Origin of the sequence: Nocardiopsis deserti (assembly GCF_008638355.1) — a bacterium.
Lineage (GTDB): Bacteria > Actinomycetota > Actinomycetes > Streptosporangiales > Streptosporangiaceae > Nocardiopsis > Nocardiopsis alborubida.
In genome coordinates, this window is sequence record NZ_ML703350.1 from 317,716 (window position 1) to 371,498 (window position 53,783).

Below are 53,783 nucleotides of genomic sequence, written 5' to 3' on the forward strand. Positions count from 1 at the left end.
CTACGTGGGAGTGGGCGGGCGCACCGACGCCGAGGGCGCCGCCCAGCTCGAACAGCTGCTCAAGCCGCTGGGCCGGGAGGTCGTGCGCGTGGGCCTGGGCGCGGCGCTGCACCTGAAGTCGGCGGTGACCGCGCTGCCCGACGGTACGCTCGTGGGCCTGCCCGAGCTGGTGGAGGCCGACGCGCTGCCTCCGGTACGCCGGGCCACCGAGGAGCGGGGCGCGCACGTGCTGCCCCTGGGCGGGCGCGACGTGCTGGTCAGCGCCGCGGCGCACGAGACGATCCACCAGCTGAGCGCCGACCGGTGGCGGGTGCTGCCGGTGGACATCTCCGAGTTCGAGAAGCTGGAGGCGTGCGTGACCTGCCTGAGCGTCCTGATCCCCGACCTCTCCACCTGAAAATACCGGGCGCTCCCGGCGGCCCTGTCGTTAGTCTGAGCGAATTCGTCCGACAAGGCCCCGGGAGCCCGATGAGCGCCGTCCGACTGATCCGCAGCCAGACTCTGACCGACGCCGTGGAGTACGCCTACGCCGCCACGGTCCAGGCGCCCGCGCGCGTGGTGTGGACCGCGGGCGCCTGCCCGCTCGACGAGGGCGGCCGCACCGTCGCGGTCGGCGACTACGCGGGCCAGGCCGAGCAGGTCATGCGCAACCTGCGCACCGCCCTGAACGACGCGGGCGCCGACCTGGCCGACGTCGTCAAGACCACGGTCTACGTCGCCTCCAGTCGCCAGGAGGACCTGGTGGCGGCCTGGAAGGTGGTGCGCTCGCACATGGGCGAGCACGACGCGCCCGGCACCCTGCTCGGGGTGTCCGTGCTCGGCTACGACGACCAGCTGGTCGAGGTGGAGGCGGTCGCCGTGACCCGCTGAGGTGCCACTCCCCCGCCCCGAGTATCCCGCCCGACCGGCCGGTGGCAGGAGTGGAGGACCGAAACCGTCCTCCACTCCTGCCACACTGCGCTCATGAGAGCGACCTCCGCGCGCCTGCTGCGTCTGCTGTCCCTGCTCCAGACCCGCAAGGACTGGCCGGGCGGCGAACTCGCCGACCGCCTTGAGGTGAGTCCGCGCACCGTCCGCCGCGACGTGGACCGCCTCCGCGAACTGGGCTACCCCATCCAGGCCACCATGGGCACCGGGGGCGGCTACCAGCTCGGCGCGGGCGCCGCCCTGCCGCCGCTGCTGCTGGACGACGACGAGGCCGTGGCGGTCGCGGTGGGGCTGCGCACCGCCGCCCAGGGCGGGGTGTCGGGGATCGAGGAGACCTCGGTGCGCGCCCTGGCCAAGCTGTTGCAGGTGCTGCCCTCGCGGCTGCGGCGCCGAGTGGACGCCCTGGGCGCCTTCACCGTTCCGATGCCCTCCGACGGGCCCACGGTCGACGCCGACGTTCTGGCGCTGGTGGCCGCCACCTGCCGGGACAGCGAGCGGCTGCGCTTCGACTACGAGCGCCACGACGGCAGCGCCTCGCGCCGGGCGGTGGAGCCCCACCGGCTGGTCTCGCGCGGGCGGCGCTGGTACCTGGTGGCCTGGGACACCGAACGCGACGACTGGCGCACCTTCCGGGTGGACCGGATGCGCCCGCTCACGCCGACCGGGCCGCGGGTGCCCCCGCGCGACCCGCCCGGGCAGGGGGTCGCCGCCTACCTCCGGGAGCGCATCGACGTGCACATGTGGCCCGTGCAGGCGCGGATCAGGCTGTTCGTCCCGGCGCGGGAGGCCGAGCGCACGGCGGCGGGCTTCGGGCGGATCGAGCCGGTGGACGAGTACTCGTGCGTGCTGGTGTGCTCCGGGGACTCGCTGCTCCACATGGCCTGCTACCTGGGCATGCTCGACGTGGAGATGGAGGTGGAGGAGCCCGCCGAACTGCGCGAGCACATGTCCCGCCTCTCGGAGAGGTTCGGCCGCGCGGCTGCCTCGGGCTGAGATCGCGCGTTCAGAGCCGGTGGACCTCGGTCAGGTCGATGTCCACGGGGTAGGGGAACCCGACCTTGAGCCGGTCGTGGCGGATGCCGGTGGGCACATAACAGGCCTTGGCCGGGTCCAGTTCGTACACGTACACCACGGGTGCGTTGTCGTTCTTCTCGATCCGCCAGAAGTGAGGAATACCCGCTTCCGCGTACAGGAAGGGCTTGCGCTTCCGGTCCCGCTCCATGGACGCCTGCGACACCACCTCGACCACCAGCACCACCGCGTCCGCGGGGAAGGTGCTCTGCCGATCGTCCACGGCCTCGGCGTTCACGACCATGACGTCCGGCTCAGGGCGCTGGCGCGGGCCGAGCGTCACTGTCATCTCACGGCGCACACCGTAGTGAGCCGGAACCGTGTGTCGTAGACCGATGGTGAGCAGGTCCAGTACGACGTTGTGGTACCCCTCTCGCGGCGCGGGGAGGACGATACTGCCGTCGATCATCTCGCTGTGCGGGGGAAGAGCCGTCAGCCTGTCCAGATCCTCGGTCTGAAAGCCTTCGATCGGAGGAATCAACCAGTCGGGCACTGGTGCGGAGGGCATGCCATCCTCGCTGTTCAACGGCTGTCTCGACGCCTGGAAGCCTAGCCCTTCGAGTCCTCAGCCGGGCGGAGTTCGCCCGAACGCGCGCCAAAACCACTACTTTAGGGAGTCGTTTACTTCCGGAGAGTAGTGAAAGTAGTGGTGCAGGTGACCGTCCACGACCACGGCCCCGAACTGCGCGACCTGAGCGCGCCGCCCACCGTCCGGGACCTGTGCCCCGGCTACCGCCTCGCCCGCTGGGACTCCCCCGCGGCCCTGTCACCGCCCTGCCGGGAACACCTGCACCGCGTCCTGCGCGACCTGGCCGCGCGGGCCTTCGGCGCCGACCACTCGCCCTACTGGCGTGCCCGGATCGACGCCGGGTTCTTCGACCAGGTCTCCTCCCTGGCGCTGATCCTGGGCCCCGACGGCTCCCCCGTCGGCTGGGGCGGCTACCACCGCCGTCGCTTCGCCTCCCGGCGCGCCGTGTACCTGGACGCGGCGGGCGTGGTCCCCGCCCACCGCCGCTCGGGCCTGTCCGCGGCCCTGATGACCCACTTCCTGACCCGCGAGGTCCTCGCCCACCCGCTGCGGACCACCTACGTCGTCCTGCGCACCCGTCACCCGGCCGTCTACGCCGCATGGCGCCAGAGCCTGGGCGACGCGCGCGTCTTCCCCAACGAGCTCCGGCCCCTCCCCGTTCGGGTCCGGCGCGTCGCGGGCGAGGCCGCCGAGTGGCTGGGCGACGGGCCGAACCTGGACCCCGACACGCTGCTCGTCCACGACGCCTACCGCGTGTTCGACGGCCGGATCTACGGCACCCGACCCCGCAGCGGCCACCTCGCGCTCGACGACTACTTCGCCCACGAGGTCGGTCCCCGCGACGCCCTGCTGATGGTGGTCCGCATGAGCGTGCCCGCCCTGGCGCGGGCCACCGCCGGACGCCTCCTGCACGCGCGGCGGCGCCCGCAGGAAGGTGGGGACCTTTCCACGGGCGCCGGGGAAACCGCGTATGGGACCGCTCCCAAGAGGGAGAGGGAGGGAGCGGCCGGGTTCATGCCAGGGGCACGGCCTTGACCGTGGACGGGCTGTAGACCAGACCGCCCACGTCGCGGACCTGGTCCATGAGCCGGGCCAGGCGCAGGCTCTCGGCCCAGGGCATGTCGGGGCTCTCCCGCTCACCGGCGGCCACGCACCGCGCGACCTCCTCGGCCTCGTACTCGTAGCCGTTGGCGCGGAAGGGGCGGGAGAACGCCTCCGGCTCGTGGCCGTCGCGGTGCAGCACCACGTCGGTGGCCATCCAGAAGCTCGGGATCTCCAGCCGTCCCTTCGTCCCGGCCAGCACCCCCCGGTTGGGCAGCGTGGTCTGCGAGGCGCACGACAGCGAGCCGGTGCCCCCGTTCTCGCCGCGCACGAGCACGGTGGTGGCGGTGTCCACCATCCGGTCGGGCGACAGGTGGCGGGTGGCGCCCACCACGGTCAGCTCGCCCAGGTGCTGGGAGGCGAAGGCCAGCGGGTACACGCCCAGGTCGAGCAGGGCGCCGCCGCCCAGGTCGGCGTTGAAGAGGCGGTGGTCGGGGTCGTAGGGGGCGTTGAAGCCGAACTCGGCCGAGAGCCAGCGCACCTCGCCGATCGCGCCGTCCTCCACCAGTTCGCGGACCAGGCGGGAGGCGGGCAGGTAACGCGTCCACATCGCCTCCATCAGGAAGAGGCCGCCCTCTCGGGCCGCCTCGACCATCTGCGAGACCTGGAGGGCGTTCATCGCCATGGGCTTCTCGACCAGGACGTGTTTGCCCGCCCTGAGGCAGGTCAGGGTGTTGGGGTGGTGCCAGGGGTGGGGGGTGGCCACGTAGACGGCGTCCACGTTCGGGCTCTGGGCCAGGTCCTCGTAGCTGCCGTGGCGTTCGGGGACGTCCCAGGCCCGGCCGAACTCCTCGGCCCGCTCCGGGGTGCGCGAGCCGACCGCGGTGAGCCGGGCCGTGGGGGTGGACCCGAGCGCCTCGGCGAAGGAGTGCGCGATGCCGCCGGTCCCGAGCACGCCCCAGCGCAGTACGCCGTTTTCATCTGTCATGGGAGCATCCTAAAAAACACGGCCATGTCGGGGTGCGGGCGGGGAAGGTACTCGGTTTCCCCGGCTCCGGACCGTACGGTGGCCAGGAGACGGGCGAGGGCGCCCGCAGGCCACGAACGGAGGGGGATATGTCGGACAACCCAGGCACTCTCGCCCAGAGGCTCGGGGTACGCCCCGGCGACCGGCTGCTCGTCCTCAACGCCCCCGAGCGCTATCTGCGGCTGCTGGAGCCGCCCCCCGACATCCACATCGACCTGGGCCCCGTCGAGGGCGCCGACTACGACGACGTGCACCTGTTCGCCCTGGACCGGGGCACCGTGGGCCGCGAGGCGCCCCGCGTCCTGGACGTGGTGGGACCGAGCACCCGCCTGTGGGTGTGCTATCCCCGGCGCGGCGGCACCATCATCACCGACCTGGCCGCGGACCGGGGCTGGGACCCGCTCCTGGACTCGGGATGGCGCGGTACCGCCCAGGTGCCGATCGACTCGGACTGGGCGGCACTGCGCTTCGAGCGCGCCGGAGCGGGCCGGCCTAACCCGACGTGACGCTCAGGGCGCCGCTGACGGTGTCGGCCTGGATACGGGCGTCCGCCTCCGAGGTGGTGTCCACGTCCACGTCCCGGTCCCCGGACGCGGACTCCCCGGTGACCTCGTAGACGCCCTCGGGCACCCGCACGTCGATACCGCCGCTGACGCTCTCCACGCTCAGCAGGTCGAAGGCGTCCTCGGTGACGACCCCGATGCCCCCCGAGACGGTGGAGACCTGCGCCTCGGTGAAGCCCCCGCCCACCTGGACGCCGCCGCTGGTGGACTCGGCCACGACCGTGCGCGCGCTGAACCCGGACACGTCCACGTCACCGGACGTGCTCGCGGCCTGGAGGTTCTCACCCGTCCCCTCGGCGGTGATCCGACCGCTGGCGGTCTCCGCGACCAGGGAACCCTCCACCCCGGTCACGTCGATCGTGCCGCCGACGGACTCGGCGGTGACGTCGCCGCTGTTGCCGTCCACCCGCACCTCGCCGCTGAGGCTGCCCAGTTCCAGCTCGCCGTCGACGTTCTCCACGCTGATCCGGCCGCTGACCGTCTCCACGGTCACCGCGGTCCCCACCGGGACCGCGACCTCGTAGTCGATCCGGCAGCCGTCGAAGAACGGCATGCCCAGGCACTCGGCCTCCACCTGGAGGGTGCCGTCGTCCTCCTCGATGTCCTCCTCCGGCTCGGTGAGGGGCGTTCCGCGCAGGGTGCGGTCCACCTGCACCCGCTCGGAGCCGCCGGTGAGGACGACGTCGCCGCCGGTGCCGTTCTCGATCTCCACGGCCTGGGGCGCGTCGTAGGCGTCGCTGCGGCTGCCGCGGTCCACGCCGACGTTGCCCAGGACCGAGACGGCGGTCGCCACCACCACGCCCAGCACCAGCACCGCGCCCAGGAGCAGCCACGGGCCCACACGGAACCTGCGCGGCTCCTTGCTCGACGAGGCGTACAGGCCCCGTGCCTTGAATGTCACTGTTCTTCCTTCCTCGCTGGGCTCGCGCCCCCTCTGGTGTCCGCGGTCAGTCCCGGTCCGCGCCGCGCAGGTAGCGCAGCACGGCCTGCACCCTGCGGTGGTCGTGGTCGTCGTGGCCCAGGTCGAGCTTGGTGAAGATCGAGCGGATGTGCTTCTCCACGGCGCGTTCGGTGACGGTCAGCCGCGAGGCCACACCCGCGTTGTTCAGCCCCTGCGCCATGAGCTCCAGCACCTCGGTCTCACGGGGGGTGAGCCGCGTCAGGGCGTTGTCCCGTCGGCGGCTGAGCAGCTGCGAGACCACCTCCGGGTCGATGGCGGCGCCTCCCCCGGCGACCCTGCGCAGCACCGACAGGAACTCGTCGATGTCGGCGACCCGGTCCTTGAGCAGGTAACCGACCCTGCTGGCCCCGCTGCCGAGCAGGTCGGCGGCGTAGCGGCTGACCACGTGCTGGGACAGCAGCAGCACCGCCACCTCCGGGTACTTCTGGCGGATGGCGATACCCGCCTGGATGCCCTCCTCGGAGTAGGTGGGCGGCATGCGGATGTCGACCAGGCACAGGTCCACGTCGGGGTGCTCCTCCACCGCCCGCATCAGCGCGTCGGCGTCGCCGACCTGCTCGACGATCTCCACCCCCGCGTCCTCCAGCAGGCGGGCCATCCCGCTGCGCAGCAGCACCGAGTCCTCGGCGATAACCACCCTGGGCCCCCTCTCCTCGAGCTGGACGGGGTTCGCACCGGTGTACACGGTCATGCCTCCCAAGGGATGTCGGCGGTCAGGACGGTGCCCTCACCGGCCGGGCTGTGGATGGTCAGGACGCCGTCGACGGCGTCCACGCGGTCCCACAGGCCGTTCAGGCCCGTGCCCACCCGGGGCTCGGCCCCTCCGGCGCCGTCGTCGGTGACGGTGAGCCGCAGCAGGTCGCCGCCGCTTCGGGCGGGGCGCGCCACCCGCTCCGCGGCCACGGTGACCCCGGTGGCGCCGGAGTGCTTGGCGACGTTGGCGAGTGCCTCGCAGGCCACGTAGTAGGCCACGCCCTCGGCGCGCGGGGAGGGGCGTTCCTCGAACTCGACGTCCACCCGTACGGGAACCGGGGCGCGTCCGGCGGCCACGGGCAGGGCCGCGCCCAGTCCGTGGTCGGTCAGGACCCGGGGGTGGAGCCCGCGCGCCACCTGGCGCAGCTCGTCCATGACCTCCCGGGACTCGCGCTGGGCCTCCGTGATCAGTTCCAGGGCCGTGTCGGGGTCGGTGGCCACGCGCGAGCGCGCCCGGGTCAGGGTCATGGTCAGGGCGAGCAGGCGCTGCTGGGCGCCGTCGTGCAGGTCGCGTTCGATGCGGCGGCGCTCGGCCTCGGCGGCGTCGACCATGCGCAGGCGGCTGTCCTGGACGTGGATCAGGCGGCGGCGGATGCGCACCTCGGGCGCCTCGAACAGCAGCCTGCGGTGCAGAAGGACCTCGGTGGCGACCATGTAGGGGGCCAGGCGCAGCCCGACGAGGGCGCACAGCGGCCCGAACACGACCAGGACCAGGGGGCCGACCAGGTCACCGGGGGAGCCCATCACCAGCACGAACACGATGCCGATCAGGGCGCCCACGACCGACGCCCCGCCGCACACCACCAGCGCCACCACCACGCCCCCGGCCAGCAGGCCGTGGAACCCGGCGACGGTGCTGTAGACGACCGCCGACCAGGCCTCGCGGCCGAACACGAACCGCCAGGTGCGCACGAACGGCTTGTCGTGGGCCAGGGGGTCGGGCGGACTGGTCTCCACGATCCCGAACACGGTGTCCAGCCGGTTGCGCTGGACCCGGCAGGACAGGCGGGCCAGCAGGGTCGCCAGGGCCGGGAGGCCGACCAGGAAGGAGAGCGAGTCCGAGAGCATCCGGTCGGGGACGAGCCGGGACACCTCGGGCAGCCAGGGGCCGGAGACCGCGAAGCCTGCCCAGGTGGCCGAGGCGACCAGCATGAACGCGGGCACCAGGTAGCACAGGGCCAGGGCCAGCGAGGTCATCAGGTGCAGGACCTCGACCACGCGCACACGCCAGCCGGACCCGTAGGCTTCGGCCACGCGGGGCAGACCGGAGAGGGCGGTGAGGAACCTCCCTCTCCCGCCGTTCCTGGCGCTGGCGCGCGTGCTCTGACCGGTCACGCAACCAATCTAGGTTCGGCGGCCGGAAGGCACGAACCCATCAGCACGTGGAGTGCCGGTGGTGCTGGCACCACTCGGGTGCGGCCGGGGGAGAAAGGCGGGTGCGGGGGTGGACGGAGCGGGGACGACGGCGGTGCGGCCGGTCCTGGCGGAGGTCGGCCGGGTCAACATGATGTTCGCCGTGGAGACGGTCCCTCCCGGCCCGGGGTGGCTGCCGTTGGGAGGCCGCGAAGCGCTGGCGTCTCGCGTCCTGGCAGCCGAGGTGGAGCGTGTGCGCGACCGCCTGGCGGAGCTGGCGGGACGGCCGGACGCGGTGGTGGAGTGGCGGGTGGCGGCGTCGGTGTTCCAGCAGGGGCTGGCGACGCGGCTGCTGTCGCCGGTGCTGGCGGCCGGTCTGTGCCACGGGGCGCTGGTGGACGCGGCGCGCTTCCACTGGGATCCGCACCGGGAGGGACCGGTGGTGCTGCGCACCTCGCAGGACGGGGCCGCGACGGCGGTCGGCGGGACGGCGGAACTGGCCGACTGGGTCGAGCGCACGGTGGTCCTCGGCGTCCTGGCGCGCGGGGCACGGGGGCTGGCAGGGGTGGGCAGGGTGGCGCCGGGGCTGCTGCGGGGCAACACCTCCGCCGCCCTGGCCGGGGCCGTGCGCGCCCTGGGCGCGGACCGGCCCGCGGTGCGCGCGCGGGCCGAGGAGGTGGCCGCGGACCTGCTGGGGCGTCCGTCCCTGGCCGGGACCGGCGGTTACACCGGGGTGGACGCCTCGGGGCTGGGGGTGTTCCGGCGCACCACGTGCTGCCTGTACTACCGGGTTCCGGGCGCGGGGTACTGCGGGGACTGCGCCCTGCGCCGCTGAGTGACCCACACCCGTCCCCTCTCCGTGCTTCGCCGACCCTCACCCCGGGTAGCTGCGGCCGTGGACGACGATCGGCGAGGGCACCGGTGGGAGGAAGCCGTGACAGGTCGCGACAGGGAGGGCACGGACGGAGCCGTGGCCCGCGCACGCGCGTGGGTGAGCCGCGCGGCGGGCTCGGACGGGCACGAACGGCACACGGTGCTGTCCATCGGCAAGAGCGCCCTGGCCGCCTCCTTGGCGTGGTTCGCCGCGCAGCACCTGATCCAGGCCGGCTCCCCGGCCTTCGCCCCCTTCACCGCGGTCCTGATGATGCAGGTCACCGTCTACCAGTCGGTGGTCCAGTCGCTGCGCTACGTGGGCGCGGTGGCGCTCGGGATCACGGTGCAGGCCGTCCTGGGCTTCGCCGCGGGCCCGGACATGCTGACCTTCGTCGTGGTCACGCTCATCGCCCTGGTCATCGGCCGGTGGAGGCCCCTGGGCAGCCAGGGCTCCCAGGTGGTCACGGCCGCGTTCTTCGCCTTCTCCACCTTCCTGACCTCCCAGGGCTACACCGGGCGCCTGGTGGACCTCTCCCAGATCCTGTTGCTGGTGCTCATCGGCTGCGCCATCGGCACCGCGGTCAACGTCCTCGTGCTGCCCCCGATGCGCTTTCGCAGCGCGGAGTACGCCATCCGCTCCCTCGCGCACGCCGAGTGCAACCTGATCGGGGATATCCAGCGCGGCATAGAACGGGGGGAACTGACCGAGGACGAGGCCGAGAACTGGCGGCAGCGGGCCAACCGGCTCGCGTCGACCGTCCAGCAGACGCGTTCGGCGGTGGACACCGCCTGGGAGAGCGTCTACCTCAACCCGGCCAGGCTCCTGCGCAGACACCGCCACCACGTCGCCTTCGAGGGCTACCAGCAGCTCGTCGACGCCCTGGAGCGCACCACCCACCAGCTGGGCTCCCTGGCCCGCAGCATCCACCTGTGGAGCCGTGACGGGGAGCGCTCGGTCTACCAGGACTTCCTCCGCCTCTACGGGAACTTCCTCGCCTCGGTCACCGAGATCACCCGCGAACTCAGCGGGTTGGACCAGGACCGGCTCGGACCCCAGGCCCGGAGGCTGTGCCGGCTCACGGAGCAGGCCCGGGAGCGCCACGACGACCTCCTCCGGGCCAAGGAACGCGAGGGCTCCCCGCCCTTCGACGACCTCCGGCTGCCCTACGGCGTGCTCCTGATCGAGGCGCAGCGGCTCATGGACGAGTTCCAGTACAGCTGCGACGTGATCCTGCACTACGTGGACCGCACCGGGCCCGCGGACGGGCCCGGTGGCGCCCGCCACATCTGACCGCGGCCGCGCGCCCCTCCGGGCCCGCCTGCTACGCGGCGGCCCCGGAAGGGCGGTGGAGCCGGTCAGGCGCGGACGGACCGCCAGGCGGACAGGGCCACACCGGCGGCGGCGAGCAGGACGCCGACGGTCGCCCAGGAGAAGGCGGTGCGGTAGCCCTCCACGGATGCGGCGACGTCTCCGGAGGCGCCCGCGGCGACGGCCGCGCCGACGAGGACGGCCATGCCGGTGGCCCCGCCGAGCTGGTCGACCGAGCGCTGGACGCCGGAGGCGACCCCCGCGTCGGCCTCGGTCACCCCGTGCAGGGCGGCGTTCTGCAGGGCGATCAGGCCGACGCCCATGCCGACGCCGACCAGGAGCATGCCGGGCATGGCGTCGGTCCACAGACTGCCGTCCACCGGCAGCCGCGACAGCCAGGCGGTTCCGGCCGCGGCCGACAGCAGGCCCGCGATCGCCGCCCCGGAGACGCCGAGGGCGCCGATGATCCGGCCGACCACGGTCGCCGAGACCAGGATCGCCGCGCAGAACGGCACGTACGCCAGCCCCGCCTGCAAGGGGCTCAACCCCAGCACGTGCTGGAGGTAGAGCGTCACCAGCAGGAAGGAGGTCGACAGCGCCGCGCTGAGCAGCACCGTCGCCCCGTTGGCGACCAGCCTGGTCCGGTCGGCGAAGAAGGACAGCGGTACCAGCGGGTTGCGCGACCTCGCCTCGACGAGGACGAACAGCCCCATCGCCGCGGCGCCCGCGAGCACGGGGACGAACACCCGCGGCTCCGTCCAGGAGTGCTGCGCCGCCTGGAGCACCCCGTGCACCAGGGCCAGCGGACCGGCTGTCAGCAGCGCCCCGCCCAGGAGGTCGGGGCGGCGCCGTGCGGTGCCGGTCGCGGTGGCCGGAGCGGCCGGGGTCTGGGCCCCCGGCGCCGCGCCGCGGACGCGGTCGGGCGCGACCAGCAGCGGAACCGCGACCAGGACCACGGCGACGACGGGGAGGTTGACCAGGAAGATCCACCGCCAGTGCAGCAGCTCGGTGATCACGCCGGACAGCAGCACTCCGCCGACCAGGCCGGAGCTGGAGATCGCGCCCCAGACACCGAGCGCCCTGGCGCGTTCCCGGGGGGCGGGGAAGAGCATGGCGATCAGCGACATCGCCGCCGGGGAGGCGAGCGCCTCACCGGCCCCCTGCCCGAAGCGCGCTGCCAGCAGCCAGGGCAGGTCCGGCGCCGCGCCCGCGACGAGCGAGGCCGCGCCGAACAGGGCGGCGCCCAGGAGCAGCATGCGCCGCCGCCCCAGCAGGTCGCAGACGCGCCCGCCGAGCAGCAGGAGACCGCCGCCGACCAGTGTGTAACCGGCGACGACCCAGGTCAGGCCCTGCGGACCGGCACCCAGGTCGGCGCCGATGGAGGGCAGGGCGATGTTGACGACCGTGACGTCCACGGCGATGAGGAACTGGAGCATCGACACCGCCGCGAGCGCCCACCAGCGGCGGGCAGCGGTGGAGCGCTCCCGGCGGCCGGGGCGCGCGTCGGAAGTCCGAAACGGGTTCATGTGTGATGGCCCATCGGGTCGGGCCCGCATCGAGGCGGGCCGAGAACGGAAGGAAAGCCGTTCCGCCCGCGCGGTACGCCGAGCAGGCCCCGCCCGTCCTCCCAGGACAGGGCGCGGCGCGCGGCGGGCGCGGACGCCCGCCTACTCCGTGACTGCGACTGCCATCATGCGCGGCAGTCTAGACGCTGTCACCGCGTCGGCGCACCGGAAATACCTGACCGCTCCCCGCGCCGCCCCGGACCGACGCCCTCAACGCGGGTCCTCGTCGCGGGGCTTCCCCGTCCCGGGGCGCCGGTCGCCCACCAGACCCGTCTCGTAGGCGGTGATCACCAGCTGCGCGCGGTCGCGCGCCCCGAGTTTGGCACGCAGCCGCCCGATGTGCGTCTTGACCGTGGCCAGACTCAGGTGCAGGTGCTCGGCCAGTTCGGTGTTGGACAGGCCGCGGGCGATCAACCCGAGGACCTCCACCTCGCGGTCCGTGACGCCGTCGAGGGCACGGGCCGGAGGGCGTTCCGGCTCGGGGCGGCGCGCGAACTCGGAGATGAGCCGCCGGGTGACCGAGGGGGCCAGCAGGGCGTCCCCCGCGGCGACGACGGCGATGGCGTCCAGGACCCGCGACGGCGGCGTGTCCTTCAGCAGGAAGCCCGCCGCGCCCGCGCGGAGGGCGGCGTAGACGTACTCGTCCAGGTCGAAGGTGGTGAGGATGAGGACGCGGACGCCCGCCGTCGCGGGATCGGCGCAGATACGCCGGGTGGCCTCGATGCCGTCCAGCCCGGGCATGCGGATGTCCATGAGGACGACGTCGGGCCGTGCGCGGCGGGCGAGTTCCACGGCCTCGGCTCCGTCGGCGGCCTCGCCGACGGCGCTCAGCCCGGGGGTGTGGTCGACCAGGACGCGGAAACTGCCGCGGACCATCGCCTGGTCGTCGGCGACGAGGACGCGCGTGGCCCCGGTGCCCTCTCCGGTCCCCGTCGCCCGCGTCGGTCGGGTCACGGCGTGCCCTCCTGTCCGGTCGGCAGTCGTACGGCCACCGCGAAACCGCCCTCCGGACGGGGGCCCGCGGTGAAACCGCCCCCGCACATCATCGCCCGTTCCCGCATGCCCAGGAGGCCGTGTCCGCCCGTAGGGCCCCCGGACGGGCGACGGGAGCCCTCCGCGGGCCCCTCGTCGACCACCTCGATGTCGACCGCCGCGCCGTCCGAGGCGACGGTCACCTCGCACCGGGTCGGAGCCGCGTGCCGGACCGCGTTGGTCAGGGCCTCCTGCACGATCCGGTACACCATGAGGCGCGTGCCCTCCGGAACGCCCCGCATGCCGCGGACCGTCAGGCGCACGTCGACCCCGGCCCTGCGGGCGTCCCGCGCGAGTCCGTCGAGACCGTCCAGGCCCGGTGCCGGGGCCAGCGGGGCCTGTTCGGTGCGCAGCACCCCCAGGGCGCGGCGCATCTCCGTCAGAGCGGACCTGCTGGTCTCCTCGATGTCCCTGAGCGCGACCCGGGCCTCGCGCGGGTCGGCCTCCGCCACGTGGGTGGCCACACCCGCTCTGACGGCGATCAGGCCGAGGTTGTGCGAGACGACGTCGTGCAGGTCGCGGGCGATGCGCAGCCGTTCCTCGGTCAGCGCCCGCTCGGCCCGCCGCCGCCCCTGGGCCCGGTGGGAGCGCACGGCGAAGCCCGCCGCCCAGGCGCCGCCGACCACCAGCACCACCAGGGAGGCCAGGCCGACCGCGTCCTGCCGGTCCCCCGCCGGGGTGATGACCGCCTCCCCGACGTACACCCCGGCGGCGGCCGTCGTCAGCGCGGCGACCAGGGCCGGGACCGAACGGCGGGCGGGCTCGGCCAGGCCCACCAGGTAGGCGGCCAGACCCGCCGCGGTGTAGGGCTCCCGGGTCAGGTCCAGGAGGGTGGCGGCGGTGAGGGCGGCCAGTACCGCGCCCAGCACGGGCAGCGGCCAGCGGCGGCGGACCGCGACGGGCAGGCCCACGGCCGCGGCGACGGCCCAGGGGAGCCAGACCGGGCCGCCGTAGGCCGGTTGCCCGTCGGCCGGGGACAGGTGCGCGAACCCGGCGTAGACCGCGGTCAGGACGAGGGCCGCCGCCAGGTCGGCGGCGTACGCGTGGCGGCCGGTGGTGCGGTGCATCGCCCGACAGTATCGGCCCACTCCCCTCAGCCCGCCTGTCCGAACGCGAACATCAGCCCCAGGGTGCCCAGCGTGACCAGGACCCAGAGCACCACCGCTGAGCGGCGGGGCCGCGGTCCCTCGCGCAGCAGAGCCAGACCCAGCGGCAGCAGGGCGGCGGCCAGCCCGGCCAGGGCCACCAGCGACCACGGTGTTGTGCCCTTCAGTACGCCCAGCGGCAGGGCCGCCGTCAGCGCGAGGGCGAACGCGCGGACCGGGCCCAGCACCCGTGTGCGCCAGGCGCCGAGAGCGAGCACGACCCAGCCGGACAGGACGGCGAGGTTCAGGACGGAGAGGACCTGGAAGGCCCCGTAGGTGTCGGAGACGATCCGCGTGGCGGTCGCGGCGCCCTCGGCGCCGACCAGCCGGAAGGCCATGTGGTCCGCTCCGGCGTGGAAGGTACGGGTGAACAGGCCGGACATCGCCAGCAGCCCGCCCCACAGCCCCCATCCCGGACCGCGCGCGCCGACGCGGGCGGCGAGTACGGCCACGGCGGGCCACAGCAGCAGGTTGCCGACCGCGAAGAGGGCGTACGCGGTGGCCGTCAGGCCGGAGTGTCGCTCGTACGCGGCGAGCTGCCCGGGAAAGAAGAAGTCGAAGCGGACGCGCAGCAGGGCCCCGGCCAGCATCAGCAGGGGCCCCAGAACCATGGCGACGCCGCCCACCCAGCGGCCGGGGAAGGCGTCCGCGCGTTCCACGGGGAGTACGCGGCTCGGTCCGCTCGCGGCGTGCGGGGTGCCGTGGGTGGTGCGTGGTGGAGGAGTCATGCCCCGACGATGCCCCGCCGGGCCCGTCCCCGGCGTCGGACCGGGGTCTGGATCCGGGCGTCAGACCCGGGTATGACCGGCGGCCCCGGCGCCCCGGCGCGCCGACAGGGCCCTCGCGGGGCGGGCGGCTCCGCGCCCCGAAAACGGGTGGACGTGCGGTGGCGTCCGAACCAGAGTGGCCCGATGACCACACCACCCCTGCCTCCCCTGTACCGCGAAGCCGACTTCAACGGCCCGCTCTCCGACGCCCACGCCGCCAGGCTCATCCGGAACCTGGACTCCCTGGAGGGCAGGCGGATCGTCGACATCGGCTGCGGCTGGGCCGAGCTGCTGCTGCGCGCCCTGGAGAGCGAGCCGACCGCCACCGGGTTCGGCATCGACCTCGGCGAGGAGTCCGTGGAGCACGGGCGCGCCAACGCCCGGGCCCGCGGACTGGCGGACCGGGTCGAACTCGCGGTCGGTGACGCGGGCGCCTGGTCCGGTACGCACGCGGACGTGGTGGTCAACAACGGCGCCAGCCACGTGTGGGGCGGCGACCCGGTGACGCACACCGTCAACGCCCTGGAGGCGGTCGCCGACCTGCTCCGTCCCGGCGGCCGGTTCCTGTTCGGCGAATGCTTCTGGCTGCGGGAGCCGACGCCCGCGGAGTTGGAGGCCATGACCGGCATCCCGCGCGCCCAGTACCGGTGGCTGCCCGACCTGGTGGACCTCGCCCTCTCCCACGGTTTCCGGCTGCGGGCGCTGTCGCAGGCCACCCTGGAGGAGTGGGACGACTTCGAGTCCCGGCACTCCCGGGGGCGGGAGGAGTGGCTGGAACGCAACCCCGACTCCCCCGACGCCGACGAGGTCCGGGCCAGGGCGGACCGGCACCGCAACTTCTGGCTGCGCGGCACCCGGGAGACGATCGGCTTCGCCTACCTGTCCCTCGTCCGGGTCTGATCCCGGACGCGGCCGTCCGCGCCGCCGTCTCCCGGCGCGGACGGCCGCCGCGGGTCAGGCCGCGTCCGCGGCCCGGCGGATCTCGGGCAGGTCGATCCGGCCCATCTTGAGCATGGCCTGCATGGCGCGCCCGGCCCGGCCGGGGTCGGGGTCGGCCAGCAGGTCGTCGAGCTCGGCCGGGAAGACCTGCCAGGAGAAGCCGAAGCGGTCCCTGAGCCAGCCGCACTGGCCCTCCTCGCCTCCCTCGCTGAGCTTGGCCCAGTAGCGGTCGGACTCCTCCTGGCTGTCGCAGATCACCTGGAGGGAGACCGCCTCGGAGAAGGTGAACTCCGGGCCGCCGTTGAGCGCGGTGATCTGCTGGCCGTCGATCTCGAAGTCCACGGTCAGCACCATGTCGGCGGGCCGGGGCCCCTCGGGGCCGAAGTGCCGGACCCGCAGGATGCGCGAGTTGTCGAACAGCCCCACGTAGAAGCGGGCCGCCTCCTCGGCGCGGGTGTCGAACCACAGGCAGGGAGTGATCTTGTTGAGCCGTGTCATGTCTGGTCCTCTCCGTGTGCGGCGCGGTCCTGCGCGCGCCCGCCCTACCCGTGATGACGCGTCCGGGCGGCGGAACTCATCGGCCCCGGCGAGGTTTTTCCCAGGAGTTTCTTCTCTCTCGCCCGACCGTCCGCAGCCGTCCCCGCGGCTTCGGGAGAACCACCTCCCAACAGGGGCATCCCATCATCCGTCTCGAATAATGAGAATGAAATCTCATTCACAGAGATATCGGTGTAGGGTCCGAGGTGTTCGCTCCCGCCTGCGACCCACGAGAGGGCGTTCCGATGACGCGCTACACCCACGGCCAGCACCCGACGGTCACCGACTCCTACCGCTGGCGCGACGCGGAGAACTCCGCCGCCTACGCCCTCGACCAGATGGTCCCCGGCCGCTCGCTGCTCGACGTGGGCTGCGGCCCGGGCAGCATCACCGCCGACCTCGCCCGCAGGGTCGCTCCCGGGCGGGTCACCGCCGTGGACGCCTCGGCCGAGGCCGTCGACCTGGCCCGCGCCAGCGCGCGGGAGGCCGGGGTCGACAACGTCGAGTTCCGGGTCGGCGACGTCCACGACCTGGACCTGCCCGATGGCGCCTTCGACGTCGTCCACGCCCACCAGGTCCTCCAGCACGTGGCCGACCCGGTCCGGGCCCTGGCCGAGATGCGCCGTGTGGCCGGACCGGGCGGGGTCGTGGCCGCCTGCGACAGCGACTACTCCGGCATGTACTGGTATCCGCGCCTGCCCGAGCTGGACGCGTGGATGGACCTCTACCAGCGCGTCGCGCGCGCCAACGGCGGCGAGCCCGACGCGGGGCGGCGCATGGTCTCCTGGGCCCGCGAGGCGGGGTTCGAGGACGTCACCTACGTGGCCGAGGTGTGGAACCACTCCTCCCCCGAGCGCCGCGCCTGGTGGGGCGGCATGTGGTCCAGGCGGATCCTGGAGTCGGACATGGGCCGTCAGGCGGTCGCGGAGGGCCACGCCACCCGGGAGGAGCTGGAGCGCGTCTCGGCGGGCTGGACGGCCTGGAGCCAGGACCCCGACGGGGTGTTCGTGATCCCGCGCGGCGCGATCCTGTGCCGGGTCTGACCCGCCCCCGAGGGTTCGGGGCCCGGGTGCGCGTCGCCCGCCGCGCCCGGGCCCGCGCCGACACCGCTTCCGGTCGTTGGCGGTGCGGCGCGCGGCGATCTATCTTCGACGTATCTCGAAGAGTGGACGCCCGCACAGTCCCCACCGGAGGGAGCACCATGTCCGACCTGCCGATCGGCTACTGGCTCAAGCACCTGGACCGGCTCATCGAGAACGACCTGGACCGGGCCCTGGCGGCGGAGTCGCTGGGGCGCCGCCACTGGCAGGTGCTCAACTCCCTGCACACCGACCCCGGCACGATCGCCGACCTGGACCGCAGACTCGCCGCGTTCCTGGACGAGGGCGAGTACAGCGTCACCCCGGTGGTCGAGGAGCTGCGCCAGCGAGGCTGGGTGGAGGGCCTGGTCTCCCTGAACCTCAGTACGGCGGGCGAGACCGCGCACGAGGCCCTCTTCGCCAGGGTGAACGACTCCCGCCGCCGTATCTCGCGGGGGATCAGCGACGAGGAGTACCGGACCGCGGTCAACGTGCTGGAGCGGATGTCGGCCAACCTCGAAGAGGGCTGACGCGGCCGGGCCCCGGACCGGCCGCGCCCTCACCGGTCAGGGGACGGGCAGTTCCCGGGTGAGCTCGACGAAGGCCAGATCAGCACGCTTGGGCAGGCCGAAAGTCGCGTCACCGTAGGGGAAGGGCTCGGTCTTGCCGGTGTTGGTGTAGCCGCGCCGCTCATACCAGGCGATCAGCTCCGGGCGCTGCTTGAGCACCTTCATCCGCATCAGGCGGCAGCCCCACTCGCGCACCGCGGTGTCCTCGGCCTCGGCCAGGACCCGCTTGCCCAGGCCCCCGCCCTGGACGCCGGGCCGCACCGAGAACATGCCGAAGTAGGCGCCGTTGACGCCGCGCTGGAGCTCGCAGCAGGCCACGATCCGCCCCTCGGCCTCGGCGACCAGCACGATGGTGTTGGTGCGCCCCAGCAGCTCGGCCATGCCCCCGGCGTCCACGCGCTGGCCGTCGAGCAGGTCGGCCTCGGTGGTCCAGCCCTCCTTGGAGGAGTCGCCGCGGTAACAGGAGTTGACCAGCTCGACGAGCGCGGGGACGTCATCGGCGACGGCACTCCTGTAGGACAGGTCGGTCCAGGGCCCCGAAGCCGTCTCACTGCTGGTGGTCACACGCATCTCCCCCGTTGGTTCCGGCCGCTGGCCTCCCCAGTATCGGCCACCGGACATAGCGAAAAACACGGACCCCTGGGGCAAGAGGGGCGCAAGGGAGGTCCGGACGCGAGCTGATGTGCGACGGGCTCTGGCTGGTCTGACGCTCCGGCCCGGGCGGTGCTTCTGAGGTACCGCGCGCCGCACGCGGGGAGGATACGGGGGTGAGCGTTCTCGACGTGTTCCTGGCGGTGGTGGCCATCGTCGTCGTCGGTGTGATCCCGTTGGCCGTCTGTGTCGTCTCCATCGTCGACGACTTCCGCTACGGCGGCAGCCGGTCGGACAGCGGCCACCGGGGCGGCGGCGAAGGCGGGTCCGGCGGGGGTGGTGACGGCGGCGGAGGAGGGGGCTGTTGACCCTTGCGCGGCCGGGGACGGCTGCGAGGGCCCGGCGGAGAATCCCACCGGGCGCCGCCGCCCGGCCACCCGCGCTCCCCGGCTGCCGACCGCTCAGGAGCCCCCGCGGTACCGCCAGGCCTCCTCGGCCCGGGCCAGGAAGGCGCGCAGCTCCCGTCGCGCCTCCTCGGGGCCCTTCATGCCCGGGGTGACCATCAGCTGGAGGGCGAGCCCGTCCACCTGGGTGTGCAGGTATCCGGACCACTCCTCCACCCACGGGTCGGGGTGTGGTCGGAAGGGGTCGTCCACCGGCTGCCCGGTGAGGGCGCCGACCAGGAGCCGGTAGAGCCTGCGCTGACTGTTCCAGTGCTGTTCCCGGTCGCGGTCGTACTCCCCCAGCAGCCCGGCGGCCTCCCAGGCGCGGTACTCCGCGCGGCGGGTCGCGTCCAGGGGCAGGAGCTGCTCGGCGTACTCGGCCATGCGGTCCAGGAACGGGGTGTCCGGTGACTGGGCGCCGTTCAGGGCCGTCACGCGCGCGGTGACGCGCTCCTCGGACAGGTTCATGGCGAAGACGAGCAGGTCCTCGCGCGTCTGGAAGTAGTGGCGCAGGGCTCCGGGGGACCAGCCCGCCTCGGCGGCGACGGAGCGGATGGACACGGCGGCCGGGCCGGACTCGGCGATGACCCGCCACAGGGCCTCGGCCAGCTCCCGGCGGCGCTGTTCGTGGTCGACGATCTTGGGCACCTCCCCTTTCTAACACACCTGTGTTATTTTATTTGACACAGGTGTGTGAAAACGAGAGCGGGGGAGAACCCGATGCCGTCCCTGGAAGTGCTGCTACCGGTCGCCGGACTGGCGCTGCTGGACACCCTGAGCCCCGCCACCATCGGAGTCTCGCTGTACGTGTTACTCAGCGGGGCGCGGTCTGTGGCCCGTCCCCTGTTCGCCTACCTGGGCACCGTCGCCGCCTTCTACTTCGCCCTGGGCTGCGCGCTCATGCTCGGCCTCGGCTTCGTGTTCGAGGCCCTGGACGACCTCGCCGACAGCCCCGTCCTGGGCTGGGCGATGGTGGTGCTGGGCGGGGGCATGCTCGCCTACGCCCTGTTCATGCCGAGCGGGCCGCGCCAGCAGCGCAGGCCCGCCTCGCTGCGCACCGGCGCCATGGTCGCGCTGGGCCTGGCCACCGGCCTGCTGGAGGGCGGCACCGCGCTGCCCTACTTCGGCGCGATCGGCATCATGACCACCGCCGGGCTCTCCGCCGCGGCCTGGGTGCCCCTGCTCGCCGCATACAACGTCGTCATGGTGCTGCCGCCGATCCTGCTCTACCTGGTCCACCGCGCCTTCGGCGAGCGACTGCGGCCCCGGATGGAGCGCTGGCGGGCCAAGGTCGAGTCCGGTTCCCGCGAGGCCATGGGCTGGATCATCGGCATCGTCGGCTTCCTGGTCCTGCGGCACGGGCTGTGGCTCGCGGGGCTCTTCGACGGAAGCGTCAGCTTCGGGCCCGTCACCTTCGAGGCCGCCGCACTCCTGGGCGGCCTGTGACCGGAACCCGCGGCGCGGCGGCGCCGACGCGGGGTGGAGCCAGCACCACCCCCGGCCCGCACCCGTACCGCCCTGACTCCGGGCTCGGACGGGCGTAACTTCGGGGCCATGGACACGACCCGCAACCCCGTCGCCCGACTCCTGGCCGACACCCGTTACACCCTCCTGGGCCTGCCGACGGCCCTCATCGCCTTCGTGGTCGTCCTGACGGGCCTGGCCGCCGGGGCGGGCACCGCCGTCGCCGTGGCGGGCCTGTTCCTGATGACGGGCACCCTGTACGCCGCACGCGGGTTCGCCCACGTCGAACGCATCCGCCTGGCCGACCTCGGACGCCGACCGGTGGTGCGACGCCCCTACCGCTCCCCCGCCCCCGGAGCCGGTCCCCTGCGCCGAACCCTGACCCCGCTGGCCTGCCCGCAGAGCTGGCTGGACGCCCTGCACGCGCTGGTGCTCCTGCCCGTGGCCGTGGTCGGCTTCTGCCTCACCGTCACCTGGTGGGCGGGCGCCCTGGCCGGGCTGCTCCAGCCGCTGTGGGGCTGGTCGCTGTACACCATCCCCGGCTACACCGACGTGGGCACCTACCTGGTGCCCGAGTCCCCGGTGCTGGCGACCACGGTGGTGCACATGCTCGCCGGGGTGCTGTTCGCCCTCACCCTGCCCCTGGTGGCGCGCGCGTGCGCCCACGCCCAGGCCACGCTCGGCCGCGCCCTGCTGCTGTCCCCCGAGGACCCCCACGTGGGCGTGTACACCGCGGCGCCCCGACACGAGGAGCCCGTGCAGCCCGCGCGGTACCACGGACAGGCGCAGTACCACGGACCGAACACCGCGCCCGTGGCCACGGGCGCGTGAGATCCGCGGCCCGGCGTGTCCCCGCCGCCGCCCGCCCCGTGGGGGCCGGGCGGCGGCGTCGTCAACGGCCACCGCACGCGGCACCGGCCGGATCCGCGTGACCGCGCCGCTCAGGACCGTTTCCGCTCCCCGTACAGGTTCGAGAGCAGCGCCACGGCCGCGAAGGTGGCCGGGTGCGGGTCGTGGCGCCGCCAGAGCACCCGGACCGGGACGCGCGGGGCGTCGCCCACCAGGCGGAAGGCGATGCCGTCGCGCCGGTACTGGGTCACGGTGCTCTCCGCGGTGATCCCGACGCTGCGCCCGGTCGCGATCCCGGCCAACCAGTCGTCGATGTCGTTGACGTGCTCCAGGACCGGGCGCGCCCGCTCGGGCCACAGTTCGGCGGTGGTGGTGCCCGTGCGGCGGTCGACGAGCACGTGGCGGTCGGCGATCTCGGCCAGGCGGATGGAGCGGCGCCGGGCCCAGGGGTCGTCGGAGGCCATCGCGCAGTAACGGCGCTCCCACCCGACCAGGGCGCTGTCGAAGCGGCGTTCGTCGAAGGCGGCGCGGACCACGGCCAGGTCGCACAGCCCCTCCGCCAGCCCGCCGGTGGGCGAGTTGGTCCGTACCAGATGCAGGTCCACGTCGGGGTGGCGGGCGGCCCAGAGCCGCTGGAACTCGGCGGTGTGGCGGCCCACGGCCGACCACGCGTGCCCCAGGCGCAGGCGGCTGTGCCCGGTGCTGGCCTCGCGCACCAGGTTGTCGGCCTCGGCCAGCACCGCCCGTGCCCGGGCCAGGACCTGCACGCCCGCCGTGGTGGGGGCCACGTCGCGGCTGGTGCGGTGCAGCAGCCGCACGCCCAGAAAGCGTTCCAGGGCGGCGAGGTTGCGCGAGACGGCCGCCTGGGAGGTGCCCAGTTCGAGGGCGGCGTCGGTGAAGCTCCCGGTGTCGACGATGGCGACCAGACAGCGCAGGTGACGCAGCTCCATGTCCATACGCACAGCGTATAGACGGCCTGCCGCATGCATTTTGCGTATGCGCCGCCGGGCCGCATGCTCGCCCCATGGAGACCTCGACGGGAACGGTGCGGCAGACGGCCGCCTCCGGAGCGGACCCGGGCGCCCGCGGGCGACTGGCCGGAACGCTGGTGATGCTGTGCGGCGGGATGTCCAATCAGCTGGGCGCTTCCACGGCCGCGCTGGCCTTTCCGGTGATCGGCCCGGCCGGTGTGGTGGCTGTGCGTCAGTGGGTCGCGGGACTGGTGCTGATGTCGCTGGGACGTCCTCGGCTGCGCTCCCTGACCTGGCCGCAGTGGTGGCCGGTGCTGTCCATGGCGGTGGTCTTCGCGACCATGAACCTGACCCTGTACCTCGCCGTCGACCGGATCGGCCTGGGCCTGGCTGTGACCCTGGAGTTCCTCGGGCCCCTGACCGTGGCACTGGCCGCCTCACGCCGGTGGGTGGACCTGGGGTGCGCCCTGGCGGCCGGGGGCGCGGTGGCCGTGCTGATGCGCCCGCAGCCCAGCAGCGACCATGTGGGCATGGCGCTGGCCCTGGTGGCCGCCGCCTGCTGGGCCGGTTACATCCTGCTCAACCGCACGGTGGGGCGGCGGGTGGCGGGCATCGAGGGCTCGGCCGCGGCCGCCGGGGTCTCCGCGCTGATGTTCGTGCCGGTCGGGGTGTGGGTGCTGGTGCACCACCCGCCCACCCCTGCCGCCCTGGCCTGCGCCGCGGCGGCGGGAGTGCTGTCCTCGACCGTGCCGTTCCTGGGGGACCTGTTCGCCCTGCGCCGGGTCCCGGCCCGCTTCTTCGGCCTGTTTATGAGCGTGCACCCGGTGATGGCCGCCCTGGCGGGGCTGGTGGTGCTGGGCCAGGAGCTGGACGGTCCGGACTGGGCGGCGATCGGGGCGGTGGTGGCCGCCAACGCCGTCAGCGCCCTGACCGCGGGGCGCGCGGGGAGCCCCGGGGGCCGGTGCGGCCGCGGTGACGCGAGGCCCGGCGGCGCGGATCCTCCCCTCCGTCGGCGCGGCCGCCCTGCGGGGCCGTGCAGCCGCGCCGTTCGGGGCAGGACGGCCCACGGAACCGCTCACCCGGCTAGAGGGGAGCCGACAGCAGGAACATGAGGCCGACGAACGTTCCGGTGAAGACGAAGCCGAGGCCGATGACGACCATGATCGCGCGGGGTCCGCACCCCCACGTGTGGGCCTCCGGAACCGAGAACCGCGCCGGAGCCCCGGGGTCGTACCTGACCCGCGCGTGCTGTCCCGCGGCGGGGCGGTAGGAGGTGCTGGAGCGGCGGTAGCGGCGGTGCACCTCGCGCCCGTCACCGGCCGAGAAGTGCACGGTGAACGGGTGGGTGTACACGCGGCGGCGGTTCACCGTGGCGTTGCTGGCCTCCCTCCAGGCGTCGGTGACGGTCCCGACGGCCTCTCCGGTGTAGCCCCGGCCGCCCGCGCGGTCGCGCACCGCGGACACGGTCACGGAGAGGAGCATGCCGAGGCCGACGACGGTGAACAGGAACGGCAGGTACCGGAAGAGACCGCCGCCGTCCCCGATGGTCAGGGCCAACGCGACGACGACCGCGGTGAAGGCGGGCACGGCGAGCATCGACAGGACCGCGGAGGCGATCGCCTTTCCGCCGCCGGGGCGGCGCCCGGGCCGGAGCGGGTAGTGGCCGGTCGCCGGGCCGGGGAGGGCGGCGCTCTCCACCCGGACGAGCCGCGGGTCCCCGGGCGAGTGCAGCAGTTCGACCGGAGTGCCCTCGCGGACGAGGTAGCCGCCCAGCCCGGAGGTGTCGACCGCTTCCCGTTCCCGGCCGTGGACGTCCTGGAAGGCCACGGTGACGGTGTGGCCGCGGAGGCTTCGGGTGAGGGGGTGCACCGAGGTGATGATTCCCCGCGCGCGCACGCCGGATCGGTCCAGGAGACGGGTCTCCCGCCGGGACCGCAGGGCCGCCGACAGGTCCTTGGAGCCGGAGTGGAGCGAGTACGCGGAGAAGAGGACAAGGAGGAGAAGCGAGAGGAGGCCTTGAGGGTCCACCGGGTCGTTCTACCAGAGCGCTGACCGCCGTAGAAGAGGCGTACGGGGTCCGGTTCCGGTCACGGAGCGCGGTTCACAGGCGTTGGCCGCGAGCGCCGCCTCCCCGCGCGGCGGCCCCGGGCGGTGGCGGGTGACGGGGGGAGGGTTCTGCGCCGCAGGTGTCCGTTGAGGGTGTACCACTTCCCCGCGCGGCGGCCCCGGGCGGTGGCGGGTGACGGGGGGAGGGTTCTGCGCCGCAGGTGTCCGTTGAGGGTGTACCACTTCCCCGCGCAGCGGCCTCCGGGCGGTGGCGGGTGACGGGTGGGCCGGGGTTTGACCTCAATATTTGTTGAGGTTCTACGGTTCATGACATCAACCCCGACAGAGCCGGTGGACGACCATGAGTATGGAAATGGCCGCGTGGAACTCCATGTACCACGCGATGCACGCCCGCGAGGACCAGCGCCCCTTCTCCCTGCCCGTCCTGCGCCGGATCGCCTCCTTCGCCCGGCCCCACTCGCGCCAGCTGGTCTGGTTCGTGGCCCTGAGCGTGGTCACCGCCGTCCTGACCGTGGCCTCCCCGCTCCTGGCCGGACGGGTCGTCACCACCATCACCGACGGCGGCCCGCTGGAACCCGTGCTGTTCCTGGCCGGGCTCATCGCCGCCGTCGCGGTCCTCGAAGCCGCCCTGGGGCTGGTGGTGCGCTGGCTCTCCTCCCGGGTCGGCGAGGGGCTCATCCTGGACCTGCGCACCACCGTCTACGACCACGTCCAGCGCATGCCGGTCGCCTTCTTCACCCGCACCCGCACCGGCGCCCTGGTCAGCCGCCTCAACAACGACGTCATCGGCGCCCAGCGCGCCTTCAGCGACGTGCTCTCCGGAGTGCTCAGCAACCTGGTCACCCTGGTCCTGGCCCTGGGCGTCATGCTCGCCCTGTCCTGGCAGATCACCCTGCTCGCACTCGTGCTGCTGCCGCTGTTCGTGGTGCCCGCCCGCCGCATGGGCGCGCGCCTGGCCAGGATCGAGCGCGAACGCACCGTCCACAACGCCGCCATGGGCACCCAGATGACCGAGCGCTTCTCCGCGCCCGGCGCCACCCTGGTCAAGCTCTTCGGCCGCCCCGAGGAGGAGTCGGCCGAGTTCGCCCGCCGCGCCGGACGGGTCCGCGACATCGGCGTGCGCACCGCGATGGTCCAGGAGGTCTTCTTCACCGCCCTGACCCTGGTCTCCGCGCTCGCCCTGGCCCTGGTCTACGGCCTGGGCGGGTTCTACGCCCTGACCGGCCGCCTGGACGCGGGCACCGTGGTGTCCATGGGCATGCTCCTCACCCGCCTGTACGCCCCGCTCACCTCCCTGGCCAGCGCCCGGGTGGAGGTGATGAGCGCCCTGGTCAGCTTCAGCCGGGTCTTCGAGATCCTGGACCTGCGGCCCCTGGTGGAGGAGCGGGAGGAGGCCCGCGAGGTCCCCGCGGGACCGGTGTCGGTGGAGTTCGACGACGTCTCCTTCGCCTACCCCTCCGCGGACAGGGTGTCGCTGGCCTCCCTGGAGGAGGTCGCCGTCCTGGACACCGCCGAGCAGCGCGAGGTCCTGCACGGAGTGTCCTTCCGGATCGAACCCGGGCAGACGGTCGCCCTGGTGGGCTCCTCCGGTGCGGGCAAGTCCACCATCGCCCAGCTGGCCCCGCGCCTGTACGACGTGGACTCCGGCGCCGTGCGCCTGGCGGGGACGGACGTGCGCGACCTGTCCTTCGCGTCGGTGCGCGCCACCCTGGGCATGGTCACCCAGGACGGGCACCTGTTCCACGAGACCGTGCGCGCCAACCTGTCGCTGGCCCGGCCGGAGGCCACGGAGGAGGAGCTGTGGGACGCGCTGCGCCGCGCCCGTCTGGACCGGCTCGTCGCCGCCCTGCCCGACGGGTTGGACACGGTGGTCGGCGAACGCGGGTACCGCTTCTCCGGCGGGGAGCGCCAGCGCCTGACCATCGCCCGCCTGCTGGTGGCCGGTCCCGAGGTGGTCATCCTCGACGAGGCCACCTCTGCTCTGGACTCCACCTCCGAGGCGGCGGTGCAGGCAGCCCTGGCCGAGGCCCTGGAGGGGCGGACCGCGCTGGTCATCGCCCACCGGCTCTCCACCGTGCGCGCCGCCGACGCCATCCTGGTCGTGGAGGCCGGGCGGATCGTGGAGCGCGGTACCCACGCCGAACTGCTGGCCCGGGGCGGCCGCTACGCCGAGCTGTACCGGACCCAGTTCGCCACGGACGACTCCGAGGCGGTTCCGGCCGGACAGGCGATGTCCTAGGGAAGCCGCGGGGAGGGCTCCGGTCGGAGCCCTCCCCGCACCCCGGGCGGGCGCCTCCCGAGAGGGGCCGCACCGCCGCCGCAGACCCCGTCCCCCGGTGGCGCCACGCCGGGGGACGGTTTTCCGTGCGCGCTGGTCAGGATGCCCGGGCGGGCTTCCTGAGTAGTTCGTACAGCGCCGCGACGCTCTGGTCGCGGCGGCCCTCGGCGACGGCCCGTTCGAGGAGGTCGTCCATCGGCGCGCGCCAGGAGGTGTCCACAACCCCCTCCTCCGCCATCTCCCGGTCGTGGGCGATCCCCTCGTGGAAGGTACCCACCGTGGAGATCGGGTCGGTGTAGTCGCCGCTGTCGATCTCCCGCGCGAAGTGGGGCAGGACGGAGGCGATCATCTCCAGCCACTTGCCGGAGTAGCGCACGAGGGTGCCCGCGTCGAGGCCGCGGTCCCGGACCAGCGCCGCGCCCTCAAAGAATCCGAGGAGCGCGGGCAGGAGGGTGGCGCCGACGGCCGTCTCGTACAGGGCGGCGAGGTCGGCTTCGTCGCCGAGGTGGACGGTGTCCCCGCCCAGGACCCGCAGGACCTGCCCGTACTCGTCGAACACGCTGCGGTCGCCGCCGTAGTACAGGAGGGTGTCCGGCAAGCCCACGGCCGTGGGCACGTTCTTGACCGCCCCGTCCAGGAAGCGGGCCCCTCGGCCGGTCGCCCACGCCTCCATGGCCAGCGCCCCGACCGGCGTGCCGGAGTTCAGGGTGACCAGCGCGCGGCCGCTCAGGGAGTCGGCCGCCGGCTCCAGCGCCTCCATCGTGGCTTCGTAGGTGCTCAGGCACGCGATGACCAGCGGACTTGCCGCGACCGCCTCCGCGACGGTCCGTCCGTGCACGGCTCCCTCGGCGACGAGGGGCGCGGCCTTGTCGGCGCTCCGGTTCCACACGGTCGTCGGGTGCCCGGCCCTGACGAACGCCCGGGTCAGCGCCGATCCCATCAGTCCCAGCCCGAGCACGGTCACCGCCGTGCGGTGTTCCTCCGCCATGCCGCTCTCCCCAGTTCTCGTCCTGCTGGATCCGTGTACGCGGGTTCCGGAGCGGTGTGCCCCCGGGCCCGCTCCCATGCTGGGGGCAGCGCATACTTTCCTACAAGTACCGATATTTTTGTCGGGTACTGATATCCGGGACGGGTACTTACTTTTGTGTCAGTGGAGGGAGCAGAGGTGTCCAAACGTGCCTACAGCTGCGGACTCGACGCGGCCGTCGACGTCATGGGAGGCAAGTGGAAGGGGCTGATCCTGTGGTGGTTGCAGGAGGGGCCGCTGCGCTTCGGGGAGCTGCGCCGCACGGTCGAGGGCATCAGCGAGAGGGTGCTGATCCTCCAGCTGCGGGAACTGGAGTCGCACGGTCTGGTGCACCGGGAGGTCCACCAGCAGGTTCCGCCCAAGGTGGAGTACTCCCTCACCGAGTTCGGCCGGTCGCTGCTTCCCGCCCTGAACGCGCTGGGCGCGTGGGGCGAGGACAACCTGGAGCGCCTCCAGGGCGGGGAGTGAGGGGCGGCCGCGCGGTCGCCCTCGGTAGCGCCACGCCGGGGGACGGTTTTCCGTACGCGCTGGTCAGGATGCCCGGGCGGGCTTCCCGACCAGCTCGTACAGTGCCTCGGCGCTCTGGTCGCGGCGGCCCTCGGCGACGGCCCGGGACCGCCCCTGCGACCGGAGGGTGGTCAGATGTGGCGCACCACGCGGGCCGGGTTGCCGACGGCCACCACGTTGGCGGGCAGGTCGCGCACGACCACCGCTCCGGCACCCACCACGGTGTTCTCCCCGATCGTCACGCCCGGGCAGACGATGACCCCGCCGCCCAGCCACACGTTGTCGCCGATGGTGATCGGCTCGGCCGCCTCCCACTTGTCGCGCCGCTGCTGGGGGTCCACGGGGTGGGTGGGGGTGAGCAGTTGCACGTTCGGGCCGATCTGCACGTCCGCGCCGATACTGATCGGGGCCACGTCCAGCATCACCGCGCCGCAGTTGACGAACGTGCGCGCGCCGATGCTGATCATGGAGCCGTAGTCCACCCGCAGCGGCGGCCGGACCCAGGCGTCCTCACCGAGTTCGCCCACCAGGTCGGCCAGGAGCTTCCGGCGGGCCGGGTCGTCGACGGAGGCGTTGTTGAACGCCTCCGCGCGCCTCTCCGCCCGGACGAGGTCGGCCTGGAGGTCGGGGTCGTCCGCCTGGTAGAGCTCACCGGCGAGCATGCGTTCCTTCTGGCTGGTCACCACGGTCCCTTCGTGTCGGTTGCGCTCCGACCCTAGCCCGGCGCGCACGGGGGTCGGGGCCCGTCTCCGGCTTTCGCGGAGGCGGGCCCCGACCGGTCCCTCAGAGGATCCGCCGGCCCCCGGGAAGCGCCCGGACCGCCGCGGCCAGCGCCCAGCAGGCCGGAACCGCGAGCGCCCCCACGCCGAGGAACTTCACGAGCGCGCTGGCCTCCCAGCCGCTCAGGGCCACGCCCAGTCCCACCAGCACCAGCGGGTGCAGGACGTACACGGCGAAGGCGTTGTCGGACAGCCAGCGCGTGAGGCGGGTGCTCCCGCTCGCGAAGCGCCGGAAGCCCACCAGAAGCGTGAGCACCGCGCCCGCAGCCAGGACCGACTCGGCCGTGACCTGCGCCAGCGCCTGCCACGTGCCCGGGACCTGCGCGGCCTCGCCCAGCAGAACAGTGACCGCTGCCCCCGCCACCAGGCCCGCCAGGGCCAGGGCCGTGCCCCACCATCCGGCGGCGCCGGGCAGCCGGGTCAGCCCGTTGCCCCGGTAGGCCAGCACGCCCAGGACGAACAGGGTGACGTACTGGGGCAGGTAGCCGGGGCTGGGCAGGCCCACGACCGGCCAGTACGGGGCCGGGGCCAGGTAGCGCCAGGCGAAGGTGACCAGGGCCAGGCCCAGGGTGAGGGCCGCGACGGGCACCGCCCAGCGCAGCGGAGCGGTGTCGGCGGGGCGCGCGGGGGGCTCGACCACCGCGCCCGTCTGCCGGACGCGGCGCTCGCGCAGGCTCCGCACGGCCACGTAGGCCAGGGTCACGACCAGCAGGACCTCCACGAACCACATGGGACCGGGATCGTAGGTCACGACCAGGAACAGCCAGAACGGCAGTTCGCCGCCCTCGGCCGCGAACATCTCGACGGCGGGCGCGTAGTTGGGGATCATCACGAACGGGCGGACCAGCAGCACGAACAGCAGGAAGGGCGCGCCCAGGCGCACCAGGCGCTCGCGGACCAGCCCGCGCCCGCCCCGGCGGTCGGCCGCCCCCGGCACGAAGTAGCCCGCGAGCAGGAAGAACAGCCCCATGAAGTAGGTCTGGTTGAGGAAGACGAACAGGTCGAGCAGGCCGCCGGAGGGGTCCTGGGCCGGTTCGAGGTAGAACCACACCGGGATGTTGCCGTAGGTGAGCGCGACGTGGTGCAGCACGACCAGTACGGTCAGCGCGACCCGCAGGTTGTCGACGTGGTGCAGGCGCCCGCGCGCGGGTGGCGCGGGGTCCGGGAGAAGCGGTGGGCTGGCGTGCTGCGTCATGGTGTCCTCGTCAGTCGTTCGGGGGTGGTGGGCGGTCGGCGCGGGTGGCGCGCACGAGCAGTTCGCCCAGCTCGTGGGCGTGCGCCATGAGGTCGTGGCCGGGGTGGGCGCTCCAGTAGGCGAACATCGCGTCGATCGCCGTCTGCTGGGTCACCGCCATCACCCGCACGTCGAAGTCGCGGAACTCGCCGCTCTCCTGGCCGGACCGGTACAGGCCCTCCAGGGACTCGTAGAGGACGTCGGCCTCCGACGCCCCGTAGCGCGGGGTGCCGTCCGCCTTGCGCGCGTGGGTGAAGATCTGCGCCAGCGTGGCCATGCGCTCGGGATGGGACAGCGCGTACTCGGCCACACCGCGCACGTGGGCGCGCAGCATGTCGGCGGCGTTGGTCTGCTCCAGAATGCCGGGGAAGACGGACTCGGCGATCTCGGTGTAAACGTCGGTCACCACCTGGTCCATCAGCTCGTCCTTTCCGGCGAAGTGGTAGGAGATCACGCCCTTGCTGATCCCGGCCGTGCGCGCGATCCGCGCCAGGGAGGCGTTGGGGTAACCCGCCTCGGCGATGGTCTCGACCGCCGCCGCGGTGATCTGCGCCCTGCGGGCCTCCTCGATGAAGGACCGCTTCTGTCCACCTGGTTCATTTTTTGACCGCATGGCCAGAATCTAGCACGCACGGCCAGGAAGCTATCGGGGATGTCCCTGACCCGGCCCCGGACCGCCACCCACGCGTCCCGGGGCCGACCCCTGTCCTCAGCCGTGCATGACGTCGAACTCGTTGCCCTCGGGGTCGGTCAGCGTCGTCCACTCCGGGTGCCGGGCCAGGACCCTCGCCCCCAGGGCGACGAGCCGCTCCACCTCGGCCGCGTCCCCCACGAGGTCCAGGTGGAGGCGGTTCTTGGCCTCCTTGGGCTCGGGGACCAGGGTGAGGAACAGTCTCGGAGCGCCGGGCGGCCCCTCCACCAGAACTGAGGGGTCCCCCTCGGGGCCGGGCACACCCATGGCCGCGAGGCGTGCCAACTCCTCCTCGTCGTAGGGGGCCACCGCGTAGCCGTCCAGGGCCGCGGCCCAGAAGCGGGCCAGTGAGGCGGGGTGTCGGCAGTCGAACACGATGTCGCGCAGCTGTGCCATGGCAGGGAGGGTAGGCCGTCCGGCGGTACGGTTCACAGACCTGGAACGCGTGCGAGCGACACACTGGGAGAGCAGGAGGGGCGACCGTGAACGTCGCAGACCACTACGCCTACCGAGTCCGCTGGTCGGCCGAGGACGAGTGCCACGTCGGTACCGTCGCCGAACTACCGTCACTGTCCTGGCTCGCACCCGGACGGAACGAGGCCTTCGAGGGCATTCAGCGGCTGACCCTGGAGGTCGTCGAGGACATGCTCTCCTCGGACGGGGAGGAGCCGCCGAGGGCGATCGCGGACCGGCCGTACTCGGGCGGGTTCGTGGTCCGGGTCCCGCCCGAGCTGCACCGCCAGCTCGCCCTCGAAGCGGCCGAACAGCACGTGTCCCTCAACCGGCTCGCCGCCGCGCGCCTCGGGGACCCCTCCCGAGCGGCGTGCGGATAGCACCGCGGGGACACACAAGGGTGCCCGCGTCCCCAGGGGACACGGGCACCGCGACCACGACCGGAGGGCCTCAGTCCAGGCAGAACTCGTTGCCCTCGGGGTCGGCCATCACGATGAAGCCGGTCTCCATCGGCGGCTCGGGCTCGTGGCGGCGCACCCGGGACGCCCCCAGCGCCAGAAGCCGCGCGCACTCGGCCTCCAGCGCCGCCATCCGCTCCTCCCCCAGCAGCCCGGGGGCCGCGCGGACGTCGAGGTGGAGGCGGTTCTTGGTGACCTTGTCCTCCGGTACCTGTTGGAAGAACAGCCGAGGGCCGCGCCCCTCGGGGTCCTCGATGGCCGACCTCGTGTTGCGCTGGTCCTCCGGTACGCCCACCTGCTCCAGGAAGGCGTCCCACGCGGCCAGCGGATCGGCGCCCTCGGGCAGCTCGACGCCGGGCGGCCCGGGGTGGACGTAACCCAGCACGTCGCGCCAGAAGGAGGACAGTGCTCGGGGGTCGTGCGCATCGAAGGTGATCTGGACGTCGAGGCTCATCGGTTCGCTCCGTTCGCGGCTGCCGCCGTGTGCAGGTAGAGGTCGCGCAGCAGGCAGACCTCGGACAGATGATGGATCAGCTCGCGGTGGATGTGCAGCACCAGGTCCGCCATGGGCGCCTCGGGGTAGGGCTCCTTGTCGCCGACCGGGGTCCGCAGCGCGGCCGCGTCCAGGCCCCGCACCCCGGCCAGCCAGACGTCGACCTGGGCTTCGAGCTGGTCGAGCGCGGCGGCCGCGCTGCCCGCGTACTCCCACGTCTCGTACGAGGCCGCCGGTGCGCCGAAGTGCGACGCGTTGCGCATGGCGAGCACGCCGACGATGACGTGGCCGAGCCGCCAGGCGATCGTGGTGAAGGGCGCGGGGTCAGGCTCCGGGAAGGCGAAGTCGATCGTGAAGTCCCCCGAGCCGCCCTGCACGGGCGCCGTCGCGCTGCCGCGCGGCCGCACGTTCCAGGAGCGGGAGTCCGGTACCGGCGACCAGAAGTACTCGTCGTCGGTGAGGCCCTCGAAGCGGGGCCGGATGTGGTGGTTCCAGTGGAACTCCCACTGCTCGCGCAGGGTCTGGTTCCAGTCGGGTTCTGCTGTGCTCATGGGGCAACCCTGGCACCTCTGGCGGACAGGATCGGTCCGCTATCTCTGACAGGGTGGAACGCATGGACACGGCAGGCGGCGACGAACGCGGTACGACGGAACGGGTACTCACGTTGCTCGGGCTGTTGCAGCGGCGCCGGGTCTGGACCGGCCCCGAACTCGCCGACCGGCTCGGGGTCACGCCGCGCACGGTACGGCGCGACGTCGACCGGCTGCGCGCGCTCGGCTATCCGGTGCACGCCAGTCAGGGGGTCGGCGGCGGCTACCAGCTCGGTCCGGGTAAGGACCTGCCGCCGCTGCTCCTGGACGACGAGGAGGCGATCGCCACCGTGGTCTCGCTGCTCGCCGGAGCGGGCGGTGCGGACGGGGTGGACGGCGGCACGGGCGACGCCGCGCTGCGGGCGCTGACCAAGCTCGACCGCGTGCTGCCCACCCGGTTGCGTGACGAGGTGCGTGCGCTCTCCGGCTCGGTGGAGTCCTTCGGCTCGGGCCGCACGCCGGTCGACCCCGAGGTGCTCATGACGCTGGCCAGGGCCTGCCGCGACGAGGTCGAGGCCGGTTTCGACTACCCGTCCAGGAGCGGGGTGCGACGGCGGCGGGTCGAGCCCCACCGCCTGGTCGCCTCCGAACGGCGTTGGTACCTGCTCGCCTTCGACCTGGACCGCGACGACTGGCGCAGCTTCCGCGTCGACCGGATGAGCGGTGTGGTCGCACGGACCTGGCGCTTCCACCCCCGCGCGGCCCCCGACGCGGCGGCGTACGTGCAGGAGGGCGTGGCCAGCCGGGTCTACCCGCGCCAGGCGCGCTTCCTCGTGCACGCGTCGGCCGAGACGGTACGTACGCAGATCCCCGCGTCGGCGGCGGTCGTGCGGGGGCGGGGCAGAGTGCGCTGCGAGGTGCTCAGCGGCGCCCACGACCTCGACTTCGTGCTCATGCACGTGCTCCTGCTGGGACACGACTTCGAGGTGCTCGACCCGCCGGAACTGGCGAGGCGCTGTCACGTGCTGGCGCGAAGACTGCTGTCGGCCGGTGCGGCGGCCCCCGCCGAGGCGGACAGGGAGGAACCCTGAGAGGTCGCCCGTGAGAGGAACGGCCGTGCCCCGGTTCCTGCAGCCCGGCTGCGTCCCCCGCCCGCGGGCGGGCGCCCCGGACCCGCGTTCCCACGCGCCCCTCAGAACGGCGACCAGGCCGCCCGCGCCCCGGACCCGCGTCTTCCCCGCGTCTGGGGCCGCGCGTCGGCAGGAACGCGCCCGTTCTTCTCCGGTGCGCGTCCCTACCCGCGCCTCGGCGCCGCGCAGTAGGCCGCCAGCACCGCCGCGCCCCACACCCCCTGCGCCGTGAGCAGCGGCCCGGTCACCCCGGTGGCGAACGCCAACAGCGCGGGCAGGCATCCGAGCACGGCGACGTCGGCGCCGGTCAGCGCCCACACCACCGGCCCCAGCGGCACCGGGCCCAGGGGCGTGTCCACGACGGGCATCGTGTGCTCGACGGGGCGACGCCGCGCCAGCCGCAGAGCCCCCGCCGCCAGCGCCGGAGCGCACAGCAACCCCAGCGGCCACAAGAGTTCTCCGAAGCCCGCGAGGCCCAGCCCGGCCAGCGCGAGGGTCAGCCACAGGCCGCCGAGCAGGGCGGGCAGCACCGCCCGTGCCGCCATGAGCGCGCGCGGACCGGTGCCCAGCAACCGTGCCAGCGCCGCGTCCCCGGCGTCCCGGCGCGCCCCCGCGGTGCCCGTCGCGGCGACCGCCAACGCGCCCACGGCGAGCACGACCAGCGCCCCCGCCGCCCCGGTTCCCGCCCGCGCGGCCAGCACGGGCAGGACGGTCGCCGCCGCCACCAGCGCCAGGAGCCCCGGCCGTCGCGCCAGCCGCCGCCAGTCCAGCCAGGCCACCGCGGCCGCCCCGCGCAGCCGCGACGGCCACGCGCGCGAGCGCAGCACGCGTGAGCGCCAGTGCGCGTCCTCGGCGATCCAGGACAGCGAACCCGGGTCCATGACGAGGAGCGCGCCCGCCGCGAGTTCCGCCCGGGACGAGGCCTCCAGGACCGCGCGGGCCGGGATGCGCGCCAGGGCTCGCCAGGCCCGCCACGCCAGAGCGGCGGCCACCGCGGCCGACGCGGACGCCGCCGCGACCCACGCCGACACGGGAGCCGACGCGATGCCCACGAGCACCCCCCGCCCCGGGCCCGCACCCATCACCGCCACGGCGGCCGCCGCGACCACGAGGGCGACGAGCAACGCGACCAACCGATCGTCCCAGGGCTGTGCCGCCTGCGCCAGCACGGCCGTCGCCGTCCCTCCCAGCGTCCACGTCACACCCAGCACCACGGCCGCCAACAGCCGGAGCGCCAGCGCGTCGGGGGCGCCGAGCGCACTCAGCAGCGCCAGGCCGAGAACCGCGCCGACAGCGGAGCACACCAGGGCCAGGGCCAACAGTGCGGGGGCCAGTACGCCGCGGCGCGGCAGCGGCGAGAGCACCAGCCACGCCGCGTCCGCCGCCGACACCGCCACCGGCCCGGCCGTGCGCGCGAGTGTCAGGGAGGCCGCCAGCAGCAGCGCGACCAGTGCCAGGCCCGCACCCGCCCGCGCCGGGTCGACCTCGCTGGGCATGGCGGAGACCGCGCGGCCGATCACCGGGGACACCGTCACCACCAGCAGCCCCAGGGCCAGCAGGATGACGTAGCGGTCGGACCAGCTGCGGTGTCGACGGTTCCGCGCCCGCACGAACGCCCGGACCTGTGCCGCCCCCACCCGAGTCGCTCCCGCCTGGGCCGCCCCGTTCACGCGGCGGCCTCCAGGGCGACGTGGCGGGCGTCCTCGGCGAACCGCGGGTCGTGCGTCACCATCACCACCGTGCCGCCGTCCGCGGCGTACCCGGCGAGCAGCCCCGCGAGCCGTCCCCGGAAGGCGGCGTCGAGCCCGCGTTCGGGCTCGTCCAGCAGAAGCAACCGGCTCGGCCGCAGCAGCGCCATGGCCAGGGACAGCCGCTGGCGCTGCCCGGTCGACAGCGAGGACGGGGCCCGGTCCGCGCAGCCGGACAGCTCGAACAGCTCCACGGCCGCCGCCGTCTCCAGCCGTCCGGGACCGTGCACGGCGCGCATCAGCTCCAGGTGCTCCCGCACGGTCAGTCCCGGGTACCAGGTGGGCTCGTCGCCGACCAGGGCGACCTCGCGCCAGAACTCCGGTTCGTCCACGGGCGGGCGGCCCAGAACGCTGACGTCGCCCGCGGTCCGCTGGAGCCCCGCGAGGCAGCGCAGCAGGGTGGTCTTGCCGACGCCGTTGGCGCCGAGCACCGCGACCACCTCCCCGGGCGCGACCGTGAGGTCGACTCCGCGCAGGACCGGGACGCCGCCCAGTTCCACGTCCACGTCACGGGCCATGATGATCGGTTCGCTCACCGGCTCAGCCTAGGGCCTGGGGCCGTCCGTCCCGCAGGGGACCTCCGTGTCCGGTCGCCGGGACGGAGGGCACGGTACGCCCGTCCCGGCACAGTTTCGTGCCGGGACGGGCGCTGGGACGGCGCGCGGCCGCCCCGCCGCACGCGACGGCACCCGCGCGCGTGCCCGTCGACGCTCAGGCCCTCCTGGGGCACATCGGTCAGTGCCCCAGGTAGGCCCGCAGGTGGCGGGCGGTGAGGGTGTCGCCCTCCGCCACCAGCTGGGCGGGGCTGCCCTCGAACACGACCCGGCCGCCGTCGTGCCCGGCACCCGGCCCCAGGTCGATGACGTGGTCGGCGTGCGCCATCACCGCCTGGTGGTGCTCGATCACCACCACCGTGTTGCCGTCGTCCACCAACCGGTCCAGCAGCGCCAGCAGCCGGTCCACGTCGGCCAGGTGCAGGCCGGTGGTCGGCTCGTCCATCACGTACACCGCCCCGTCGCGGGCCATGTTGATCGCCAGCTTCAGGCGCTGGCGCTCACCGCCGGACAGGGTGGTCAGCGGCTGGCCCAGCCCCAGGTAGCCCAGGCCCACGTCGTGCAGCCGGTCCAGGATGGTGCGGGCGTTGCCGCCGGGGAAGAACTCCCGCGCCTCCACCACCGACATCGCCAGCACCTCGCTGATGTCCTTGCCGCGCAGCTTGTGCGTGAGCACCTCGGCCCGGAAGCGCTTGCCCTCGCAGTGCTCGCAGGGCGAGGAGACCCCGGCCATCATCGCCAGGTCGGTGTAGATGACCCCGGCGCCCTTGCACTCGGGGCAGGCGCCCTCGGAGTTGGCGCTGAACAACGACGCCTTGACGTCGTTGGCACGGGCGAAGGCGGTGCGGATCGGGTCCAGCAGCCCGGTGTAGGTGGCCGGGTTGGAGCGCCGCGAACCCTTGATCGCCGACTGGTCGACCACCACCACGCCCTCGCGTCCGGGCAGGGCGCCGTGGATGAGCGAGCTCTTGCCCGAACCCGCCACGCCGGTGACCACCGTGAGCACCCCGGTCGGGATGTCCACGCTGACGTCCTTGAGGTTGTGCGAGTTCGCGCCGGTGATGGAGATGTGTCCCCGGGGCGCGCGCACCCGCTCGCGCAGGGTGGCCCGGTGGTCCAGGTGCTCACCGGTGAGCGTGCCCGAGGCCCGCAGTCCGGCCACGTCCCCGGTGTAGGTGACGCGCCCGCCCGAGGGCCCGGCGCCGGGCCCCAGGTCCACGACGTGGTCGGCGATGGCGATCGTCTCGGGCTTGTGCTCGACCACCAGCACCGTGTTGCCCTTGTCGCGCAGGCTCAGCAGCAGGTTGTTCATCCGCTCGATGTCGTGCGGGTGCAGGCCCACGGTCGGCTCGTCGAAGACGTAGGTCACGTCGCTGAGGCTGGAGCCCAGGTGGCGCACCATCTTGACCCGCTGCGCCTCCCCGCCCGAGAGCGTGCCCGACTCCCGGTCCAGGCTCAGGTAGCCCAGCCCCACCTGCACCAGGGACTCCAGGGTGTGACCGAGGTTGTCCAGCAGGGGCTTGACCGAGGGCTCGTCCAGGGAGCGCACGAACCCGGCCAGCTCGTCGACCTGCATGGCCGAGCACTCGGTGATGGTGCGCCCGGCGACCCTGACCGCCCGGGCCCGGGCGTTGAGGCGGGCGCCACCGCATTCGGGGCAGGTGGAGAAGGTCACCGCGCGGTCGGCGAAGGCGCGTACGGCCGTCTGCATCTTCTCGCGGTCCTTGGCCAGGTAGGTGCGCCTGATCTTGGGGACCAGCCCCTCGTAGGAGAAGGAGTTGGTGCCCACCTTGACCTTGGTGACGGGCAGGTGCAGCAGGGTGTGCCACTCCTGGTCGGTGTAGTCGGCGACCTTCTTGTCGGCGTCCAGCAGGCCCGAGTTGACGAACACCTGCCAGTACCAGCTGCCCACCCCGTAACCGGGGACGGTGATCGCGCCGTCGTTCAGGGACAGGTCGCGGTCGACGAGTTCGTCCACGTCGATCTGGTTGGTGCGCCCCAGGCCCTCGCACTCACCGCACATGCCCTCGGAGTTGTTGAAGCTGAAGGCGCTGGAGGGCTCCAGACGCGGGGTGCCGACCCGGCTGAAGACGATCCGCAGCATGGCGGCGGCGTCGGTGGCCGTGCCGACGGTGGAGCGGGAGTTGGCGCCCATCCGCTCCTGGTCGACGATGATCGCCGCGCTGAGGTTGCGCAGGCTGTCCACGTCGGGCCGCCCCAGGCTGGGCATGAACGACTGCACGAAGGTTGTGTACGTTTCGTTGATCAGGCGCTGGGACTCGGCGGCGATGGTTCCGAAGACCAGGGAGGACTTGCCCGAGCCGGACAGGCCGGTGAAGACGCTCAGTCTCCGCTTGGGGATGTCCACCGAGACGTCGGCGAGGTTGTTCTCCCGGGCTCCTCGGACCTGGATGGTGTCGTGGGTGTCCGCTGCGGTGGGGTGGGAAGACACACTGCTCCTCAGGAGTCCTTATGGCGTAAGCTGATGGCTGGAGAACGTTAGTTTATAGCGTAAGGAGATGCAAGTGGTGGTCTACGCCGGGCAGGGTGACGTCCGTCGCACCATGGAGCTGCTGTGGCGCTCGCGCGGCGGGGACAGCGCCCGGACGGCACCCGGCCCCAAGCCCGAGCTCAGCGTGGACCTGGTGGTGGAGACCGCCATCGCCCTCGCCGACGCCGAGGGGATGCAGGCGCTGTCCATGCGCGCGGTGGGCCAGCGCTTGGGGCGTACCGCCATGTCGCTGTACACGTACGTGGCCAGCAAGAACGAACTCGTGGAGCTGATGTACGACCACGTCTTCGCGGAACTGGCCGACGCCGCCGAGGCCGACGCCGAACCAGACTGGCGCACGGCTACGACATCCTGGGCCGCCCGGCTGTGGGACTTCTACCTGAGCCACCCCTGGACCCTGGAGGTCTCCCAGGCCCGCCCGGTGCTGGGCCCCAACGAGTACCGATTGTTCGAGTCGCTGGCCGCGGTACTGCACCGCGCCGGACTGGGCGCCACGCAGATCCGCAGCGCCTACGGCAACCTGTTCACCCTCGTGCGCGGACCCGTGCAGATCGCCTCGGAGTCGCGCCGCGCCCCGGAGGTCACGGGCGTGGCCGAGGACGCGTGGTGGTACGAGCGCTCCGCGCAGCTGGAGCGGGTCGCCCCGGACTTCGACCAGCGCTTCCCCGTGCTGACTCTGCTGTCGGAGCAGGGGGCGTTCAGCAACGAGAACCAGGACGAGCCCTACCTGGAGCAGGAGGCGTGGGAGACCTTCCGGTTCGGGCTCAACGCGCTGCTGGACGGACTCCAGGCCAGCCTCGGCCCGCGCGGGTGAGCACGCCGGTCGATCCGTCCCCGGAGGGTGGAGGGGGCGACCGGCGCGGCCGGGGTCAGAGCACCACCAGGGAGGCGGCCACCGGCGCCGCGTACACCAGCGGGAAGGGGATGTGCGCGTAGGAGCGCGCCCGGACCACCGTGACGACGGCCCCGGTGAAGTACAGGACCAGGCCGATCCCCGCCAGCACGCCGACGACCGGGACGAACAGGCCCGCCAGCAGGCCCGCCGCCCCCGCGGCCTTGGCCGCGCCGAGCCAGGGCCACCAGGAACGGGGGACGCCGTACTCGGTCAGGGGCTGCACCACCCACGGGGCGCGCAGGAAGACCGATCCGGCGGAGAAGGCCGCCAGGGCGGCGCCGATCAGGGTGAGGACGATGTGGGCGGTGGACATCAGCGATGCTCCTCGTCGGGAGGGCACCGGCCTGCCCGGCCGGGTGCCTTCGGGCTTGTCACCTCCTCGACCCCGCCCGGCGCACGGGTGTGACAGCTTCGCGGCAGAAGTTCTCGGCACGGGTCCGCGGTACGGACGCCGGTCAGCACGGTCGGGCGAAGGTGATGATCTCCGCGCTGGCCTCGGTGAGCGGGCTGCGGTCCCAGTAGCCGTACTGCGCGCTCACCTCCAGCCCGGCCTCGGCGAGGAAGCCGTTCAGGGCGTCGGCGTCCAGGAACCGCAGCGTGCTGCGGCTGCTCTCGGTCCGCTCCCAGCCCTCGACGCCGTAGTCGGAGGTGAAGGTGACCAGGTCGCCCTCCACACTCTCCAGCCGGTGGACACAGGTGGCTCTGCGCCCTCCGGGACCGTCCACGGTGCGCATTCGCTCGGGGGTCCACGCCTCCCAACCACGCGCGGCCGGATTGCGTGTCTCGAACACGAACCGGCCCTCCCCGGTCAGGGCGCGGCGCACGGCGGCCAGGAACTCCCGCACCTCGTCGTCGGTGAGGAACACCTGGAAGGCGTGACCGGTCATGACGACCAGGTCGAACTCGTCCTCGTAGGGACCGCCCGCCTCCCCGTCGTAGGGGCCGTAGACCGGGTCACCGAGGGTCCACTCGATGTCGTCGCGGTCGCGCCGCCCGACCTCCAGCATCGCGTCGGCCGGGTCGAGACCGACCAGGCGCCCGGTGTGGCCGCGCTCGCGCGCCACCCGCTGGAGCTTGCCCGTCCCGCAGCCCACGTCCAGGACGGAGCGGGCGTCCATGACCAGGTCGAGGTAGAAGTCGTCCTGGGGTGAGCACCGCCAGAAGTTGAAGTAGTCGTAGAGCGCGGCCAGGTCCGGCTGGGAGAAGTGTCGGTCGACCATCGGGCCATTGTGGACGACCGCTCCCCCGCCGTCACCGGGTTTTCGGGTGCGCGCGAACACGCGGCACCACCGACCGAGGCCCTGCCGCACCCGGTCGATCTGCGTTACATGGGCTTCGAGAACCGCACGCCCGAGGCGGTGTAGCCGCGCCGCATGTAGAAGGCGTGGGCCTCGGTCCGTCTGGTCGAGGAGTTCAGCATGGTTCGGGTCGCGCCCCGCTCCACGGCCCAGGCCTCGAACACGGCGCACAGTGCCGTGCCCACACCCCGCCCCCGCGCGTCCTCGGCGGTGACCAGCGCGATGAGCTGCCCGGCCGGGGCATCGTCCTCCACCGGAAACAGCAGGTGCCCGGCGGCGAAACCCAGCAGCTCTCCCGAGGCGGCCTCGCCGACCCAGAACCCGTAGGTGGGGTCGCCAGCCAGCCGTTCAAGACGGCTGCGCACCTGCGTCGCCGTCGAGGGATGCGACAGCGCCGCGTAGAGCGGTACGAGCCCGTCCGCGTCGGAGAACCGGACCGTACGGGTGGTCACGTGGGAGGTCATCCTCCGCACGCTACCGGGGGGGTGCGTCGACCGGTCGGGCCCCACCTGTTCCCGGTATGAGGGGCGGGGCGGATCGGTGCACACCAGGTTCTTCGGGCCGGGGTGTCGTCCGGCTCCGGCCAATCCGGTGAACTCCTCCCGCGATCCGGGCCCACCTGCGAGCATGGCCCCCATGACCACCACCGCACTGCACTACCGGGACGGCGCGTGGGTGCCGGGACCCGACCCCGTCGAAGAAGCGTGCGCCACCCAGACCGTCGAGGAGGACTGGACGGACTGTGTCGCCCGCGCCGGGTTCAACCGACGTCCGTTCGCCGAGTACGGCGGTCCCTGCTCGTCCTCCTACGCCCAGCTGTTCAGCGGCGCCGACGGCACGAGCTTCTTCATGCACATCGCCCACGGCGGCCTCGGACAGCACCTGTACCTCCACTCCGTGGTGGACGCCCTGGACCACGCGGCCCGCTGGGCTCCCGCGTTCGCCCTCCAGAACGACGACCCCGAACTGGCCTCGCCCGAGGTCGGAACCGCCTCGACCGTCCCGAGCTTCGCCGAGGACTTCGACGAGGAGGAGCTGACCAAGCTGCGGCAGGCTCCTCACCCCTGATTCCGATTCGGAATCGGAGTCGGATCCGCCGGGGACGAACGCGGTTGCGGCGGTTCGAACCGGCCGTGTGCGACCGTGCGAACGGGCGGCACCACCGTGCGCGGTGGTGCCGCCGACTCACAGGGGCGCACCCCGCCATTGACGGTGCCTTCACCCTGTTCGACTTCCCCAGGCCCGAACCGGGCATAGTCTCCATTCCCACCGTGGTGGAGGCGCTGTACGTTGAGGACGCGGACTACTTCGATCAGCACGCGCTGATCTTCGACGCCGTCCAGAACCTGGCGCTGGACCCCCAGAGGTCGCTCGACCTCATCGGTTCCATCGCCGCCGAACACGACAAGCGAGCCTGAACATGTTGCTGGAGTTCCGCAAGTCCTCCTACTCCACAGGCGGAGACAACTGCGTCGAGGTCGCCGAACTGCCCACCGGTGCAGCCATCCGCGACTCCAAGCACCCCGAGTTGGGCTTCCTGCCTGTCGGTGCTGGTGAGTGGGCAGCCTTCACCTGCCTCATGGCCGCCCAGTCCCCCAAGGCCTGAGGGCGCTCCCTCGCCCTTCCGGTGGCGGGCCGCAGTTCCGTCCGGCCCGCCACCGCACACCCCCGCGACGGGTCGTCCACAGCCCAAAAGAACTCCTTTCCCCGCCGTCCAGGGCTGCCTAGTGGGCTGGCCGCACATGTTGCCGGTGTGGCGCCGGGGACTCTCTTCCCCGGTGATCTTGCTACTGGTGCCACTGTGGACCGTCGACAGTGCCTCTGGGAGCAAGATCATCCTCGATACGCACGCCCCGGTGAACCGTTCCGGGCCGCCTAGTCTGAAGATGTGAGCGAAACCCCCAGCACCTTCAGCCAGCACGAGCACCCCTTCGACGTCGACGCCTTCCTCGCCCGGCCCCTGGTCGCCAGGGTGGCCGCCTCCGACTCCTCCGGCGCGCCCACGGTGCGTCCGGTGTGGTTCCTGTGGGAGGAGGGGGCGGTCTGGTGGATCACCGGCGCCTACTCGCGGATGTCGCGGTTCCTGGCCAAGGACCCCCGGGTCGCGCTGGTCGTGGACACCTGTGACCTGGAGAGACTGGAGTTCCTTCAGGTCATCATGCGGGGCAAGGCCGAGGTCGTGCCCTACGACGAGGAACGCTCCAGACGCAAACTCCGTCGCTACCTCGGCGACGACGAGTCCACCTGGCCCGCCGACTTCAAGGACTTCGACGACGATACGCGGCTCATCCGCTTCGTCCCCGAGAGGACCATCGTCCAGGACCTGTCCAAGACCCGCCCCTGAACCGTGGTCGGCAACGCCTGACCAGCCTGCCGACGACGGCTGACACGGCTCCAGAAGGTGATGCCGCTGTCAGCGGCGGGCTAGGAACGGGTCGGAGCCGGACCGGGGACCGGCGGGGGCGTCCACTGCGCCACCGAGGAGCCCATCCGCACGACGACACCGCCGGGGAGCAGGCGGAGCGCGGAGTTGCGCACCGTCTGGCGCCACCCGCCGCCCAGGTCCGCCCCGAACCGCGCCATGAGGACGGCCTGCGCGGCCATCGTGCGGCATCGCGGGCGCCGGACCGCGTCGAACTCCGCCAGGGCCCGTCCCAGGTCGTCGCCGTGCGCCGCCCAGCCGCCGACCAGACGTCCGAGGCTGGCGCCGTCCTCCAGGGCGGTGGCCGCGCCCTGTCCCATCGTGGGCAGCGCGGCGTGCGCGGCGTCGCCGACCATCACGACCCGACCGTGGACGTAGCTCGGCAGCCCGCCCGGCAGGTGGTAGACGTCGTGGCGCATGAGCTGGTCGGGGGCGGTGTCAGCGATGAGTTCGCCGATCTCGGGGGCCCAGCGGGCGAACCGGGCGCGCGCCACCGCGTGCTCGTCGCCGACGACCGCTCCCTCCGGGGCGCGGACGTAGCCGTACCAGTACAGTTCCGACGCGCTGACCCGCACCGACCCGAACTCCCCGTCCGGCCCCCAGTACTCGGTGAGGCGTCCGTCGCGGGCGGTGTCGGAAACGACGGCGCGCCAGCTCGTGCTCCCGCTGTAGCGGGGACGCACACCGGGAAAGAGCGCGGCGCGTACCGCGCTCCACACCCCGTCGGCGCCGACCACGAGGTCGGCCTCCGTGCGGTGGTCGGTGTCCCCTCCGCGCCACTCCACCTCCGCGCGCGCCCCGCCGGGCGTTCCGGGGCGCACACCGGTGACCCGCGCCTCCGTGGCCACCTCCACCCCGGCCTCCTCCGCTGCCCGGCGGAGGGCGGCGTGCAGCCGCTGCCGGTGCAGGCCCAGCAGCGTGACCACCGGGCGCACGTCGGGGCGGTCGTCGGGGATGAGCAGGAGGCCGCGGCCCCGGGTGTCCCGGAAGCCCGTCGCGGTGGTCTCGTACCCGATCCGCGCGACGCGCTCGTCGTCGAATCCGAGCGCGTGCAGTGCGGCGACGCCGTTGCCGAGCATCGCGACCCCGGCGCCGACCTCGGCCTCGCCGGATCGGCGTTCCAGCACGGTGGTCCGCCAGCCCCGCCGGGCCAGCGCCACCGCCGACGCGAGCCCCGCGATGCCGCCGCCGACCACCGTCGCCACCGGTTCCCTCATCGTCGTCCACTCCCTCGCGGTCGGGCGTTCGGCAGGGGGCCGACCGCCATTCAATACGATGGTAGTGGTAGGCGTCGCCGTCCTATACTGACCCCCATGCCTCCCGCCAACCTGCGACGACGCCGTGCCCTGGCGGACGCGGCCATCGCCCTGCTCGCCGAGGAGGGGGCGCACGGGCTGACCCACCGCGCCGTCGAGACCCGCGCCGGGGTCCCGGCCGGGACCGCCACGAACTACGCCCGCAACCGCGAGGCCCTGCTCGTCGCGGCCGCCGAACGCGTCCTCGAACTCCACTTCGCGGACATGGCCTCCGCCACCGCCGCCGACCCGGCGAAGGGCACGGCGGACAGGACGGAACCGGCGCCACGCAGGACGACCAGCGCGCACGACCTGGCCGAGATCCTCGCCGACTCGCTGTGGACCGCGGCGACCGAGCTGCGCGAGCGCTACCTGGCGGTCTTCGAGCTGCAACTGGAGGCCCGGCGCCGTCCCGCGCTGGCCGCCGTCCTGGCCCGGCTGGGCGCCACCGCGCTCGCCGACACCGCCGGGCTGCACGACGAGATGGGCACGGGCGTGCCCGAGGCCGCGGTCTCCGTCCTCATCAGCCTCTACTCCGGCACGCTGTTCAACCTGGTCACCCTCCCCGCCGACCTGCTCGACCGGGAGCGGGTCCGCGTCCTCGCGGAGGCGATGGTGCGCGGAGCGCTCACCGGCGGCGGGGCGTAGGCATCGCTCTGTGGGCCCGGCGGGTCCCACGGACCCGGATTCCCCCTCAGGGCGGGCCGGTTGGTGGTGTCGCGTGCGCCCTCGCGCCCGGCCCCTTCTAGGCTTACGTGGTCCGCTCCCCCGCGACAGCCGTCGAAAGACCCCGGCCCGCCCCGCCCCGCCGCCCGGCGGGGCCCGAGGCCGCCCACCCCTGGCACCACGACACCGGAGGAAGCAGCATGACCCTCGCCTGGAACGTACCGGGGCTGCCCTTCGCCCTCTCCCCGTCGTCCGAAGAAGCATGGGCGGTCGACGAGGAGGCCGGCGCGGTGACGGCCGCCGCGACCGCCCGCAGCGACCTCTTCATCGCCCCGGACACGGACCCCCGGGACGACGCCGCGACCACGCTCAACGCCCAGACCCTGCTCGGCGTCCCCCCGGAGGGCGACTTCCGGTTCAGCGCGCGTGTCACCGTCGGCTTCGCGTCGGCCTTCGACGCCGGGGTGCTGCTCCTGTGGGTCGACGACCGCCACTGGGGCAAGCTCTGCTTCGAGTACTCCCCCGACCGCGAACCCATGGTCGTCTCCGTGGTCACCCGGGGAGTCTCGGACGACGCCAACGGCTTCACCGTCGACGGCCGGACGGTGTGGCTGCGTGTCTCGCGGATCGGCCGGAGCTTCGCCTACCACGCCTCCCTGGACGGCGCGGTCTGGCGGATGATCCGGTTCTTCGCCGTCGGTGACGGCGCCGCGTCCGCCCGGATCGGGTTCGAGGCCCAGTCCCCGACCGGAGACGGCTGCGCCGTCACCTTCGACGACATCCGCTTCACCCGCGAGCGCCTGACCGAACTGCGGGACGGTTCCTGAGTCGAGGGAGCGACCGCGGTACGCACCCCTTCGAAGCGGGTCCGCGCTCCGTCCCGAAGGGAGCCCGGGTCGGGTCAGCGCAGGAAGACGGGGCCGACCCCTCACGTCACCCCGCGTCCAGGGCATGCCCGGTGGTGGCGTCCACGTGGTCGGGTACCTCCTCGTGCCGGTCCCCCACCGTCAGGGTTCCCGTCGGCTCGAACAGGAGGATGGAGGCCCCTTTGTCGGACTCGGGCCGGTGCTCGGTCCCGCGTGGCACCACGAACACCGACCCCCTTTCCAGCGTGACCACCCGCTCGGCTCCCCTGGCGTGCTCACGCAGCCGGATGCGCAGGTCCCCGTCCAGCAGCAGGAAGAACTCGTCGGTGTCGTCGTGGGCGTGCCACACGTACTCGCCCCGGACCTTGGCCACGCGCACGTCGTAGTCGTTGACCCGGGTGACGATGCGCGGGCTCCACAGCTGCTCGAAGGAGGCCAGCGCGTCGTGCAGGTTGATCGGCTGTTCGCTCATGAGGGCCATCCTGGCCGTGGCGCGGTACCCCGGGAAGTGCTAGGAATCGCACATGTCGCAAGAATCCTCGCACCGCGTGGCCCTCGTCGTGGACGAGGGCTCCAACCCCTTCGAGATGAGCGTGGCCACCGAGCTGTTCGGGCTGCGCCGCCCCGAGATCGACCGCCTCTGGTACGAACTGACGGTGTGCGCGGCCGTGCCCGAGGTACGTGTGCACCGGGGCATGTTCACTCTCGGTGGCCTGGCCGGACTGGAGGCGGCCGCGGAGGCCGACACCGTCATCGTGCCCAACCGCCCCGATCCCGAGGTGCCGCCCGCCCCGGAGGTGGTGGAGGCCGTACGCGCGGCGGACCGGCGCGGCGCCCGTCTGGTGAGTTTTTGCAGCGGCGCGTTCACCCTGGCGGCGGCCGGGGTCCTGGACGGCCGCCGGGCCGCCACGCACTGGCGGTTCGAGGAGCTGTTCGCCCGGACCTACCCCCGCGTCCGGCTGGAGCGGGACGTGCTGTTCGTGGACGAGGGCCGGGTGCTCACCGCGGCGGGCAGCGCCGCCGCCCTGGACCTGGGACTGCACCTGATCCGCCGCGACCACGGGGAGGAGGTCGCCAACATCGTCAGCAGACGGCTGGTGTTCACCGCCCACCGCGGGGGCGGACAGCGCCAGTTCGTGCCCAGGCCCGTCCCCGAGGCGGCCGACACCTCCCTGTCCCCGCTCCTGGACTGGGCGCGGGATCGCCTGGACTCCCCGCTCACCGTCGCCGACCTGTCCGCCCGGGCGTCGGTCAGCGCCGCGACCCTGCACCGCCGCTTCCGGGCCGAGCTGGGCACGACCCCGCTGGCCTGGCTGCGCGCCGAGCGGGATGGGGATGGAGACCGTCGCCCGCGCCAGCGGTCTGGGCAGCACCGCCAACCTGCGCGCGAGTGTGCGCGCCCACACCGGGGTCAGCCCCTCCGCCTACCGGGAGCGCTTCGGGCCGAGGCCGCCGACTGGCACTTCCGGCCTCCCGGTCCTTCCTTCCCCTGACCCCGACCGCGTAGCCTCCAGGCATGTCTGACCTGCCCGCGCGTTTGACCGTGGTGACCCTGGGAGCCCAGGACGTGTCCGAGCTCCGCCGGTTCTACCAGGCCCTGGGCTGGGAGGAGGTCCCGGCCAGCGGTGACGGCTGGGCGGCTTTCCTGCTCGGCGGCGTCCTGCTGGCCCTGTACCCCGTGGAGGAGCTGGCAGCCGAGGCGGCGGACGGCGCCCCCGGCCCCGCGGGTTGGTCGGGGATCACGCTCGCCTGCAACGTGGACGGCCCCGAACAGGTGGACAGCGCCTTCGCGGCCGCGGTGCGTGCCGGTGCCACCGTCGTGGCCGAACCGGTGGAGCGCCCCTGGGGAGGGCGGTCCGCGTACGTCGCGGACCCCGAGGGCAACCGCTGGGAGATCGCCTGGGCCTCGGTGGCCAGGTTCGACGGCCGCGGTGCGCTGACCGGTTTCGGCGACTGAGGGCCGCCCCGAAGGGCGGGTGCCCCTGCACCGGCGCCGCTCCCCGCCACGGCGTGCCCTCACCCCTGACGCTTGGCGGCATCGGAGCGAGGGGGCCTTCGTCAGGCGTGGCGCCCCGGGGGGCGGGGCGCCACGCCTGGGCTCAGAGCGTGTCGGTCACGCGCTTGCCGTCGCTCTTGTCGATCGTGAAGGAGTCCACGACCGCGCCGTCGGCGGTGCGTGCGGTGTAGCGCAGGCGGGCGCCGTCCACCTCCACCGCCTGGAAGGTGGAGGTGTCGGCCAGCTGCACGCGCACCTCGGCGCCGTTGTCGGTCCAGTTGGAGGCGGAGGCGTCGTACATCTTGGTGCCGGTCACCGCGACGGTGTAGACCGGTCCGGTCTGCACGTCGGCGTCGTCGGTGCGGTTCGCGGTCAGGTTGCCCCGGCCGTAGGAGTGGTCGTGGCCCTGGAGGACCAGGTCCACGTCGTGCTCCTCCAGGGTGTCGAGCCAGGAGTCGCGCAGGGGGCCGTTGTCGCGGCTGGGACTGTTGGAGAAGACCGGGTGGTGGAAGGTGACCACCGTCCAGGGGTGGGGGTTGGTGGACAGGGCCTCCTCCAGCCAGCGCTGCTGGGTGTCCAGCCAGGAGTCGGTGCTCAGCGGCGCCGCGTTGCGGTAGTTGGAGTTGAGGACGACGAAGCGCACGCCCTGGTAGTCGGTGTGGTAGACGGTCTGGGGCAGGTGGCGCCCGCCGGCGGGCCCGTTGCCCGCGCCCGGGAACTGCGGGTTCCAGTACCGGCTCAGGGAGAACAGCGAGTACTCGTGGTTGCCGGGGGCGGCGAGGTGGTTGACGGTGCCGGTGGCCTCGGGGCCGAAGGCGTCGAACCACTCGGTCCACTGCGACTCGCTGTTGGGCGAGTCGACGAGGTCGCCGGAGTGCACGACCAGTTCGGCTTCGGGCTCGGCGGCCAGGGCGGCCCGCACCACGGTGGCGCCGCCGGTGGAGATGCCGTTCTGGACGTCGCCGAAGTACAGGAAGGTGAAGGGCTCGGCGCCGGAGGCCGCGGTGGTGAAGGTGCGCCAGGGGCTGAAGTCGGTGCCGTCGCCGACGCGGTAACGGTAGGCGGTGTCGGGGGTCAGGCCGGTGGCGGTGGCGGCGTGGAAGGTGCCGTTGGCCGAACCGGTGTCGGCGCCCTCGACGGTGGTGACCCGGCCGGGGTCGGCGGCGGGGGCGATCTGCACGACCGGCGAGCCGGAGCCGTCCGAGCGCCAGGCGAGGGTCTGGGAGGTGGCGGGGTCGGCCGTGGGCGAGAGGATCACGCGTTCGGGCGCGGTGGCCGCGGACGCGGCGGGTGCGGCGACGACGGGGGTCAGGGCCAGCAGGGTCGTGCCGAGCAGGGCGAGGGCGGGGCGGGCGGCGAAGCGGGACACGGGGGGCGCCTTTCTGCCGGGGGGAACGCTGACGCAGCGAAGGTAACCGCCCGCGCGCAACGCGGTGTGAACGCCCGGGGACGATCCGTCGCGGCACAGTGAACGCCGGGCATGACCGCTGTTACAGGCGCAGGACACCGGGCCGCCGCCGTCACCGACGGTTCCCGTGCCGGTGGTCCCCGGGCGCCGCGACCGCGGTGCCCTCCTGCCGCGTCCTCCCGTGTCATCCCCTCCGGGGCGCCTCGTTCGGCCCGGGGTCCACGCGTTCGAGCCTGGTCCAGCCGGACCAGCCCCGCCTGCTCAGCAGTGCGACCAGTCGGCGGGCCGGAGGCACGGTGTCGAACGCCAGTCTGTCCATCAGCTCGGCGAGCGGTGGTTCGATGTCGGTGTCGTCCACGTAGTCCTCACCCCGTTCGTCGGCCATCCGCGTGATGTAGTCGGCCAGTTCGTCGGCCAGCTCGGCCAACCGCGGGTCGTCGCCGGTCCGGCCGAGAGCCCGGCCCAGGACGAGGTAGAAGTCGATGAACCGCCGGTCGGCGATCTGCTCCCGTTTGCGTGCCATCCACTCCGGAACCCGCTCGGGTGAGTGCGCGGCCAGCAGGATCCAGCCCTCGCGCTCGGCCCGCACGATCCGCTCGTCGACCCCGAGCGCCCGCAGCCGGGCGAGGTGTCCGACCACCTCCGGTGGCAGAGCCAGACCGTCCCCCGAAGCGAGCCGGGCGACCTGCTCGCGGTGCCGCTGCCGTTGCCGGATCTCCGCGTGCAGCCGCGCGTCGATGTCCGCGACCGCCGCGGCGAACTCCTCCTCGTCGGCCCGTAGCAGCTCCCGCACGCGCGCCAGCGGGACTCCGGCCTCGGCGAGGGTCCGGATCCTGATCAGCTCGACCACGGCGTCGGCGCCGTACCTGCGGTAACCGGAGTGGTCGCGCTCGGGCTCGGGAAGCAACCCCTTGGCGTGGTAGTGCCGCACCGCGCGCACCGTCACCCCGGCGTACGACGCCAGTTCGCCGATGGTCAGCATCGCACTGATCCTCCTGTTCAGAGCGTGTTCGAGGGGTCCACCCGGCCGGCCGGGCCCTGCGCGTCCCGGATGATCCGGGCGATCTCCGGGGCGTGGGTGAAGGCGAGCCGGTGGTCGGCGTCGAGCCGGTGCACGGCGACGCGCGGCTGTTCGCGGACGAGCCGCTCGGTACCGGCACGCCAGTTCCGGTTGAATCGCGGCGCGGGCCCCTCACCGCTGTCACCGGCCATCGCGGTCGACATGACCATGCTGACGGGCAGGTCGATCCTGCCGTAGCGGTCGAGGATCGTGGACCGGACCGCGTCGATCTCCATGTTCAGGTCGAGGACATCCTGGGCGGTGAGCAGCACCTGACGCGCGGTGCCCCGCTCGGCCTTGTGCCGTGCCGCCTGTTCCTCCCACATCGCGCGGAAGACCGGCAGGTCGGCCTCGGTGACGAACGGTTCGGGCACCGGGTTCGCCCCGTCGACGAGCACGAGCCCGGCGACGCTGTCGGGGTGCTCGGAGGCGTGGTGCACGGCCAGGTCCGCGCCCAGCGAGTAGCCCACGAGCACGGGCGCCTCGGGCCGGCCGAGGCGCTCCAGCTCCGCCAGCACGGCGCCGAGGTCGCCGAGGAACGCCGCGAAGGAGTACCGGTCGGCGGCGGACGCGAGGCCGTGGCCCCTGAGGTCGAAGGTCACCACGTCGTGGTCATGCCGCAGCAGTCCGGTCAGCTCGTGCAGGTCGGCCTGTGTCGTGTGCAGCCCGGGACACAGGACCAGCGGTCGTCCCCGGCCGCCGCGGGTCACCGGGATCGTGACACCGTCGTGGTGGACCGTGAAGCGCCGCACCGTCGTCTCACCCCGTCCGTACCGCTCTTCGCCGTCGCCCCGTCCGCCGTACGGCTCGTGGGGTCCGGCTGCCCTGGTCGTACCGCTCTTGGTGGTCATGCCGCCATGGTGCGGGGTTGACCCAGCGTCAGGGTCAACCCGCCGCCGTGGGGGCGGAACGCGATCACGGGAGTCCGTGCAGATGGGAAAGCTCCCAAGGGCCTAGGATCGCACCCATGGAAACACGCGTACTCGGCCGTACAGGCAACAACGTGGGCGTCATCGGTTTCGGCGCCTGGCAGATCGGAGCCTCCTGGGGCGAGGTCAGCGAGACCGACGCCCTGGCCGCCCTGCACGCGGCCGCCGACGCCGGTGTCACCTTCTTCGACACCGCCGACGTCTACGGCGACGGCCGCAGCGAGCGGCTCGTCGGCCAGCTGCTCAAGGAGCGCCCCGGCATCACCGTGGCCACCAAGATGGGCCGCCGCGCCGACCAGACCCCCGACAACTACAACCCCGACAACTTCCGCGCCTGGAACGACCGCTCCCGCCAGAACCTGGGCGTGGACACGATCGACCTCGTCCAGCTGCACTGCCCGCCCGCGCGGGTCATCGCCACCGACGCCGTCTTCGACGACCTGGACGCCATGGTCGCCGAGGGCCGCATGCGCGCCTACGGCGTGTCGGTGGAGACCGTGGACGAGGCCCTGACCGCGATCGCCCGGCCCAACGTCGCCACGGTGCAGATCATCCTCAACGCCTTCCGTCACAAGCCGCTGGAGAAGGTGCTGCCCGCCGCCCGCGAGGCCGGGGTCGGCATCATCGCGCGCGTGCCCCTGGCCAGCGGCCTGCTGTCGGGCAGGTTCCGCGCCGACACCGCCTTCGGCGAGGACGACCACCGCAACTTCAACCGCGAGGGCCAGGCCTTCGACAGGGGCGAGACCTTCTCCGGCATCGACTACGCGACCGGGCTGGAGGCGGTGGAGCGCCTGCGCCCGCTGGTGCCCGAGGGCGTGACCATGGCCCAGTTCGCGCTGCGCTGGATCCTGGACCAGGAGGGCGTCAGCGTGGTCATCCCCGGCGCCCGCAACGCCGACCAGGCGCGCGGCAACGCCTCCGCGGCCGAGCTGGCCCCGCTCGCCCCCGAGGTCCGCGCCCGGGTGAGCGAGGTCTACGACGAGCTCGTCCGACCCCAGGTCCACCACCTGTGGTGAGGGTCTGAGACACCGCGGCGGCCGACCACCGGGGTCGGCCGCCGCTCGTAGGCATCGGAGGCCGGAAGGGTTCACCGGGGCCCGCCCCACCCGCCGTGATCTTGTACTCATAGCGAGCCCCGACCGCCGACATCGGCTATAAGTACAAGATCATCGCAGGTCAGAACCCCATGCCTCACACCGGCGACAGTCCCGGTCAGCCCGCTAGATCAGGCCCTGGGCCAGCATCGCGCCCGCCACCCGCTCGAACCCGGCCACGTTGGCGCCCAGCACGTAGTCGCCAGGGGCCCCGTAGCGCTCGGCCGCCTCCTCGCAGCGGTCGTGGATACCCGCCATCGTCTCGGCCAGCTCGGACTCGGCGTGCTCGAAGGACCACGACGTGCGCCGCGCGTTCTGGCGCATCTCCAGCACACTGGTGGCCACACCGCCGGCGTTGGCCGCCTTGCCCGGCGCGAACAGCACACCGGCCTCGCGCAGCACCTTGACCGCCTCGGGCGTGGTGGGCATGTTCGCGCCCTCCGCCACCGCCACGACGCCGTTGCGCACCAGGGTGAGCGCCGCGTCGGCGTCCAGCTCGTTCTGGGTGGCCGAGGGCAGCGCCACGTCGCACGGCACGTCCCAGACGCTGCCGCCCTCGACGTAGCGGGCGCCGCCGCCCCGACGCTCGGCGTAGACGCTGATCCGGGCGCGCTCGACCTCCTTGACCTGCTTGAGCAGGTCCAGGTCCAGCCCCTTGTCGTCCACCACGTAGCCGCCGGAGTCGGAGCAGGCCACCACGTTCGCGCCCAGCTGCTGGGCCTTCTCCGCCGAGTAGATCGCCACGTTGCCCGATCCGGAGACCGTCACGCGCTGGCCGTGCAGGCCGCGGCCCGACCGCTCCAGCATCCGCTCGGTGAAGAGCACGCTGCCGTACCCGGTGGCCTCGGTGCGCACCCGCGAGCCGCCCCACTCCAGGCCCTTGCCGGTGATCACCCCGGCCTCCCAGCGGTTGGCCAGGCGACGGTACTGGCCGAACAGGTAGCCGATCTCGCGGCCGCCCACGCCGATGTCCCCGGCCGGGACGTCGGTGTGCTCACCCAGGTGTCGGTGCAGCTCGGTCATGAACGACTGGCA

60 protein-coding genes and 1 pseudogene (2 of these 61 only partly in view) are annotated in these 53,783 nt (G+C 73.2%); 28 read left to right on the top strand and 33 right to left on the bottom strand.

Annotated features, from left to right (window positions below; all coding sequences use genetic code 11):
* The 3 genes from ddaH to FYW99_RS08750 form a co-directional block, all read left to right on the top strand.
* On the top strand, positions 1 to 397 hold the 3' portion of the coding sequence (gene ddaH / locus FYW99_RS08740) for a dimethylargininase (RefSeq protein WP_150251509.1). 389 nt of this gene lie to the left of the window's left edge; the window shows 397 of its 786 coding nt (coding positions 390–786); the start codon falls outside the window, past its left edge; its stop codon occupies positions 395 to 397.
* 71 nt (positions 398 to 468) lie between these two features.
* Complete coding sequence (locus tag FYW99_RS08745) at positions 469 to 870, top strand: RidA family protein (RefSeq protein ID WP_150251510.1); 402 nt, start codon at positions 469 to 471, stop codon at positions 868 to 870.
* 93 nt (positions 871 to 963) lie between these two features.
* Entirely contained in the window at positions 964 to 1,920 is a 957-nt protein-coding gene (locus FYW99_RS08750) for a helix-turn-helix transcriptional regulator (RefSeq protein ID WP_150251511.1), read from the top strand.
* Between the two features lie 10 nt (positions 1,921 to 1,930).
* Here the strand turns inward: FYW99_RS08750 and FYW99_RS08755 are convergent, their stop codons facing one another.
* On the bottom strand, positions 1,931 to 2,506 hold the full coding sequence (locus tag FYW99_RS08755) for a Uma2 family endonuclease (protein WP_150251512.1): 576 nt from the start codon (positions 2,504 to 2,506) through the stop codon (positions 1,931 to 1,933).
* 138 nt (positions 2,507 to 2,644) lie between these two features.
* On the opposite strand from FYW99_RS08755, the gene FYW99_RS08760 reads away from it, so the two are divergent.
* Entirely contained in the window at positions 2,645 to 3,562 is a 918-nt protein-coding gene (locus FYW99_RS08760; protein WP_150251694.1) for a GNAT family N-acetyltransferase, read from the top strand.
* Here the strand turns inward: FYW99_RS08760 and FYW99_RS08765 are convergent.
* Positions 3,540 to 4,556: a Gfo/Idh/MocA family protein gene (locus tag FYW99_RS08765; RefSeq protein WP_150251513.1), complete on the bottom strand. Its 1,017-nt coding sequence runs from the start codon at positions 4,554 to 4,556 to the stop codon at positions 3,540 to 3,542. The two genes, FYW99_RS08760 and FYW99_RS08765, sit on opposite strands and share 23 nt — an antisense overlap.
* 128 nt (positions 4,557 to 4,684) lie before the next feature.
* Between FYW99_RS08765 and FYW99_RS08770 the strand changes: the two genes are divergently transcribed.
* Positions 4,685 to 5,101 (top strand): hypothetical protein, encoded by a 417-nt coding sequence (locus FYW99_RS08770; RefSeq protein WP_150251514.1) that lies wholly within the window; start codon positions 4,685 to 4,687, stop codon positions 5,099 to 5,101.
* On the opposite strand, the gene FYW99_RS08775 is transcribed toward FYW99_RS08770, so the two are convergent.
* The 3 genes from FYW99_RS08775 to FYW99_RS08785 are packed head-to-tail and all read right to left on the bottom strand — an operon-like array spanning position 5,088 to position 8,126.
* Entirely contained in the window at positions 5,088 to 6,059 is a 972-nt protein-coding gene (locus FYW99_RS08775) for a DUF4097 family beta strand repeat-containing protein (protein WP_150251515.1), read from the bottom strand. The genes FYW99_RS08770 and FYW99_RS08775 overlap by 14 nt on opposite strands.
* 46 nt (positions 6,060 to 6,105) lie before the next feature.
* Positions 6,106 to 6,810: a response regulator transcription factor gene (locus tag FYW99_RS08780; RefSeq protein WP_150251516.1), complete on the bottom strand. Its 705-nt coding sequence runs from the start codon at positions 6,808 to 6,810 to the stop codon at positions 6,106 to 6,108.
* Entirely contained in the window at positions 6,807 to 8,126 is a 1,320-nt protein-coding gene (locus FYW99_RS08785) for a sensor histidine kinase (protein WP_150251695.1), read from the bottom strand. Before FYW99_RS08785 ends, FYW99_RS08780 begins: the two co-directional genes overlap by 4 nt.
* Positions 8,127 to 8,340: 214 nt before the next feature.
* Between FYW99_RS08785 and FYW99_RS08790 the strand changes: the two genes are divergently transcribed.
* Together FYW99_RS08790 and FYW99_RS08795 are read left to right on the top strand one after the other, a co-directional pair.
* Positions 8,341 to 9,060, top strand: a complete 720-nt coding sequence (locus tag FYW99_RS08790) for a (2Fe-2S)-binding protein (protein WP_150251696.1) — start codon at positions 8,341 to 8,343, stop codon at positions 9,058 to 9,060.
* A gap of 99 nt (positions 9,061 to 9,159) precedes the next feature.
* Positions 9,160 to 10,389 carry an FUSC family protein gene (locus FYW99_RS08795; RefSeq protein WP_150251517.1) on the top strand — a complete coding sequence of 410 codons (1,230 nt, stop codon included), beginning with the start codon at positions 9,160 to 9,162 and terminating at the stop codon, positions 10,387 to 10,389.
* Between the two features lie 65 nt (positions 10,390 to 10,454).
* Here FYW99_RS08795 and FYW99_RS08800 read toward each other — a convergent pair whose 3' ends face one another.
* From FYW99_RS08800 to FYW99_RS08815, 4 genes are all read right to left on the bottom strand, one after another.
* Positions 10,455 to 11,933 carry an MFS transporter gene (locus FYW99_RS08800; protein ID WP_223838871.1) on the bottom strand — a complete coding sequence of 493 codons (1,479 nt, stop codon included), beginning with the start codon at positions 11,931 to 11,933 and terminating at the stop codon, positions 10,455 to 10,457.
* Between the two features lie 249 nt (positions 11,934 to 12,182).
* Complete coding sequence (locus FYW99_RS08805; protein WP_150251518.1) at positions 12,183 to 12,926, bottom strand: response regulator; 744 nt, start codon at positions 12,924 to 12,926, stop codon at positions 12,183 to 12,185.
* Positions 12,923 to 14,071 (bottom strand): sensor histidine kinase, encoded by a 1,149-nt coding sequence (locus FYW99_RS08810; protein ID WP_223838873.1) that lies wholly within the window; start codon positions 14,069 to 14,071, stop codon positions 12,923 to 12,925. The genes FYW99_RS08805 and FYW99_RS08810 overlap by 4 nt, the downstream gene beginning before the upstream one ends.
* A gap of 26 nt (positions 14,072 to 14,097) precedes the next feature.
* A complete protein-coding gene (locus FYW99_RS08815) occupies positions 14,098 to 14,877 on the bottom strand; it encodes a hypothetical protein (protein ID WP_150251520.1) in 780 nt (259 codons plus the stop codon).
* Between the two features lie 183 nt (positions 14,878 to 15,060).
* On the opposite strand from FYW99_RS08815, the gene FYW99_RS08820 reads away from it, so the two are divergent.
* On the top strand, positions 15,061 to 15,816 hold the full coding sequence (locus FYW99_RS08820) for an SAM-dependent methyltransferase (protein WP_150251521.1): 756 nt from the start codon (positions 15,061 to 15,063) through the stop codon (positions 15,814 to 15,816).
* Positions 15,817 to 15,870: 54 nt separating this feature from the next.
* On the opposite strand, the gene FYW99_RS08825 is transcribed toward FYW99_RS08820, so the two are convergent.
* A complete protein-coding gene (locus tag FYW99_RS08825) occupies positions 15,871 to 16,353 on the bottom strand; it encodes a VOC family protein (RefSeq protein WP_150251522.1) in 483 nt (160 codons plus the stop codon).
* A gap of 284 nt (positions 16,354 to 16,637) precedes the next feature.
* On the opposite strand from FYW99_RS08825, the gene FYW99_RS08830 reads away from it, so the two are divergent.
* Together FYW99_RS08830 and FYW99_RS08835 are read left to right on the top strand one after the other, a co-directional pair.
* Positions 16,638 to 17,435, top strand: a complete 798-nt coding sequence (locus FYW99_RS08830; RefSeq protein ID WP_150251523.1) for a class I SAM-dependent methyltransferase — start codon at positions 16,638 to 16,640, stop codon at positions 17,433 to 17,435.
* A 158-nt stretch (positions 17,436 to 17,593) separates the two neighbouring features.
* Positions 17,594 to 18,001 (top strand): MarR family winged helix-turn-helix transcriptional regulator, encoded by a 408-nt coding sequence (locus tag FYW99_RS08835; RefSeq protein ID WP_150251524.1) that lies wholly within the window; start codon positions 17,594 to 17,596, stop codon positions 17,999 to 18,001.
* A gap of 36 nt (positions 18,002 to 18,037) precedes the next feature.
* On the opposite strand, the gene FYW99_RS08840 is transcribed toward FYW99_RS08835, so the two are convergent.
* On the bottom strand, positions 18,038 to 18,610 hold the full coding sequence (locus tag FYW99_RS08840) for a GNAT family N-acetyltransferase (protein WP_150251525.1): 573 nt from the start codon (positions 18,608 to 18,610) through the stop codon (positions 18,038 to 18,040).
* Positions 18,611 to 18,807: 197 nt separating this feature from the next.
* Here FYW99_RS08840 and FYW99_RS08845 point away from each other — a divergent pair, with 197 nt between their 5' ends.
* Positions 18,808 to 18,999: a hypothetical protein gene (locus FYW99_RS08845; RefSeq protein ID WP_150251526.1), complete on the top strand. Its 192-nt coding sequence runs from the start codon at positions 18,808 to 18,810 to the stop codon at positions 18,997 to 18,999.
* Between the two features lie 93 nt (positions 19,000 to 19,092).
* Here FYW99_RS08845 and FYW99_RS08850 read toward each other — a convergent pair whose 3' ends face one another.
* Positions 19,093 to 19,722: a TetR/AcrR family transcriptional regulator gene (locus FYW99_RS08850; protein WP_150251527.1), complete on the bottom strand. Its 630-nt coding sequence runs from the start codon at positions 19,720 to 19,722 to the stop codon at positions 19,093 to 19,095.
* 72 nt (positions 19,723 to 19,794) lie between these two features.
* On the opposite strand from FYW99_RS08850, the gene FYW99_RS08855 reads away from it, so the two are divergent.
* Complete coding sequence (locus tag FYW99_RS08855) at positions 19,795 to 20,520, top strand: GAP family protein (protein WP_150251528.1); 726 nt, start codon at positions 19,795 to 19,797, stop codon at positions 20,518 to 20,520.
* Positions 20,521 to 20,628: 108 nt separating this feature from the next.
* Positions 20,629 to 21,369, top strand: coding sequence for a sensor domain-containing protein (locus FYW99_RS08860; RefSeq protein ID WP_150251529.1), 741 nt, complete (start codon positions 20,629 to 20,631; stop codon positions 21,367 to 21,369).
* Positions 21,370 to 21,479: 110 nt separating this feature from the next.
* Here FYW99_RS08860 and FYW99_RS08865 read toward each other — a convergent pair whose 3' ends face one another.
* A complete protein-coding gene (locus FYW99_RS08865) occupies positions 21,480 to 22,343 on the bottom strand; it encodes a LysR family transcriptional regulator (RefSeq protein WP_150251530.1) in 864 nt (287 codons plus the stop codon).
* Between the two features lie 68 nt (positions 22,344 to 22,411).
* Here FYW99_RS08865 and FYW99_RS08870 point away from each other — a divergent pair, with 68 nt between their 5' ends.
* Positions 22,412 to 23,470 (top strand): EamA family transporter, encoded by a 1,059-nt coding sequence (locus tag FYW99_RS08870; protein ID WP_150251531.1) that lies wholly within the window; start codon positions 22,412 to 22,414, stop codon positions 23,468 to 23,470.
* On the opposite strand, the gene FYW99_RS08875 is transcribed toward FYW99_RS08870, so the two are convergent.
* Positions 23,442 to 24,386 carry a DUF3592 domain-containing protein gene (locus FYW99_RS08875; RefSeq protein ID WP_150251532.1) on the bottom strand — a complete coding sequence of 315 codons (945 nt, stop codon included), beginning with the start codon at positions 24,384 to 24,386 and terminating at the stop codon, positions 23,442 to 23,444. The genes FYW99_RS08870 and FYW99_RS08875 overlap by 29 nt on opposite strands.
* Positions 24,387 to 24,765: 379 nt before the next feature.
* On the opposite strand from FYW99_RS08875, the gene FYW99_RS08880 reads away from it, so the two are divergent.
* On the top strand, positions 24,766 to 26,664 hold the full coding sequence (locus tag FYW99_RS08880; protein ID WP_223838875.1) for an ABC transporter ATP-binding protein: 1,899 nt from the start codon (positions 24,766 to 24,768) through the stop codon (positions 26,662 to 26,664).
* 136 nt (positions 26,665 to 26,800) lie between these two features.
* On the opposite strand, the gene FYW99_RS08885 is transcribed toward FYW99_RS08880, so the two are convergent.
* On the bottom strand, positions 26,801 to 27,691 hold the full coding sequence (locus FYW99_RS08885) for an NAD(P)-dependent oxidoreductase (protein ID WP_150251533.1): 891 nt from the start codon (positions 27,689 to 27,691) through the stop codon (positions 26,801 to 26,803).
* 177 nt (positions 27,692 to 27,868) lie between these two features.
* On the opposite strand from FYW99_RS08885, the gene FYW99_RS08890 reads away from it, so the two are divergent.
* A complete protein-coding gene (locus FYW99_RS08890) occupies positions 27,869 to 28,198 on the top strand; it encodes a winged helix-turn-helix transcriptional regulator (protein WP_150251534.1) in 330 nt (109 codons plus the stop codon).
* A 170-nt stretch (positions 28,199 to 28,368) separates the two neighbouring features.
* Here the strand turns inward: FYW99_RS08890 and FYW99_RS08895 are convergent, their stop codons facing one another.
* The 4 genes from FYW99_RS08895 to FYW99_RS08910 all read right to left on the bottom strand — a co-directional run bounded on the left by FYW99_RS08895 (position 28,369) and on the right by FYW99_RS08910 (position 31,337).
* A complete protein-coding gene (locus FYW99_RS08895) occupies positions 28,369 to 28,923 on the bottom strand; it encodes a sugar O-acetyltransferase (RefSeq protein ID WP_150251535.1) in 555 nt (184 codons plus the stop codon).
* Positions 28,924 to 29,020: 97 nt separating this feature from the next.
* Positions 29,021 to 30,211: an acyltransferase family protein gene (locus FYW99_RS08900; RefSeq protein ID WP_150251536.1), complete on the bottom strand. Its 1,191-nt coding sequence runs from the start codon at positions 30,209 to 30,211 to the stop codon at positions 29,021 to 29,023.
* Positions 30,212 to 30,221: 10 nt separating this feature from the next.
* Positions 30,222 to 30,863, bottom strand: coding sequence for a TetR/AcrR family transcriptional regulator (locus FYW99_RS08905; RefSeq protein ID WP_150251537.1), 642 nt, complete (start codon positions 30,861 to 30,863; stop codon positions 30,222 to 30,224).
* Positions 30,864 to 30,959: 96 nt separating this feature from the next.
* The gene (locus FYW99_RS08910; protein ID WP_150251538.1) at positions 30,960 to 31,337 is read right to left on the bottom strand and encodes a VOC family protein; all 378 of its coding nucleotides are present in this window, start codon (positions 31,335 to 31,337) and stop codon (positions 30,960 to 30,962) included.
* Between the two features lie 86 nt (positions 31,338 to 31,423).
* Here FYW99_RS08910 and FYW99_RS08915 point away from each other — a divergent pair, with 86 nt between their 5' ends.
* The gene (locus FYW99_RS08915; RefSeq protein ID WP_150251539.1) at positions 31,424 to 31,774 is read left to right on the top strand and encodes a type II toxin-antitoxin system HicB family antitoxin; all 351 of its coding nucleotides are present in this window, start codon (positions 31,424 to 31,426) and stop codon (positions 31,772 to 31,774) included.
* Positions 31,775 to 31,844: 70 nt separating this feature from the next.
* Here FYW99_RS08915 and FYW99_RS08920 read toward each other — a convergent pair whose 3' ends face one another.
* Together FYW99_RS08920 and FYW99_RS08925 are read right to left on the bottom strand one after the other, a co-directional pair.
* On the bottom strand, positions 31,845 to 32,306 hold the full coding sequence (locus FYW99_RS08920; RefSeq protein WP_150251540.1) for a VOC family protein: 462 nt from the start codon (positions 32,304 to 32,306) through the stop codon (positions 31,845 to 31,847).
* Positions 32,303 to 32,896 (bottom strand): DinB family protein, encoded by a 594-nt coding sequence (locus FYW99_RS08925; RefSeq protein WP_150251541.1) that lies wholly within the window; start codon positions 32,894 to 32,896, stop codon positions 32,303 to 32,305. Before FYW99_RS08925 ends, FYW99_RS08920 begins: the two co-directional genes overlap by 4 nt.
* 62 nt (positions 32,897 to 32,958) lie before the next feature.
* On the opposite strand from FYW99_RS08925, the gene FYW99_RS08930 reads away from it, so the two are divergent.
* Positions 32,959 to 33,966, top strand: coding sequence for a helix-turn-helix transcriptional regulator (locus FYW99_RS08930; RefSeq protein ID WP_150251542.1), 1,008 nt, complete (start codon positions 32,959 to 32,961; stop codon positions 33,964 to 33,966).
* Between the two features lie 203 nt (positions 33,967 to 34,169).
* Here the strand turns inward: FYW99_RS08930 and FYW99_RS08935 are convergent, their stop codons facing one another.
* The 3 genes from FYW99_RS08935 to FYW99_RS08945 form a co-directional block, all read right to left on the bottom strand.
* Positions 34,170 to 35,615, bottom strand: a complete 1,446-nt coding sequence (locus FYW99_RS08935; protein WP_150251543.1) for a DUF6297 family protein — start codon at positions 35,613 to 35,615, stop codon at positions 34,170 to 34,172.
* Positions 35,616 to 35,671: 56 nt separating this feature from the next.
* Complete coding sequence (locus FYW99_RS08940; protein ID WP_150251544.1) at positions 35,672 to 36,289, bottom strand: ABC transporter ATP-binding protein; 618 nt, start codon at positions 36,287 to 36,289, stop codon at positions 35,672 to 35,674.
* Between the two features lie 199 nt (positions 36,290 to 36,488).
* Positions 36,489 to 38,759, bottom strand: a complete 2,271-nt coding sequence (locus FYW99_RS08945) for an ATP-binding cassette domain-containing protein (RefSeq protein ID WP_150251545.1) — start codon at positions 38,757 to 38,759, stop codon at positions 36,489 to 36,491.
* Positions 38,760 to 38,832: 73 nt separating this feature from the next.
* Here FYW99_RS08945 and FYW99_RS08950 point away from each other — a divergent pair, with 73 nt between their 5' ends.
* Positions 38,833 to 39,633: a TetR/AcrR family transcriptional regulator gene (locus FYW99_RS08950; protein ID WP_150251699.1), complete on the top strand. Its 801-nt coding sequence runs from the start codon at positions 38,833 to 38,835 to the stop codon at positions 39,631 to 39,633.
* A 55-nt stretch (positions 39,634 to 39,688) separates the two neighbouring features.
* Here FYW99_RS08950 and FYW99_RS08955 read toward each other — a convergent pair whose 3' ends face one another.
* The 3 genes from FYW99_RS08955 to FYW99_RS08965 form a co-directional block, all read right to left on the bottom strand.
* The gene (locus FYW99_RS08955; RefSeq protein WP_150251546.1) at positions 39,689 to 40,027 is read right to left on the bottom strand and encodes a DoxX family protein; all 339 of its coding nucleotides are present in this window, start codon (positions 40,025 to 40,027) and stop codon (positions 39,689 to 39,691) included.
* 142 nt (positions 40,028 to 40,169) lie between these two features.
* Positions 40,170 to 40,934 (bottom strand): class I SAM-dependent methyltransferase, encoded by a 765-nt coding sequence (locus FYW99_RS08960; protein ID WP_150251547.1) that lies wholly within the window; start codon positions 40,932 to 40,934, stop codon positions 40,170 to 40,172.
* A 104-nt stretch (positions 40,935 to 41,038) separates the two neighbouring features.
* Positions 41,039 to 41,476: a GNAT family N-acetyltransferase gene (locus tag FYW99_RS08965; RefSeq protein WP_150251548.1), complete on the bottom strand. Its 438-nt coding sequence runs from the start codon at positions 41,474 to 41,476 to the stop codon at positions 41,039 to 41,041.
* Between the two features lie 172 nt (positions 41,477 to 41,648).
* Between FYW99_RS08965 and FYW99_RS08970 the strand changes: the two genes are divergently transcribed.
* The 4 genes from FYW99_RS08970 to FYW99_RS08985 all read left to right on the top strand — a co-directional run bounded on the left by FYW99_RS08970 (position 41,649) and on the right by FYW99_RS08985 (position 43,356).
* Positions 41,649 to 42,080 carry a hypothetical protein gene (locus tag FYW99_RS08970; RefSeq protein ID WP_150251549.1) on the top strand — a complete coding sequence of 144 codons (432 nt, stop codon included), beginning with the start codon at positions 41,649 to 41,651 and terminating at the stop codon, positions 42,078 to 42,080.
* Positions 42,081 to 42,145: 65 nt separating this feature from the next.
* Positions 42,146 to 42,430: a Scr1 family TA system antitoxin-like transcriptional regulator gene (locus tag FYW99_RS08975; protein WP_223838877.1), complete on the top strand. Its 285-nt coding sequence runs from the start codon at positions 42,146 to 42,148 to the stop codon at positions 42,428 to 42,430.
* A 2-nt stretch (positions 42,431 to 42,432) separates the two neighbouring features.
* Positions 42,433 to 42,618 (top strand): DUF397 domain-containing protein, encoded by a 186-nt coding sequence (locus FYW99_RS08980; protein ID WP_150251550.1) that lies wholly within the window; start codon positions 42,433 to 42,435, stop codon positions 42,616 to 42,618.
* Positions 42,619 to 42,900: 282 nt separating this feature from the next.
* Positions 42,901 to 43,356 (top strand): pyridoxamine 5'-phosphate oxidase family protein, encoded by a 456-nt coding sequence (locus FYW99_RS08985; RefSeq protein WP_150251551.1) that lies wholly within the window; start codon positions 42,901 to 42,903, stop codon positions 43,354 to 43,356.
* 80 nt (positions 43,357 to 43,436) lie between these two features.
* Here FYW99_RS08985 and FYW99_RS08990 read toward each other — a convergent pair whose 3' ends face one another.
* Positions 43,437 to 44,651: an FAD-dependent oxidoreductase gene (locus tag FYW99_RS08990; protein WP_150251552.1), complete on the bottom strand. Its 1,215-nt coding sequence runs from the start codon at positions 44,649 to 44,651 to the stop codon at positions 43,437 to 43,439.
* 96 nt (positions 44,652 to 44,747) lie between these two features.
* Between FYW99_RS08990 and FYW99_RS08995 the strand changes: the two genes are divergently transcribed.
* Both FYW99_RS08995 and FYW99_RS09000 read left to right on the top strand, forming a co-directional pair.
* Positions 44,748 to 45,377: a TetR/AcrR family transcriptional regulator gene (locus tag FYW99_RS08995; protein WP_150251553.1), complete on the top strand. Its 630-nt coding sequence runs from the start codon at positions 44,748 to 44,750 to the stop codon at positions 45,375 to 45,377.
* Positions 45,378 to 45,595: 218 nt separating this feature from the next.
* Positions 45,596 to 46,222, top strand: a complete 627-nt coding sequence (locus FYW99_RS09000; protein WP_150251554.1) for a DUF1349 domain-containing protein — start codon at positions 45,596 to 45,598, stop codon at positions 46,220 to 46,222.
* 106 nt (positions 46,223 to 46,328) lie between these two features.
* On the opposite strand, the gene FYW99_RS09005 is transcribed toward FYW99_RS09000, so the two are convergent.
* Positions 46,329 to 46,733, bottom strand: a complete 405-nt coding sequence (locus tag FYW99_RS09005) for a cupin domain-containing protein (protein WP_150251555.1) — start codon at positions 46,731 to 46,733, stop codon at positions 46,329 to 46,331.
* Between the two features lie 76 nt (positions 46,734 to 46,809).
* Here FYW99_RS09005 and FYW99_RS09010 point away from each other — a divergent pair.
* Positions 46,810 to 47,785: pseudogene (locus FYW99_RS09010) on the top strand (AraC family transcriptional regulator).
* A complete protein-coding gene (locus FYW99_RS09015; RefSeq protein WP_150251556.1) occupies positions 47,778 to 48,218 on the top strand; it encodes a VOC family protein in 441 nt (146 codons plus the stop codon). Before FYW99_RS09010 ends, FYW99_RS09015 begins: the two are co-directional and overlap by 8 nt.
* A 142-nt stretch (positions 48,219 to 48,360) precedes the next feature.
* Here the strand turns inward: FYW99_RS09015 and FYW99_RS09020 are convergent, their stop codons facing one another.
* From FYW99_RS09020 to FYW99_RS09030, 3 genes are all read right to left on the bottom strand, one after another.
* Positions 48,361 to 49,626 (bottom strand): purple acid phosphatase family protein, encoded by a 1,266-nt coding sequence (locus FYW99_RS09020; protein WP_150251557.1) that lies wholly within the window; start codon positions 49,624 to 49,626, stop codon positions 48,361 to 48,363.
* Between the two features lie 223 nt (positions 49,627 to 49,849).
* Positions 49,850 to 50,647: a MerR family transcriptional regulator gene (locus FYW99_RS09025; protein ID WP_150251558.1), complete on the bottom strand. Its 798-nt coding sequence runs from the start codon at positions 50,645 to 50,647 to the stop codon at positions 49,850 to 49,852.
* 17 nt (positions 50,648 to 50,664) lie between these two features.
* Positions 50,665 to 51,576, bottom strand: coding sequence for an alpha/beta fold hydrolase (locus tag FYW99_RS09030; RefSeq protein ID WP_150251559.1), 912 nt, complete (start codon positions 51,574 to 51,576; stop codon positions 50,665 to 50,667).
* 116 nt (positions 51,577 to 51,692) lie between these two features.
* On the opposite strand from FYW99_RS09030, the gene FYW99_RS09035 reads away from it, so the two are divergent.
* Positions 51,693 to 52,670 carry an aldo/keto reductase gene (locus FYW99_RS09035; RefSeq protein WP_150251560.1) on the top strand — a complete coding sequence of 326 codons (978 nt, stop codon included), beginning with the start codon at positions 51,693 to 51,695 and terminating at the stop codon, positions 52,668 to 52,670.
* A 204-nt stretch (positions 52,671 to 52,874) separates the two neighbouring features.
* On the opposite strand, the gene gdhA is transcribed toward FYW99_RS09035, so the two are convergent.
* Positions 52,875 to 53,783: the 3' portion of an NADP-specific glutamate dehydrogenase gene (gene gdhA / locus FYW99_RS09040; protein WP_150251561.1), read on the bottom strand. 462 nt of this gene lie beyond the right edge of the window; 909 of the gene's 1,371 nt are visible here — the last part of the coding sequence; the start codon falls outside the window, past its right edge; it ends in the stop codon at positions 52,875 to 52,877.

Coding starts and splice junctions, on each gene's coding strand:
- FYW99_RS08965 (WP_150251548.1), bottom strand. CDS start 41,476: ATGACCTCCCACGTGACCACCCGTACGGTCCGGTTCTCCGACGCGGAC.
- FYW99_RS08990 (WP_150251552.1), bottom strand. CDS start 44,651: ATGAGGGAACCGGTGGCGACGGTGGTCGGCGGCGGCATCGCGGGGCTC.
- FYW99_RS08755 (WP_150251512.1), bottom strand. CDS start 2,506: ATGCCCTCCGCACCAGTGCCCGACTGGTTGATTCCTCCGATCGAAGGC.
- FYW99_RS08840 (WP_150251525.1), bottom strand. CDS start 18,610: ATGCGTGTGACCACCAGCAGTGAGACGGCTTCGGGGCCCTGGACCGAC.
- FYW99_RS09030 (WP_150251559.1), bottom strand. CDS start 51,576: ATGACCACCAAGAGCGGTACGACCAGGGCAGCCGGACCCCACGAGCCG.
- FYW99_RS08980 (WP_150251550.1), top strand. CDS start 42,433: ATGTTGCTGGAGTTCCGCAAGTCCTCCTACTCCACAGGCGGAGACAAC.
- FYW99_RS08780 (WP_150251516.1), bottom strand. CDS start 6,810: ATGACCGTGTACACCGGTGCGAACCCCGTCCAGCTCGAGGAGAGGGGG.
- FYW99_RS08905 (WP_150251537.1), bottom strand. CDS start 30,863: ATGCGGTCAAAAAATGAACCAGGTGGACAGAAGCGGTCCTTCATCGAG.
- FYW99_RS08825 (WP_150251522.1), bottom strand. CDS start 16,353: ATGACACGGCTCAACAAGATCACTCCCTGCCTGTGGTTCGACACCCGC.
- FYW99_RS09035 (WP_150251560.1), top strand. CDS start 51,693: ATGGAAACACGCGTACTCGGCCGTACAGGCAACAACGTGGGCGTCATC.
- FYW99_RS08800 (WP_223838871.1), bottom strand. CDS start 11,933: ATGAACCCGTTTCGGACTTCCGACGCGCGCCCCGGCCGCCGGGAGCGC.
- FYW99_RS08955 (WP_150251546.1), bottom strand. CDS start 40,027: ATGTCCACCGCCCACATCGTCCTCACCCTGATCGGCGCCGCCCTGGCG.
- FYW99_RS08835 (WP_150251524.1), top strand. CDS start 17,594: ATGTCCGACCTGCCGATCGGCTACTGGCTCAAGCACCTGGACCGGCTC.
- FYW99_RS08750 (WP_150251511.1), top strand. CDS start 964: ATGAGAGCGACCTCCGCGCGCCTGCTGCGTCTGCTGTCCCTGCTCCAG.
- FYW99_RS08810 (WP_223838873.1), bottom strand. CDS start 14,071: ATGCACCGCACCACCGGCCGCCACGCGTACGCCGCCGACCTGGCGGCG.
- FYW99_RS08745 (WP_150251510.1), top strand. CDS start 469: ATGAGCGCCGTCCGACTGATCCGCAGCCAGACTCTGACCGACGCCGTG.
- FYW99_RS08930 (WP_150251542.1), top strand. CDS start 32,959: ATGGACACGGCAGGCGGCGACGAACGCGGTACGACGGAACGGGTACTC.
- FYW99_RS08765 (WP_150251513.1), bottom strand. CDS start 4,556: ATGACAGATGAAAACGGCGTACTGCGCTGGGGCGTGCTCGGGACCGGC.
- FYW99_RS08770 (WP_150251514.1), top strand. CDS start 4,685: ATGTCGGACAACCCAGGCACTCTCGCCCAGAGGCTCGGGGTACGCCCC.
- FYW99_RS08880 (WP_223838875.1), top strand. CDS start 24,766: ATGAGTATGGAAATGGCCGCGTGGAACTCCATGTACCACGCGATGCAC.
- FYW99_RS08920 (WP_150251540.1), bottom strand. CDS start 32,306: ATGAGCCTCGACGTCCAGATCACCTTCGATGCGCACGACCCCCGAGCA.
- FYW99_RS08960 (WP_150251547.1), bottom strand. CDS start 40,934: ATGGTCGACCGACACTTCTCCCAGCCGGACCTGGCCGCGCTCTACGAC.
- FYW99_RS09025 (WP_150251558.1), bottom strand. CDS start 50,647: ATGCTGACCATCGGCGAACTGGCGTCGTACGCCGGGGTGACGGTGCGC.
- FYW99_RS08860 (WP_150251529.1), top strand. CDS start 20,629: ATGGACACGACCCGCAACCCCGTCGCCCGACTCCTGGCCGACACCCGT.
- FYW99_RS08820 (WP_150251521.1), top strand. CDS start 15,061: ATGACCACACCACCCCTGCCTCCCCTGTACCGCGAAGCCGACTTCAAC.
- FYW99_RS09015 (WP_150251556.1), top strand. CDS start 47,778: ATGTCTGACCTGCCCGCGCGTTTGACCGTGGTGACCCTGGGAGCCCAG.
- FYW99_RS08815 (WP_150251520.1), bottom strand. CDS start 14,877: ATGACTCCTCCACCACGCACCACCCACGGCACCCCGCACGCCGCGAGC.
- FYW99_RS08925 (WP_150251541.1), bottom strand. CDS start 32,896: ATGAGCACAGCAGAACCCGACTGGAACCAGACCCTGCGCGAGCAGTGG.
- FYW99_RS08830 (WP_150251523.1), top strand. CDS start 16,638: ATGACGCGCTACACCCACGGCCAGCACCCGACGGTCACCGACTCCTAC.
- FYW99_RS08970 (WP_150251549.1), top strand. CDS start 41,649: ATGACCACCACCGCACTGCACTACCGGGACGGCGCGTGGGTGCCGGGA.
- FYW99_RS09005 (WP_150251555.1), bottom strand. CDS start 46,733: ATGAGCGAACAGCCGATCAACCTGCACGACGCGCTGGCCTCCTTCGAG.
- FYW99_RS08995 (WP_150251553.1), top strand. CDS start 44,748: ATGCCTCCCGCCAACCTGCGACGACGCCGTGCCCTGGCGGACGCGGCC.
- FYW99_RS08870 (WP_150251531.1), top strand. CDS start 22,412: ATGGAGACCTCGACGGGAACGGTGCGGCAGACGGCCGCCTCCGGAGCG.
- FYW99_RS09000 (WP_150251554.1), top strand. CDS start 45,596: ATGACCCTCGCCTGGAACGTACCGGGGCTGCCCTTCGCCCTCTCCCCG.
- FYW99_RS08910 (WP_150251538.1), bottom strand. CDS start 31,337: ATGGCACAGCTGCGCGACATCGTGTTCGACTGCCGACACCCCGCCTCA.
- FYW99_RS08900 (WP_150251536.1), bottom strand. CDS start 30,211: ATGACGCAGCACGCCAGCCCACCGCTTCTCCCGGACCCCGCGCCACCC.
- FYW99_RS08865 (WP_150251530.1), bottom strand. CDS start 22,343: ATGGACATGGAGCTGCGTCACCTGCGCTGTCTGGTCGCCATCGTCGAC.
- FYW99_RS08885 (WP_150251533.1), bottom strand. CDS start 27,691: ATGGCGGAGGAACACCGCACGGCGGTGACCGTGCTCGGGCTGGGACTG.
- FYW99_RS08855 (WP_150251528.1), top strand. CDS start 19,795: ATGCCGTCCCTGGAAGTGCTGCTACCGGTCGCCGGACTGGCGCTGCTG.